This window comes from Streptomyces sp. NPDC056527 (assembly GCF_042794475.1).
Lineage (GTDB): Bacteria > Actinomycetota > Actinomycetes > Streptomycetales > Streptomycetaceae > Streptomyces.
Window position 1 is genome coordinate 1 of sequence record NZ_JBHTTQ010000063.1, and the last position, 43,150, is coordinate 43,150.

Genomic DNA, 43,150 nt, shown 5'->3' on the forward strand with positions numbered 1-43,150 from the left:
CCCCGAACGGGGAGCCCGGCCCTTCCTCGTATCCGTACCGCCGGTCGTGCTACTCGGCCTTGATCGCCGTCAGCATGTTCAGCTTCGCGGCGCTCCGGGCCGGCCACAGGGAGGCCAGGACGCCGACCAGCGCGGCGGCGATCAGCAAGAACCCGATCCGGTCCCAGGGCAGCACCAGGACGTAGCCCGGCAGGCTGCTCTTGATCGTCTCGCCGATCGCCCAGCCGAGGAACGAGCCGAGACCGATACCGACGACCGCGCCGAACACCGAGATGACCACGGCCTCCAGACGGACCATCCGCTTCACGCGGCGACGGTCGAGACCGATCGCCCGCAGCATCCCGATCTCCTGCTGCCGCTCGAACACCGACATGGCGAGGGTGTTCACGACACCGAGCACCGCGATGATCAGGGCCATCGCCAGCAGGCCGTACATGATGTTGAGCAGGATGTTGATGGGGCCGCCGAACGAGTCGCGGATGTCCTTCTGGTCCATCACCGAGATGGCCGGGTTCTCACCGAGGGCCTTGATGAGGGCGCCCTCGCCGGCCGCCGACTCACCGCCGTCCATCTTCACCAGGATCTGCATGATCTGGGGCTTCTCGGTGTGCGCGTTGACGATCTTGGTGTCGATCAGCACGGGGGAGACGAACTCGTTGTCCTCGTAGACCGCGCCGACCGTCAGCTTGCTCTTCTTGTCGTCCGCGAAGGCGACCGGCAGGGAGTCGCCGACCTTCCAGCCCTGCTTGTCCGCGGTCTTCCGCGCCACCGCGATCTGGCCCTTGCCCAGCGTGTCGAGCGAGCCCTTGACGACCTTCAGGTTCAGCACCTGCTCGATGTCGCCCGGGGTGACACCGGAGGCGGCCCGGAAGTCGCCCCCCAGCTCGAAGTAGTCGGCCTGCTGAGGCGAGACGGCGACGACGCCGGGCGCCTTCTCCAGGGCGGTCAGCGCGGTCTGGTCGAGACCGGGGCCCGAGCCCTGGGCCATCGTGACCATGTAGTCGGCCTTGAGGTAGTCGACCGTCATCCGGTCGATGGCCGAGCCCACCGTGGCACCGAGCACCGACAGGCCGGTGACCAGGGTCAGACCGATGGCCAGCGCGGACGCGGTGGCTCCGGTGCGGCGCGGGTTACGGACCGCGTTCTGACCGGCGAGCTTGCCGGACACTCCGAACACTCCGACGATCAGCGGCCGGATGAGCGCGATGACCGGGCGGGACAGCAGCGGGATCAGCACGATCACACCGATGAGCGCGAGGAACGCGCCGGCCCCGACGAGCATCCGGCCCATGTCGGCGCCCTTGGCCGCACCGGCGACGATCAGCGCCGCGCCGAGCGCGGTGATCGCGCCGCCGATGGAGTTGCGGACGACCAGCGACTTGGTGGTGGCCACCGCGTGGACGCTGCTCATCGCCGCCACCGGCGGGATCTTCGCGGCCCGGCGGCCGGGCAGCCAGGCGGCCAGCATCGTGATCAGGACACCCACGGCGAGCGCGGAGATCACCGGGGTGGCGCCCAGGATCAGCGGGCCGTCCGGCATCTTCAGCTCGAAGGCGTTCATGCCCGCGCGCAGTCCGATCGCCAGACCCACACCGAGCACGTATCCGACGACGGAGGCGACGACACCGACCAGGCCGGCCTCGACCAGCACCGAGCGGGTGATCTGCTTGCGCGAGGCACCCACGGCCCGCATCAGGGCGAGTTCCTTGGTGCGCTGGGCGACCAGCATCGTGAAGGTGTTGGAGATCAGGAAGATGCCGACGAAGAGCGCGATGCCGGCGAAGCCGAGCAGCACCTGCTTGAAGGCGCCGAGACCGGCCTCGATGTCACGGGCCTGCCGGTCGGCCAGCTCCTGGCCGGTCTCCGCCTGCGCCTCCTTCGGCATGACCTTCAGCACCGCGTCGAGGAGCTTGGCGTCGTCGGTGCCCGGGGTCGCCGTGACGGTCATGTCCGAGTAGTAGCCCGGCTTGAGGTAGAGCTTCTGGGCCACGTCGGTGTCGAAGAGGATCAGGCTGCCGCCGGCGTTGACCGCGCCGTCCTCGGTGGTGAAGACACCGGAGAGGGTGTACGGCTGCACCGGGCCGTTCGTGGCGACACGGACGCGGTCGCCGACCTGGTAGCCGCCCTTCGCGGCGGTCTCCTTGTCGAGGGCGATCTGGTCGTCCTGGACCGGGCCGGTGCCGGAGGTGAAGTCGTACGCCCGGTCCTTGCCGTCCTTGCCGGGGGCGAAGTTGGTGCCCTTGTTGGACCACCCGCCGCCGATCAGCTTGCCCTCCTTGTCGGGCACACCGGCGAAGCCGGAGACCCGGCCGGTCGCGGAGGCGACCCCGTCGACCTGTTCGACCTTCGCCAGGACCTGCTCGGAGATGCCGGGCGTCTTCTTGGCCTGGTCGGGGGTCGGGTACAGCGTGGCGGCGACGGCCACGTCGTCGTAGCTCTTGGCCGACTGGTTGCGGAAGGCGTGGGACAGGGTGTCGGTGAAGACCAGGGTGCCGGAGACGAAGGCGACGCCGAGCATGACGGCGAGCACGGTCATCAGCAGCCGGGCCTTGTGCGCGAGCACGTTGCGCAAGGCGGTACGGAACATGTGTGTGTCCTGGAGTGGGGCCGGCGCCTGCGGCGGGCCGGGAAGTGAGAGGGCGGGGAGAACGGGGCGCACGGCACACGGCCGGGCGCCGTCACGGTCCCCGCGTGGGCGGGGCTCCGGGGGCCGGGCCCCGGGACGGCGCGGTGAGGCGCCGCCGCCTCAGCTCGTGCGGCCCTTGGCGTCGAAGGCCTTCATGCGGTCCAGCACGCCGTCCGCCGTCGGGGCGATCATCTCGTCGACGATGCGGCCGTCCGCGAGGAAGATCACCCGGTCCGCGTAGGACGCGGCGACCGGGTCGTGGGTGACCATGACGACCGTCTGGCCCAGCTCCCGTACCGAATTGCGCAGGAAGCCCAGCACCTCGGCGCCCGAGCGTGAGTCCAGGTTTCCGGTCGGCTCGTCACCGAAGATGATCTCGGGGCGGGAGGCCAGCGCGCGGGCCACGGCGACGCGCTGCTGCTGGCCGCCGGAGAGCTGTGCGGGACGGTGGCTCAGCCGGCCGGACAGGCCGATCATGTCGATGACCTTCTCCACCCACTGCTTGTCGGGCTTGCGGCCCGCGATGTCCATCGGCAGCGTGATGTTCTCCAGGGCCGTCAGCGTCGGCAGCAGGTTGAACGCCTGGAAGATGAAGCCGATCTTGTCCCGGCGCAGCTGCGTGAGCTGCTTGTCCTTCAGGGTGCTCAGCTCGGTGTCGCCGAGGCGGACCGAACCGGAGCTGAAGGAGTCCAGGCCGGCGACGCAGTGCATCAGGGTGGACTTGCCGGAGCCGGACGGCCCCATGATCGCGGTGAACTCGCCCTGGCGGAAGTCCACGGTGACCTGGTCGAGGGCGACCACCTGGGTCTCGCCCTGTCCGTAGACCTTCGAGAGATCCGTGGCGCGGGCGGCCACCGCGGTGGCGCGGGACACGGTGGGGGTGGTGGTCACGAGGGCGACTCCTGTCACTGCGGACGTTTGGGAACCACTCCATCGTGTCGAGCGTTGAGGTCCGGAGCGTCCGTCCACATGCCCGTTCCTGGGGCAGCCTGGAGTCGGACCGGGGGGCCTGCCCCTCCTCCTGAGGTATGACAGGACCCCTGAGGCGCCCTCCGGAGCGCGGACCGGGTGCGTACCGCGCGGGCGATGTGACATAGATGCGGCGAGTTTCCGTCATTCCGGCGTACGCACCTTTGCGCCTGCGACCCCTGTCACAGTTCGTCAGATGGGCCCCCACCTGCACTGACGCACCCTCAGACGTCAATAAAATAAGACAACATCGGGCCAGCGTTCCGCTGAACGGGGGAAGCGTCCCGATAGGCTCATGTGCCAACGCGGAGCCGCGCGCCATGCCCGGGTGGTGGAATGCAGACACGGCGAGCTTAAACCTCGCTGGCCTTCGGGCCGTACCGGTTCGAGTCCGGTTCCGGGCACAGCTCACCCCTGTCGACCACCGGGTCTCTCTAACGATCTCGGAAAGATCCTCCCCGAGCACTAGGGAGTTTCTTTTGCTTCCGCATTACTCTTGACGCAAGGCCGCGCAGTGCGGCCATGGAGGAGTGAGATGAGGAGCAGCAACCCGGTCTTCTCGCGACGGGGGTTCAGCCGCGACAACGGCTACGCCGGCTTCAACGCGCAGCAGCCGCAGGCCGGGGGCCCCGCCGTCGGAACCAACCCGTACGCCCAGGACGCGGCGAACCCGTACGCGACCAACCCGTACGCGCAGGACACCCAGCTCGGCGCCCCGCAGCAGACGCGCGGCGACGTGATGACGATCGACGACGTCGTGAGCCGTACGGCCATGACGCTCGGCACGGTCGTGGTCACCGCCGCCCTCGCGTGGTTCCTGCTGCCGGTCGACGAGGCGAACCTCGGCAAGTCCTACGGCATCGCCATCGGCGCCGCCCTGGTGGCCTTCGTCCTGGCGATGGTGCAGTCCTTCAAGCGCAAGGCCTCGCCCGCGCTGATCCTGGCCTACGCGGCGTTCGAGGGTGTCTTCCTCGGCGTGATCTCGGCCACGGTCTCGACCTACATCTCGCCCGGTGTGGTCGCGCAGGCGGTCCTCGGCACGATGGCGGTCTTCGCCGGTGTGCTGATCGCCTACAAGATGCGCTGGATCCGTGTGACCCGCCGCTTCTACGGCTTCGTGATGGCGGCCGCGATCGGCTTCGTCCTGCTGATGGCGGTCAACGCGATCTTCTCGCTCTTCGACGGCGCCGGTGACGGCCTGGGCTTCCGCAGCGGCGGCCTCGGCATCCTCTTCGGTGTCATCGGCATCATCCTCGGTGCCTGCTTCCTCGCCCTCGACTTCAAGCAGGTCGAGGACGGCGTGACGTACGGCGCTCCGCGCGAGGAGTCCTGGCTGGCGGCCTTCGGCCTCACCCTGACCCTGGTGTGGATCTACCTGGAGATGCTGCGCCTGCTGTCGATCCTTCAGGGCGACGACTGACGCACCGCTCGTGTGTGACGAAGGGCCCGTCCGGCTTCCGCCGGGCGGGCCCTTCCGCGTTCTCAGCCCCTGAGCGCGGCCTCCAGGAGCACCCGGGCCGCTTCCTTCGCCTGGGCGGCCGGCTCGGGGGATCCGTTGATGCCGGCGACGGCCATGGCGCCGTTGGCCAGCAGCGCCAGCTGGTCGGCGAGCTCCGACGGCGCGCCGAGGGCGTTCGTCTGCTCGGCGAAGTATCCGCGCAGGGCCTGCTTGTGGCCGCGGGCGATGTCGGCGACGTCCGCCGAGATGCCGCCCATCTCGCCGAAGGTGTTGATGAAGGCACACCCCCGGAAGCCGGGGTCGGCGAACCAGTCGCCGAGGTAGTCGAAGACCGCCAGGACGCGCTCGTACGGCGTGCCGGCGTGCGCCGCGCCGTGGGCGGCGATGGCCTCCCGTACGGCCGCGTCGCGGCGGTTCAGGACGGCCCAGACCAGATGGTCCTTGGACGGGTACAGCTGGTAGAGGCGTTTGAGGGAGACGCCGGACGCGGTGCGGATGGCGTCCATGCCGACCGCCTGCACCCCCCGCTCGTCGAAGAGGGCCTCGGCGGCCTCCAGGAGCCGTAGCTCGGCGGTTTCCGTGTCCATCGCCCGATCACCCCATCAGTGGAGAATCATCGTTCTCTCACTCTACCGGAGATGGGGAACGATGGTTCTCCCCATCGGCTCCGCCCTGCCGGGGCGGGCCGACGGGGGCCCGTGCGGGCGGGCCCCCGTGCGGAGTGTCAGAGCAGCCGGCGGGCCGCTCGCCGAAGGTCGTACTCGTGGATGATCGCCTTCGCGTGGCCGTACGCGAGGTCGTGCTCGCCCCGGAGCCAGCTCACCTTCTCCTCGAAGCGGATGAGGGAGGGGCCTTCCTCGACGGTGCGAAGCCAGTCGGAGACTTCACGACCGGTGCAATGGGGGATACGGGCGAGCAGGTTGCGATGGGTCTCTTCGGAGAATGCGTGGGACATCGGCGCCTCCGGACGCGTGTTGCCGTGTGCTCCTTCCCGTCACCGTGCCTGAGTGCCGGGCCGTTGGCAACAGTCCCCGGAGGGCGCGTAGGGTCGCGCCGTGCTTGATACCAGTGAACTGACCGCCGTCGTCGAACGGTTCGCCGACCGGCTGCGGGCCGCCCCGCAGAGCCGCCTCCAGCGCGGCGCCGCCGCCGAAGGACTGCAGCTGGCCAGGGAGTTGGCGCTCCTGGCGCAGCGGATCGAGGAGCCGGAGGGCGCCGGGCGGATCATGCCGGAGGCCGGCGTGTTCACGGTGGCCGACCAACTCGTGGTGGCCGGAAACGATCTGGCGGAGATTCTGCGAACGGCCCCGGCCGGCTCCCGGGAACGGGAACTGGGCGAGGCCGTGAGGCTGGTGCGGGAGGCCGCGGAGCGGTCGGGGCTGTGACGGCCTCCGGGGAGGGCTACAGCGAGGCGATCACGCGGTCGGCGAGGATGTAGACGTTCTCGTCGTCCGCGTCCCCGAAGGAGAACGTCAGGGCGTACGCCCCCGAGACGCCCGAACCGCCGAGCAGGACCGGCGTACGACCGGCGTGCAGGGCGTCCGCGAGACGCTCCGCGGTCTCCCGGTGACCGGGAGTCATGCAGAGCGTGGTGCCGTCGGCGAAGACGTACACGTCCAGCGTGCCGAGCGGCCCGGGGCGTACGTCGGTCAGCGCGGTGCGCGTGTCGGCGAGCTCCTCGAGGCGGGCCACCGTGCGCTCGTGGTCGGTGACCACGGGCGTCTGGACCGGCACGAAGTCCGGGTGCGAGGGGTGGCGGCGGCGGGCCGCGGCGAGCTCCGGGGAGTCCTCGGCGTACTCGTTCAGCTCGGGGAACTCGTCCAGGACGCTGTCGGCGCCGGCGCCGTCCAGTCCGGCGGCCTCGGCCTCCATCGCCTCCAGGGCCATGGCCTCCAGGCCCACGAAGTCGGCCTGGCGCGGCACGTAGAAGGGGCCGTCCTCGGCGGATCCGCCCAGGCCGCCGAGGAGCGACGGGGCGTCGGCCGCGTCACGGGCCTCCTGTGCCGCCCAGAACGCCCGCGCCTCGGCGAGCTCGCGCTCGCGCTCCTCGGCCAGCGCCTCGGCGACCGCGGCCCGTATCTCGGACGCGGGCGTCTGGCGGGCCTGGGGCACGGACACCCCGTGGGCGGTGGCGAGTTCGCTACGCAGAGCGGCGACCTGCTTACGGAGACCGTGGGCAGCGTGCAGGGCGGCGGCGCCCACGGCCGTGGCGGCGGCCGTGGTCACCAGCAGGGCAAGAGACATGGCGCTCACTGACGTACTCCCGATTCCGAGTCGATCCCCCCGACTTCCTACATCAGCTTGTCGTGGGAGTGCGCCCCCTGTCAGTGCATTACGTCACGAAATGGACAGGTATTTGGGCCAGGTGTTTAGTCCCGATGTGGTTGTGACCTGCGGGAATGACTCTCCCCCGGGACGTAGGTCACATCCTGGGGGAGATTCGGTCACGGCTAGGACGCGACGGGGTTAGCCGAGGCGTCTTCTGGGCTTACGGCAGGCGCCCTGGGGCTCGCCTCAGCCGCTCGCTTCCAGGCTCAGCTCAGCCGCTCGCTTCTTCGCTCACGCTTCCCTTCGCCACCGCTGCGGGCAGGTGCCGCCTTCGTTCCTCAGGCGACCCCTACCCTCCGCTACGGCTCAGCTCAGCCGCTCGATGACCATGGCCATGCCCTGGCCGCCGCCGACGCACATGGTCTCCAGGCCGAACTGCTTGTCGTGGAACTGGAGGCTGTTGATCAGGGTGCCGGTGATGCGGGCGCCGGTCATGCCGAAGGGGTGGCCGACGGCGATCGCGCCACCGTTGACGTTCACCTTGTCCAGGTCCAGACCCAGGTCCTGGTAGGACGGGATGACCTGGGCGGCGAAGGCCTCGTTGATCTCGGCGAGGTCGATGTCGCCGATGGTCAGGCCGGCGCGCTTGAGGGCCTGCTTGGACGCCTCGACGGGGCCGAGGCCCATGATCTCGGGGGAGAGGCCCGAGACGCCGGTGGAGACGATGCGGGCGAGCGGCGTCAGGCCGAGCTCGCGGGCCTTCGTGTCCGACATGATCACGAGCGCGGCGGCGCCGTCGTTGAGCGGGCAGCAGTTGGCGGCGGTGACCAGGCCGTCGGGGCGGAAGACGGGCTTGAGGCCCTGCACGCCCTCCAGGGTGACGCCGGCGCGCGGGCCGTCGTCGGCGGAGACGACGGTGCCGTCCGGGGTCGTCACCGGGGTGATCTCGCGTTCCCAGAAGCCGTTCTTGATGGCCTGCTCGGCGAGGTTCTGCGACCGTACGCCGAACTCGTCCATCTCCTGGCGGCTGATGCCCTTGAGGCGGGCCAGGTTCTCGGCGGTCTGGCCCATGGCGATGTACGCGTCCGGGACGAGGCCGTCCTCGCGCGGGTCGTGCCAGGAGGAGCCCTCGGAGGCGGCGACGGTGGCGGTGCGGGCCTCGGCCTCGGCGAAGAGCGGGTTGTGCGTGTCGGGCAGGGAGTCCGAGTTGCCCTTGGCGAAGCTGGAGACCATCTCGACACCGGCCGAGATGAAGACGTCGCCCTCGCCGGCCTTGATGGCGTGCAGCGCCATGCGGGAGGTCTGGAGCGAGGAGGAGCAGTACCGGGTGATCGTGCAGCCGGGGAGGTGGTCCATCCCCATCTGGACGGCGACGATCCGGCCCAGGTTGTTGCCCTGCTCGCCACCCGGGAGGCCACAGCCGAGCATCAGGTCGTCGATGTCGCGCGGGTCCAGCTCGGGGACCTTGGCGAGCGCGGCCTGGATGATGGTCGCGGTGAGGTCGTCGGGCCGCAGGTCCTTCAGGGAGCCCTTGAAGGCCCGGCCGATCGGGGAGCGGGCGGTCGAGACGATGACGGCTTCGGGCATCACGGCTCCAGGAGGATGCGGGGTGGACGGACTGAAAGCGAAGCTACCTGCACGTACGGCACGGGTCACCGCCCAGACGGTGTGACGCGGACCTCTTTTCTAAGCGAGCGCTCAGTCGGCGTCCCATCGCCCGTACGGCAGGGGGCGGCGCAGCGCGGCGACGAAGGACGGAGCCCCGCACCGCCGGCCTGCGCGCGCGCCCAGGCCGTCAGGGGCGGTGGGCCTCCTCCGGGGACGGGTTCTGCTCCGGCGTGGCCGGGGGCGGCTCCGCGAGGCGACGCCGGCGGCGGTGCTTGAGCAGCGCCCACGGCGCCCGCGCCCCCGTGACCTCCGTACCCGCTTCCTTCGCCGCCTCCGCGGCCGCCTTCGCCACCGGCAGCATGTTCTCGTGGCGGTCCGGCTCCAGGCGGTCCGTCTCCGGCCACACGCCCAGCACCGCGCACACCGTCGGCAGCACGGCCATCGCCGCCGTCGCGTAGCCCTCCGCCGACGGGTGGTAGTTGTCCACGCCGAACATCTCCCGCGGATTCGCCGCGAACTCCGGACCCAGCAGGTCCCCCAGCGACACCGTCCGCCCGCCCTGCTCCACCACCACGATGGTCTGCGCCGCCGCCAGCTGCCGCGACACCCGCCGCGCCAGCCACCGCAGCGGCTGGTACACCGGCTCGATGGTCCCCAGATCCGGGCAGGTCCCGACGACCACCTCCGCCCCGGCCGTCCGCAGCCGCCGCACCGCCGCCGCGAGCAGCCGCACCGACTCCGTCGCCGACATCCGGTGCGTGACGTCGTTCGCCCCGATCATGATCACGCACACGTCAGGCGGCCCCGCCGGAGCCGTCAGCAGCAGCGACACCTGGCGCTCCAGGTCGTCCGAGAGCGCACCCGGCAGCGCCACGTTCCGCAGGTTCACCGGCCGCTCCGCCACCGCCGCGAGCCCCGAGGCCAGCAGCGCCCCCGGTGTCTGACCCACCCGGCGCACCCCCTGCCCCGCCGCCGTCGAATCACCCAGAAGGGCCAGCCGCAGCGGGGGCGAGGCCGGATCCGTGGTCTCGAAGGAGCGGCCGTACAGCCCGTCCGCCCCCGGTGGCAGCGGCGCCACCCCACCCCCGACCGTCCTCTTCGCGAGCTGTACCTCGGCCAGAAGCACTCCCACCGCCGCCGCACCGAGCAGCCCGATGCTCCCGCCGCCGTACGCCGCGCCCGCCGCGATCCGCCGTGCCACCCTCGCCCTCGACATGGGGGCAGTCACCTCCTTCAAGCCGTTCAGGATGTAACTGCCCCGTAACCCGCACCGACTACGCATACGCTGGCTGCACCATTACGGAGACCCCGGAGATTACGGTGCAATTCCACGACTCGATGATCAGCCTCGTCGGCAACACCCCGCTGGTGAAGCTCAACAATGTGACAGCGGGCATTCAGGCCACCGTCCTGGCCAAGGTCGAGTACTTCAACCCGGGCGGTTCGGTCAAGGACCGCATCGCCCTGCGGATGATCGAGGCGGCCGAGGAGAGCGGTGCTCTCAAGCCCGGCGGAACCATCGTCGAGCCCACGTCCGGCAACACCGGCGTCGGGCTCGCCATCGTGGCCCAGCAGAAGGGCTACAAGTGCATCTTCGTCTGCCCCGACAAGGTGTCCACGGACAAGATCAACGTGCTGCGGGCGTACGGCGCCGAGGTCGTGGTCTGCCCCACCGCCGTCGACCCCGAGCACCCCGACTCGTACTACAACGTCTCGGACCGGCTCGTCCGTGAGACGCCCGGCGCCTGGAAGCCCGACCAGTACTCCAACCCGAACAACCCCCGCTCGCACTACGAGACCACCGGTCCCGAGCTGTGGGAGCAGACGGACGGGAAGATCACCCACTTCGTCGCGGGCATCGGCACCGGCGGCACCATCTCCGGCACCGGCAAGTACCTGAAGGAGGTCAGCGGCGGCACGGTCCAGATCGTCGGCGCCGACCCCGAGGGCTCGGTCTACTCCGGCGGCTCCGGCCGGCCGTACCTCGTCGAGGGCGTCGGCGAGGACTTCTGGCCCACCGCCTACGACCGTGACGGCACCGACCGGATCGTCGCCGTCTCCGACAAGGACTCCTTCCAGATGACCCGCCGCCTCGCCAAGGAGGAGGGCCTCCTGGTGGGCGGCTCCTGCGGCATGGCGGTCGTCGCCGCGCTCGAGGTCGCCAAGGACCTCGGCCCGGACGACATCGTGGTCGTGATCCTGCCGGACTCCGGCCGCGGCTACCTCTCCAAGATCTTCAACGACGAGTGGATGGCCGACTACGGCTTCCTGGAGGACACCTCCTCCGCCACCGTCGCCGACGTGCTGCGCCACAAGGAGGGCGGACTGCCCTCCCTCGTCCACATGCACCCGGAGGAGACGGTCGGTCAGGCCATCGAGGTGCTGCGGGAGTACGGCGTCTCCCAGATGCCCATCGTCAAGCCCGGCGCCGGCCACCCCGACGTCATGGCCGCGGAGGTCGTCGGCTCGGTCGTCGAACGCGAGCTCCTCGACGCGCTGTTCACCAAGCGGGCCTCCCTGGAGGACCCGCTGGAGCGTCACATGAGCGCCCCGCTGCCGCAGGTCGGCTCCGGCGAGCCGGTCGCCGACCTGATGTCCGTGCTCGGCGAGGCGGACGCGGCGATCGTGCTCGTCGAGGGCAAGCCGACGGGTGTGGTGAGCCGTCAGGACCTGCTGGCCTTCCTGGCGAACGGCGGGACCAAGGGCGCCGCGAAGTAGCCCGAAACGCTCGTCGAGCGGGCGTTCGCACAAACGGTACGAGCGCGACACGTACCCGCAGCACCCGCTTAACACGCGTCCGGCACATTGGTGGTTGTCGGCGTCAAGGACTACGGAGCGGCTCCCGGACTCCTGAAGACGCCGCCGGACGCGGAGACCGGCCCTGACCCGGGCCCGTGTCCCTCGCGGGGACCGCCGTCGTCCCGCCCCCCGGTAACGGGGGTGCGGCGGTCCCCGCGCCACCCCTTTCCCGCTAGAAGTCCTGGGTGTCGTCGCGCCTCGGCAGCCGGCCCCGGAACGCGTGGACGAAGTTCACGCCCACGATGCCCAGCCAGGCCACGATCAGACCCTCCAGGTTCGCCTGGCTGACGGCGATCGCGGAGAGCGGGATCGCCAGGATCAGCGAGATGATCCCGAAGCCGTAGCGCTCGCCGAAGCCCTCCACGCCCGAACCGGGCGGCCGCACCCCGCGGGCGGTCGCCACCTGCTGCTCGGCCAGCCGGCGCCGCACCTGGCGGTCGACCGTGGAGTCCAGGCTCTGCTCCACCTTGCCGAGGAAGGACTCGATCAGAGCCGCCTCGTACTCCGTACCCAGCTCCCGCCGGGCGTGCAGGGTGGCGTCCAGCTCGCTCTTGAGCTCGGCGTTGCGGTCGGGGTCGCGCGTATCCATGCTCGCCACGGTAGGGAGCCCCGGTCCCTCCCGTCAGTAGGGCTATCCCCCGCTTTTTCTTGCCCTGCTGCATATCCTCATGCAGAGTTCGAGGAGGATGAATAGACCAAAGGGGGACGGCGTGAGCGACAGCCCGGCCGGACGGCTTCAGGCGCTCTTCGAAGGGCACCGGCTGACACCGACACAGCGGCGCATCGCGCACAGCATGGTGCGCAGGGCCGGCGACGTGCCGTTCCTGTCCAGCGTGGAGCTGGCCGAGCTCGCCGGCGTCAGCCAGCCCTCCGTCACCCGCTTCGCCGTCGCCCTCGGCTTCGACGGCTACCCCGCCCTGCGCCGCCATCTGCGCGAGGTCGCCCCGGAGCGGAAGCCGACGGGGGAGACGAGCGAGCACAACGAGTACCAGCAGGCCGTCCTCGCCGAGATCGAGAACCTCCGGCATCTCGCCGAGCTGCTCGCCGACCCCGCGCCCGTCGAGCGCGCCGGGCGGCTGCTCGCCGCCTCCCGGCCGCTGCCCGTCCTCGGCCTGCGCGCCGCCTCCTCCCAGGCCCGCGGCTTCGCGTACTTCGCCGCCAAGGTCCACCCCGACATCCGCCTCCTCGACGAGGGCGGCTCGATGCTCACGGACCGCGTCGACGCGTCCGTACGGGCCGGGGCGACGGCCCTGCTCTGCTTCGCGCTGCCGCGCCACCCCAGGGAGGTCGTGGAGGCGCTGGAGTACGCGCGGGCGGCCGGACTGACCGTCGTGACGGTCGCCGAATCGGCGTTCGCGCCCGTCGCCGCCCACAGCGACCTGCTCATTCCCGCCGCCGTCGGCACCGGGCTCGCCTTCGACACGGCCTGCGCCCCGATGCTGCTCGGCCGGGTACTCCTGGAGGCGATGGCGGACGAGCTGCCGGACGCCCAGGCGCGTCTGGAGGAGTTCGACGCGAAGGCGGCGGAGCGGGGACTGTTCGTGGAGTAGGGGCCGGACCGCTCCCGGCGCCGGGGATCAGACCTCCAGCTCGGCCTCGATCCGCTTCAGCTGGTGGCGGGCCATCGCCAGGTTGGCGCGAGCCTTGTCCAACGCCAGGTACAGGAACAGACCGTTGGTGCCGCGCCCCTTGAGCAGCCGGAGCAGGTGGTACTGGCCGCCGAGCGTGATCAGGATGTCCTCGATATCGTCCTTGAGGCCGAGCATCTCCATCGTCCTGACCTTGGCGCGGACCACGTCCGTGTTGCCCGCTGCGGCCACATTGAGGTCCAGCTCCTTACTACTGCCGATCGTGCCGAGGGCCATGCCGCTGGTGTAGTCGACCAGCGCGGCGCCGATGGCGCCCTCGATGGTCATGGTGTCCTTCAGGGAGGTCTCGGTGTTCGCCATGGGTGTCGCACTTCCTTTTCGCATCTGTGGTTGGGATCAGTTCAGGTCTCTGCGTTCCAGGGCCTCGTCGACCAGCTCGCCTATCCGGGCACTCGACCGCCGCGCCTCCAGATGGAGCCGCCCCACGTTGATCCGGGGCTCGGCGAGCAGGGTGAGGACGGCGGAGCCGCCGGCCGCGTACGTGGCGACATAGCCGTTCTCGCCGCGCACCAGCAGCTCGCGGAAGCCGCCCTGGCCCGTGGATTCGGTCAGCCGCTGTCCGACGCCGAGCGCGGCCGCCGTGAGCGCGGCCACCGCCTCGGCCTCGTTGTCGACCGTGTCCTGGGCCAGGATCAGGCCGTCCGCGCTCGCCGCGAGCGCCCCGGTGAGCTGGGGCAATCGGGCCCGCAGCCGTCTCAGCTCGCCGAGCACCTCGGCCTCTGCCGACATCAGTTGTCTCCTCTCGGCGCGCATGCGCAGGGCACGCCTCATCACAGGCTTGCCTCCAGGGCGTCACGGAGCCGGCGCAGCAGGGCGATGTCCGGATCCACCGCGACCTCGCCGACCCAGGCGGGTACGGCGGGCTGGGCGGCCGGTAAGGATTCGAGCGGGGTCTCGACGAGGCCGGCGGCCGCGAGGCGGCGGATGTCGAGCAGTGTGTGGAAGGCCGGGCGGCCGAGCAGCCGGGCGATGTCCGCGGGGGTGCGGGTCCCGTCGGCGGCGGCCAGCAGGGCCCGCTGGCGCAGGCCCACCGTCTGCCCGGGGGAGGGGGCGCGGGGCACGACCGGGGCGGTGTCCACGGCCCCGTACGGCCAGACGCTGTCCAGCAGTTCACGGCGGCGCACGGTCTCGCGCTCGACGGCCTCGGTGGAGACGGGCCGCACCGGGCCGAACCAGTGGGCGACGCCGTAGCGGAAGCGGGTGGGGCCGCTGGCGGGGGCGAGCGCGAAGAACGCCGCGTCGAAGACGGCTCCGAGGTGGCATATCTGGAGCTCTCCGTCGTGCAGTCGGCCGCTGTCGACCAGAAACCGGCCGACCTCGCGGCGCGCCCCGGCGCGGTTGACGGCCTCGTCCCAGCCTTCGCGGGGCAGTCGTCCGCCGGCCGTCAGCAGGACGTCGAGGCCGGGCGCGGCGGGGCTCTCGGCGTGCACGACGCGGCCGTCGACGAGGTAGAGGGTGCCGTGGTCGCGCAGCAGGGCGCCGGTGGCGCGTTCGGCGGCGAGGCGGGTGAGCATCGGTGAGACGGTCATCCGAGGACCAGCCTTTCGGCGAGGTCGCGTAGCCGGATACGGGCCATGGCGAGGTTTCCGGCGTCGCGGTCGATCCACAGATGCAGGAAGACACTGCTGTCGAAGGCCGTCTCGACGAACCGGAGGACGTGATAGCCGCCGCGAGCGGTGACGATCAGGTCCTCTACGGGCGGTCCTTTGGGTAACGTTTCGTCGTGCAGGGGGTCGTTGGCGAAGGAGTCGTACTCCGCTGCCGCACGCGCCAGTTCGGCTGCCTCCGCCGCGGTCGTCTCATGGTCGCCGACCGGCGAGTCGCCCGCCGTGCCGAGGGCGAGTCCGCTGGTCCAGTCGACCAGCCAGGCCCCGCGTGCGCCCGGCAGGCTCATGGCCTCCAGCAGGCACTCGTCGATTCCGGGCACGCGGATTCCCCTCCCGATGCGGCGTGCGGGTGTACGGCAGTGACGGAGACGCTACTCAACGTTCCGGTCGGGGGCAGGAGTTCTGGCATTTTCCATCGGAACATGCCGTGGGCTTGCTTGAATTCGCCCTCCGAGTGCCGCTTCCTGTCCGGGTCGGTCCTCTCCGCGCATGCGCAGGACGACCTTGTCGAGCACCCGCGGCCCGATCCCGATGGCGAAAGGCACATCGGCCCGGACGTGCGCGTCAGCGGCGGACGAACGTCAGCGGCTGACCGGGGCGACGGGCGAGCTCAAGCGGCTGACCGGGGTGGGGGCCCTCGTCAGTGGCGGACGGGGTCGGCGGGCCCGCGTCAGTGGCGGCGCTCCACCGATGCCGCCACGTCGTCCAGGTCCTTCGCGAGCGCCCGGCTCACCGCCTTGGAGCCGAGGCCGCTCAGCAGCTTGGCGAGGAACCCCATGCGGCTGCCCTCGGCGGGGCTCGCCGAGAACGTCATCCGTACCGTCGTCGCACTCGTCCCGTCCGGCCGCAGCGCGATCTCCGAGACGTAGTGCATTCCGTGCGAGTCGGCCACCGTCACATAGCGGTCCGGCGGCACGGCCTCGGTCACGGTCATCTCCTCCGTGGCCTCCTTGCCCATCATCCGCCGGGTCTCGCGCCAGCGGGTGCCCACGCCGAAGGCGCCCTCCGTCAGCACCTCGACCCGCTCCACCCCGCTCAGGACCCGCTCCAGGTCCTTCAGGTCCGTCAGTGCCTCCCAGACGGGCCCGGGAGTGGCCGCGATCCGGCGTTCGACGACGACGCTCTTGGTAGCCATGGATCCATCGAACCACCGGGTTCCGACAAGCGCCCGCAGTGCTACGGCAGCAGGGCGTCCGGCCGGTCCCCGCCCGCCTCGGCGACGATCTCGTCGAGCGTCTGTGCCGCGCGCACGGTCGCGAACGACACCGTTCCCTCGTCGTCCGCGACGGTGAAGCCGTGCACGGCGGGCCGGGGCAGGCTGTTGTACGCGTAGTGGTGGGCGAAGTAGTACGCGCCGGTGTCCGGCACGGCGACGATGTCGTCCGGCCGCAGCAGGGGCAGCGGGCGGGCGGTGGCCAGCAGGTCGCCGGCGAAGCAGGCGGGTCCGGCCACGTCCTGGACGGTCTCCTCCCCGTCGCCGGGCCTGCCCTCGGAGTCGTACGCGAGGACGCGCAGCGGCCACGAGGCGGGGTCGTAGACGGTACGGGTGGCCAGCTGGACCCCCGCGTGGGTGACGGCGATGGGGCGGCCGCCCGAGGTCTTGGTGTACTCGACGCGGGCCAGGACCGTGCCGTGCTTGGCGAGCAGCGAGCGCCCGAACTCGGTGACGAGCCCGTAGCGCCCGTCGAGCAGGCCGGGGGCGGTCGCGGCGAGCAGCTCGGCGTACTCCGCGTAGGTCGGCGTCTCCTCGTCGGAGGAGAAGTTCACCGGCAGGCCGCCGCCGATGTCGACGGTGTCGATCTGCTGCCGTCCGGCCTTGGCGTTGATCTCCTCGGCCAGGGCGTACACGGCGGCGACGCCCTCCGCCATCAGGGAGAGCGGGACACCCTGCGATCCGCTGTGGGTGTGCAGCCGGGTCAGCCAGGGCCGGTCGAGGTACGTCTGGACGACGGCCTCCCGCGCCCCCTCGTCCCGGAGGGCGACCCCGAACTTGGAGGTGGCGGTCGCGGTCGAGAGCGCCCCGATCGAACCGGATCCGACCTGCGGGTTCACTCGGATTCCGATGGGCGAGGCGGTCGGCGCGGAGGCGATGAGCGCGTTGATCCTGGCCAGTTCCTGGAGGTTGTCCGCGTTGACGGCGATCCCCAGGGCCAGCGCCTGGCGCAGCTCGGCGGGCGTCTTGGCGGGCGAGTCGAGCACCGTGCGGGAGGGCGGGACGCCGGCCGCGCGGGCGAGGGCCAGCTCGCCGGGGCTCGCGACCTCGACCCCGAGGCCGCAGTCGTAGAGCAGGCGCAGGACGGGCACGAGCGGGCACGCCTTCACGGCGAAGGCGTGCAGGACGGGCGCGTCGGTGACGGCGGCGAAGGCGGAGACGAGGGCGGCGGCCGAGGCACGGACTCCTGCGGTGTCGAGGAGGGCGACGACGGGTTCGGCGGGGGAGAGGAGGCCTTGTTCGACGGCGGCTCGGACGGCCTGATCGCGACGGTGGGAAGCCATGTGTCCATGGGACCACCGGGACGGGTGGCGCCGCAGCTGTTGACTACAAGTATTCAGCAGTCCAGGATGTGAATAACTGATTCACATCGGAGGAGGCTGCCCCATGTCAGGACCCCGCCCCGTACGGGCCCCGCGCGGTACGGAACTGAGTGCCCTGGGGTGGCAGCAGGAGGCCGCCCTCCGGATGCTGCAGAACAACCTGGACCCCGAGGTCGCCGAGCACCCCGACAAGCTCGTCGTCTACGGCGGCACCGGGAAGGCCGCCCGCGACTGGCGCTCCTTCGACGCGATGGTGCGCACGCTGCGCACCCTCAAGCAGGACGAGACGATGCTCGTCCAGTCCGGCCGCCCGGTCGGCGTCATGCAGACCCACGAGTGGGCCCCGCGCGTCCTCATCGCCAACTCCAACCTGGTCGGCGACTGGGCGAACTGGGAGGAGTTCCGGCGCCTGGAGCAGCTGGGCCTGACCATGTACGGCCAGATGACGGCCGGCTCCTGGATCTACATCGGCACCCAGGGCATCCTCCAGGGCACCTACGAGACCTTCGCCGCCGTCGCCGCGAAGAAGTTCAACGGCACCCTGGCCGGCACGATCACCCTGACCGCCGGCCTCGGCGGCATGGGCGGCGCCCAGCCGCTCGCCGTGACGATGAACGACGGCGTCGCGATCTGTATCGACGTCGACCCGCGCGCCATCGAGCGCCGCATCGAGCACCGCTACCTCGACGTGAAGGCCGACAACCCGGCCCACGCCCTGCAGCTCGCGACCGAGGCCCGGGACGCCCGCCGCCCCCTCTCCATCGGCCTGCTCGGCAACGCGGCGGAGCTGCTGCCGCAGATGCTCGCCGAGGGCGCCCCGATCGACATCGTCACCGACCAGACCTCGGCCCACGACCCGCTGTCCTACCTCCCGGTCGGCGTGGCCTTCGAGGACATGGCCGACGCCGCCGCCAAGGACCCGGCCGGCTTCACCACGCGCGCTCGCGAGTCGATGGCGAAGCACGTCGAGGCCATGGTCGGCTTCATGGACGCCGGCGCCGAGGTCTTCGACTACGGCAACTCCATCCGCGGCGAGGCCCAGCTGGCCGGCTACGACCGCGCGTTCGCCTTCCCCGGCTTCGTACCGGCGTACATCCGTCCGCTGTTCTGCGAGGGCAAGGGCCCGTTCCGCTGGGCCGCACTCTCCGGCGAGGCCTCGGACATCCACAAGACGGACAAGGCGATCCTGGAGCTCTTCCCGGAGAACGAGTCCCTCCACCGCTGGATCAAGATGGCCGGCGAGCGCGTCCACTTCCAGGGCCTGCCCGCCCGTATCTGCTGGCTCGGCCAGGGCGAGCGCGACAAGGCGGGCGACATGTTCAACGACATGGTCGGCAACGGCACCCTCGCCGCGCCCCTCGCGATCGGCCGCGACCACCTCGACTGCGGCTCGGTGGCCTCCCCGTACCGCGAGACCGAGGCGATGCTCGACGGCTCCGACGCCATCGCGGACTGGCCGCTCCTGAACGCCATGGTGAACGTCGCCTCCGGCGCGTCCTGGGTCTCCATCCACCACGGCGGCGGCGTCGGCATGGGCCGCTCCATCCACGCGGGCCAGGTCTCCGTGGCGGACGGCACGAAGCTCGCCGGCGAGAAGATCCGCCGCGTGCTGACGAACGACCCGGGCATGGGCGTCATCCGCCACGTCGACGCGGGTTACGACATCGCGGAGCGCGTCGCGGACGAGAAGGGCGTCCGCGTCCCGATGCGCGAGGGCGACGACGCGTGAGCGCGAGCTTCCACGCCATGTGGCGGTCGCTGCGGCCCATCGGCCGCAGCGCCGCCTCCGGCGGCTACCGCCGCTACGCCTGGACCGCCGCCGACGCCGACTGCCGGCTCTGGTTCCAGATGCAGGCCGAGGCCCGTCGGCTGAACTACGAGGTCGACCGCAACGGCAACCAGTGGGCCTGGCTCGGCGACCCGGCGGCCGGGGACGCGGTCGTCACCGGCTCGCACCTGGACTCCGTACCCGACGGCGGAGCCTTCGACGGCCCGCTCGGCGTGGTCTCCGCCTTCGCCGCGCTCGACGAACTGCGCTCCCGTGGCGTCGTGTTCGAGCGACCCCTCGCGATCACCAACTTCGGTGACGAGGAGGGTGCCCGCTTCGGACTCGCCTGCGTCGGCTCCCGCCTCACCGCCGGCCGGCTGACGAAGGAGCAGGCGTACGAGCTCCGCGACGCCGACGGCATCAGCCTCCCGCAGGCGATGGAGGCGGCGGGGTACGACCCCGAAGCCATCGGCCCGGACCCGGAGCGGCTCGCCCGCATCGGCGCCTTCGTCGAGCTCCACGTCGAACAGGGCCGCGCGCTGGACCTGAGCGGCGACGCCGTCGGCATCGCCTCCGCGATCTGGCCGCACGGCCGCTGGCGGTACGACTTCGCCGGCGAGGCCAACCACGCGGGCACCACCCGGCTCGTCGACCGCCGCGACCCGATGCTCACCTACGCCGAGACCGTCCTCGCCGCCCGCCGTGAGGCGGAACTCGCGGGCGCCGTCGCCACCTTCGGCAAGATCGCGGTCGAGCCGAACGGCGTCAACGCCATCCCCTCCCTCGTCCGCGGCTGGCTCGACGCGCGCGCTGCCGACCAGGGCGCCCTGGACACGGTCATCGCGGGCGTCGAGACCGCCGCCCGCGACTACGCCGACCGGCACGGCATCGACCTCACGGTCGTCCGGGAGTCCTTCACGCCCGTCGTGGAGTTCGCCCACGCGCTGCGGGACGAGATCGCCTCCGTCCTCGGGGAGAAGACCCCGGTCCTCGGTACGGGTGCCGGACACGACGCGGGTATTTTGTCCGAATCGATCCCGACCGCCATGCTGTTCGTACGGAACCCCACGGGCGTCTCGCACTCCCCGGCCGAGTTCGCGGCCGAGGACGACTGTGTCGCCGGGGTCCTCGCACTCGCCGACGTACTGGAGGGGCTCGCGTGCAGGTGACGTACTGGCTGGAGTACGCCTGGCTCGACACGAACGTCGAGCCGGGCGTGGCGCTCGCCGTGACCGACGGTCGCATCACGGCCGTGACCACGGGCCTGGAGACCCCGCCCCCCGGCGCCGTCGTCCTGCGCGGACTGACGATCCCCGGGCTCGCCAACGCCCACTCGCACGCCTTCCACCGTGCCCTGCGCTCCACGGTCCAGGTCGGCTCCGGCACGTTCTGGACGTGGCGCGAGGTGATGTACCAGGTGGCGTCCCGGCTGACCCCGGAGACGTACCACGCCCTCGCGCGTGCGGTGTACGCCGAGATGGCGCTCGCCGGGATCACCGCGGTCGGCGAGTTCCACTACCTGCACCACGCGCCGGGCGGCACCCCCTACGCCGACCCCAACGCGATGGGCGAGGCGCTGATCGAGGCAGCGGCCGAGGCCGGCATCCGGATCACCCTCCTCGACACGGCCTACCTTTCCGCAGGCTTCGGCGCCGCGCCCGACCAGCACCAGCTCCGCTTCTCCGACGGCACGGCCGACGCCTGGGCGGAGCGCGTCTCGCTGCTCAAGGAGCGCGAGGGCGGGGACGGCGTCCGGATCGGGGCGGCGATCCACTCCGTACGGGCGGTCCCGGCCGATCAGCTGTCGACCGTGGCGGACTGGGCGCGCGAGCGGGGCGCTCCGCTGCACGTCCACCTCTCGGAGCAGACGGCCGAGAACGACGCCTGCCTCGCGGCCCACGGCCGCACGCCCACGCAGCTCCTCGCGGACCACGGGGTGCTCGGCCCGCTGACGACCGGTGTCCACAACACCCACCTCACGGACGCGGACATCGAGCTCATCGGCTCCTCCACGACCGGCACCTGCATGTGCCCGACCACCGAACGCGACCTCGCCGACGGCATCGGCCCGGCCGTCGCCCTCCAGCGCGCGGGCTCCCCGCTCTCGCTGGGCAGCGACAGCCACGCCGTGATCGACCTCCTGGAGGAGGCCCGGGCGATGGAGCTGAACGAGCGCCTCCGCTCCCGCACGCGCGGCCACTGGACGGCTGCGGCCCTGCTGCGGGCCGCGACCGCCGACGGTCACGCGTCGCTGGGCTGGGGCGAGGCGGGCACCCTGGAGTCCGGAGCGCTGGCCGACTTCACGACGATCGCCCTGGACTCGGTCAGGACAGCGGGACCGGTGCCGCGTCTGGCAGCCGAGACGGCGGTATTCGCAGCGTCGGCCGCGGACGTGCGGCACACGGTCGTGGGCGGCCGCCATGTCGTACGGGACGGGGTCCACCAGTCCGTGCCGGACGTGCCCCGTGCCCTCGCGGAATCGATCGCCGCACTGCGCGGCTGAAGCGGCTGAAGGAGACACCTCTCACCATGAACACGGGCCCCGCGGCGACGAACAACACAGCGGCGAGCTCCGCCCCCACGAGCGCGAACAGCGCCGTGGCCACGGCGGCCACCGCCATCGTCAACATCGCCAGTCTGGTCACCAACGACCCCTCTCTCGGTGATGGAACCCCTCTCGGCCTGATCCAGGACGCGGCCGTCGTCATGGACGGCGACCGCGTGGTCTGGGTCGGTGAATCCAGCAAAGCACCGGCCACTGACAACCGGGTCGACGCCGGGGGACGGGCGGTGATCCCCGGCTTCGTGGACTCCCACTCGCACCTCGTCTTCGCGGGCGACCGCACGGCGGAGTTCAACGCGCGGATGTCCGGTCAGGCGTACGCGGCGGGCGGCATCCGCACGACGGTGGCGGCGACGCGCGCGGCCACCGACGAGGCCCTGTCGGCGAACGTCGCCCGCTACATGCGCGAGGCCCTCACCCAGGGCACGACCACCTTCGAGACCAAGTCGGGCTACGGCCTCACGGTCGAGGACGAGGCCCGTGCGCTGCGCATCGCGGCCGCGCACACGGACGAGGTCACCTACCTGGGGGCCCACATCGTCTCCCCGGACTACGCCGACGACCCGGCCGGGTACGTGGCCCTGGTGACCGGCGAGATGCTCGACGCCTGTGCGCCGTACGCCCGTTGGGTGGACGTCTTCTGCGAGAAGGGCGCCTTCGACGGGGACCAGGCGCGGGCGATCCTCACGGCCGGCATGGCGAAGGGCCTGCACCCGCGGGTGCATGCGAACCAGCTCTCGTACGGCCCGGGCGTCCAGCTCGCGGTGGAACTGGACGCGGCGAGCGCCGACCACTGCACGCATCTGACGGACGAGGACGTGGACGCCCTGGCCTCGGGCAACACGGTCGCCACGCTCCTCCCCGGCGCGGAGTTCTCCACCCGCGCCGAGTGGCCGAACGCCCGCCGCCTCCTGGACGCGGGCGTGACGGTGGCCCTGTCGACGGACTGCAACCCGGGCTCGTCCTTCACCTCGTCGGTGCCGTTCTGCATCGCGCTCGCGGTACGGGACATGGGCATGACCCCGGACGAAGCGGTCTGGTCGGCCACGGCAGGCGGCGCGACGGCCCTCCGCCGCACGGACATCGGCCGTCTCTCCCCGGGCGCCACCGCCGACCTGACGATCCTGGACGCCCCGTCCCACGTCCACCTGGCCTACCGCCCGGGCGTCCCCCTGGTGGCCGAGGTCTGGCGCCGGGGAGCCCGCGCGATCTGATCCGCCCGGGCCGGGCGGCGCCCGGCGGAAATCCGTCGAGCCGCCGGGGCCGACCGTGCCAGAATCCCGCGCATGTCCGTTCGATACCCCCGCCCTCTCCGTCCCGGTGACCGTATCGGTGTCACCTCTCCTTCGAGTGGTGTCCCGAAGGATCTGCGTGCCCGTCTCGACGTGGCGATCCGGCATGTGGAGGCGCGGGGGTACGAGGTCGTCGTCGGGGCCTGCATGGACGGTGCCGGGCATGTGAGCGCGCCGGCCGCCCAGCGGGCGGGCGAGTTGACGGAGATGCTGACCGATCCCGGCATCAGGGCCGTCGTGCCGCCGTGGGGCGGGGAGACCGCGATCGATCTGCTGCCTCTGCTCGACTGGCGGCGGCTGCGCGACGCCGAGCCGACCTGGCTCGTCGGGTACTCGGACATGTCGACCCTCATGACGCCGCTGACCCTCCTCACCGGGGTGGCGACCCTGCACGGCAACAACCTCATGGACACCCCGTACCGGGCGCCCGAAGGGCTGCTCTCGTGGCTCGACATCGTCGCCGCTCCGCAGGGGCGGCCGTTCACGCAGACTCCGCCCGGCCGGCACCGCTCCTCCGGTTGGGACGACTGGCAACTGCACCCCGAGACGAGCGAGTTCGCCCTCGATACGCCCGGCCGCTGGACCCGCCTGGACGGCACCGGTGAGGTGGACGTCGAGGGGCGTCTGATCGGGGGCTGCATCGAGACCGTGTGCAACGCCGCCGGTACGCCGTATCTCGACGTCTCGGCCTTCGCCCGCGAGCACGCCCCGGAAGGGCTCATCGTCTACGTCGAGGCGTGCGGCGACGAAGCCCTCAGCATCTGCCGGTACCTGCACGGGATGCGGCTGGCCGGCTTCTTCGACCGCGCGAACGCCGTTCTCGTCGGCCGGACGTCCGCGCCCGACGCCCCCTCGCTCACCCAGCACGAAGCGGTCATGGACGCCCTCGGCTCCCTGGGCGTGCCGATCATCGCCGACGTCGAGTGCGGCCACATCGCGCCGTACCTGCCCCTCGTCAACGGCGCGCGCGCCCGAGTCGTGCACACCTCCACCCGCAGCGAGGTCATCCAGACGCTGGACTGACCTCCAGCGCCGCCACCAGCGCCACCGCCTCGTCCAGGCGAGCGCGTTCGGCCTCGTCCAGGTGCGGGTCCAGCGCCCGGCGCTCCCGGGCCCCCGCCAGCGGCAGGGGGCCCGCGTCCGCGAGGGACACCAAGGTCGCCAGGCCCGCCCGCGCGCCGTCGGCGTACGGGACCGGGGTCACCGCGACCTCCGCGAGGATGAGGGCCGACATCGCCCAGTCCAGCGCCGGATCGCCCGCCTCCGCCGTGCACCAGTCGATCACGAACGGACCCTCGGGCGTCAGCATCACGTTGCCCGGGTGCAGGTCGAGGTGGAGCAGCGGGGCCGGCGCCGGGGACGGAACGGCATGGAGGCGGTGCAGAAGGCCGGCCAGGACCGTCGCCGCCGACTCGGGCGTGACCGTGCCCGCGAGCAGGGCGTCCAGCAGCGAAGGGCCGGTCAGCCGGCGCATGACGAGCTCCGGGCCCGATACCGAACGGACCCGCGGCACCGGGTAGCCGTGGCAGGCCAGGTGCTCCATGGTCGCGGCCTCGTGCGCCGCGTCCGCACCGTCCCGGTAGCGGCGCAGCACCCAGTCGTCGTCCAGCGCGAACACGTCCGCCGACCGTCCCGTACCTATCAGCATGCACGCACCCTAGCGTTGCCCGGGTGACGCGGAGTCTCGCCCCGGAGACCTCTCAAGCCCTCCGCCGACATGCCCCATTGGTCTCTTGATCACCACCAATTACCCTCCTGCACACTCCTTCACGGATCGGTCACAGAAAGGTCGAGTAGCCCTGTCCCGGAGGGTTTTCGACCGGTACCGTCCTGTACCGGCAGGACTCAGGGGGGAAGACCGGGGGGTCGGAGAGTTGAGCGCTGTCCGTAAAAGTGCTGTCCGCACGCAGGCCGGCCGCATGCGATCTCGTACGCAGGCCGCCGCCAGTCTGAAGATCGTGACACCGGGGGAGCTGACCGCACGCGAGACCGATGCGTGGCGTGAGCTGCGGGGGAAGTCCGGGGCGCCCGACAATCCCTTCATGGGGCCGGAGTTCACCCGGGCCGTCGCCGCCGTGCGGCCCCGGGCGCGGGTGGCCGTGTGGTGGGAGGACGGCGAGCCCGTCGGCTTCTTCCCGTACGAGAAAGGGCCGTTCGGGCATGGCCGGGCCATCGGGCTCGGAGTGTCCGACTGTCAGGGTGCCGTCCTGCGGCCCGGCCTGAGGCCGTCGGCCCGCGCGCTGCTGCGCGTCTGCGGTCTCTCCGCCTGGGAGTTCGACAATCTGGAGGCCGCGCAGCCGACGTTCGAGGGGGCCGCCGCCGAGGCGCTCGCCTCGCCCGTCATCGACGTCGGAGAGGGCTACGCCGCGTACGAGGCCGTGCTGCGCGCCCAGTCGCCGAAGTTCCTCAAGACCACGCTCGCCAAGGAGCGCAGGCTCGGACGGCAGGCGGGCGCCACCCGGTTCGTCTTCGACGAGCGCGACCCGGAGGCCCTGCGCACCCTCATGGAGTGGAAGTCCGCCCAGTACCGCAGGACCGGCCGCCGCGACCGCTTCGCCAAGGAGTGGATCAACACGTTGGTCCGGCGGCTGCACGAGCTGCGCACGCCCGACTGCTCCGGTGTCCTGTCCGTGCTGTACGCCGGCGACCGGGCCGTCGCCGCGCACTTCGGGCTGCGGTCCCGCACGGTGCTCTCCTGCTGGTTCCCCTCCTACGACCCCGAGTTCGCCAAGTACTCGCCGGGGCTGATCCTGCATCTGCGGATGGCGGAGGCCGCCGCGGCGGCCGGGATCGGGATGCTCGACCTCGGCCGGGGAGCCGCCGAGTACAAGGACGCCCTGAAGACCGGCGAACTGACCGTGTACGAAGGGTCGGTGGTCCGCACGGGGGTGCGCGCCGGGCTCTACTGGCTCTCCCGCGAGCCGTCCCGCCGCGCCCACAGCTTCGTACGGAACCGGCCGGCGCTCGCCGCGCGGGGCCGTCGCACCCTCAACCGGCTCGCCCGTCTGCGGCCCGGTGGATAGCCGGCGGCCGTAGGCCGCCGAGCAGGCCCACACCGCTCCGTCGAGCCGTCCGCCCATCTCCGCGGGGGAACAGGAATGAACCGCATGCAGGCCCTCTCCGTCGCCGACCTCGATCTCGGCTCGCCCGACGGCCCCGTCCTCTCCTTCCGGCCCGCCCCCGGCGGCCCGCCCGCCGTCGCCGGTGACGTCTACGCGCTCGTGCGGCTCCGCGGCCGGCCCGCCGCCACCGTGCTCGGGCACGTGCCCGAAGGCGCCGACGCCGCCGAGGTGCTGGCCGCGCTCGCCCGGCCCCGGCTCGCCCGCCACGAGGACGAACCGAGAGAGCCCGAAGCGCCCGGAGCCGTACCGCCGCGCACCACCGTCGTCGTCGCCACCCGCGAGCGCGCCGACCGGCTCGCCCGTGCCCTCGACTCCCTCCTCGACCAGGACCATCCCGACCACGAGCTCCTCGTCGTGGACAACGCGCCCACCACCCGGGAGACCGAGGAGCTCGTCACCCGGAAGTACGCCGACCGCGTCCGGTACGTCCGCGAGGACACGCCCGGACTCGCCGTCGCCCACAACACCGGCCTCGCCCACGCCCGCGGGGAGATCGTCGCCTTCACCGACGACGACGTCGTCGCCGATCCGCACTGGCTGACCGCCCTGACCGCGCCCTTCGCGGCCGACCCGCGACTCGGCTGCGTCACCGGCCTCATCCTGCCCGCCAGGCTGCGCACCCCGGCCCAGATCCTCCTCGAATCCCACGGCGGCTTCGCCAAGGGCTTCGCGCCCCGGCTGTACGACCCGCTGCGCCCGCCCGCCGACGAGCCGCTCTTCCCGTTCACCGCGGGCAGCTTCGGCTCCGGCGCCAACATGGCCTTCCGGGCCCGGGCACTGGAGGCCGTCGGCGGCTTCGACCCGGCCACCGGCACTGGCACGGCCGCCCGTGGCGGGGACGACCTGTACGCCTTCGTCGCCGTCCTCGCTGCCGGGTTCCGGCTCCGCTACACCGCCGAGGCCCTGGTGTGGCACCACCACCGCGAGACCTGGCAGGACCTGCGGAACCAGGCGTACGGCTACGGCGCCGGCCTCACCGCGTACCTCACCGCCACCCTCGTACGCAGGCCGTCGCTGCTGCCCGCGCTCCTCGCCCGGCTGCCCCGCGGGCTGGTGTACGCGAAGAACATGACCGCCCACCGAGAAGTCGCCGACGCCCACGCCGTCCCCGGGGAACACGGAGTCCCGGGGGAGCACGCCGTCCCCGGCGAGCACGGCGTCCCCACCCATCCCTGGCCTCGCAGCCTCTCCCGACTGGAGCGACGCGGAATGATCTACGGACCGATCGGCTATGCCAAGGCCCGTCTCCGGATGCGAGGCGCGAGATGAGCGCGCCCGCCCACACCCGGATCCCCGTCCTGCTCTACCACGCGGTCATGGACGACCCGCCCGCGTGGATCGCCGAATTCACCGTCACACCGCAGGAGTTCGGGGCGCAGCTCGACGCGATCGTCGCCAGCGGACGCACCCCCGTCACCGTCGGAACGCTCGCCGACCACTTCGCCCGCCGCGCCCCGCTGCCGCCCCGGCCCGTCGTCCTCACCTTCGACGACGGCTTCGCCGATCTGCCGGGACCGACCGCCGAGGCGCTCGCCGCCCGTGACCTGCCCGCCACCGCGTATCTGACCACCGGGGCGATCACCCCGGGCCGGGCGTGTCTGCTGCCGCCCGCGCCGATGATGACGCTGGCCCAGGCACCGCGCCTTGAGGAGTACGGGATGGAGGTCGGCGGCCACACGGTCACGCACCCGCAGCTCGACACCCTGGGGCCGGGGGACCTCCGGCGCGAGCTGCGCGAGTCCAAGGCCGTCCTGGAGGACGTGCTCGGGCACGAGGTCCGCCATCTGGCCTACCCGCACGGTTACAACAGCCCGGCCGTGCGCCGTGCCGCCGTCGCCGCCGGATACGTCTCGGCCGTCGCCGTGCGGCATGCCCTCAGCTCGGAGTCCGACGAGCGGTACCGGATAGCCCGGCTGATCCTGCGCCGCGGCCACACCGTCGCCGACATCGAGAACTGGATGGAGGGGCGCGGAGCCAAGGCGGCGCCCTATCCGGACTCGCTGCCGACGGTGGGCTGGCGGATGTACCGCAGGGCCCGCGCGCTGCTCAGGGGACCGGATTTCGCGGGCTGATTGTGATCGTCAATTCCCTTATGTGGCAAGGGAGTTGAATACGCGTACAAAGGCGAAGTCCGTTCCTATACTTCGCTGAAGGGGACAGTTCGTGGGGTTCGTGGGGGGAGTGTCACCGTGCAGCAACGTGTGTCCGCACCGGCCGCCGGAAGCAGCGTGCCGTCGCCTCCCGACGCCCGCCGGCCCGATGCGGAGCCGGCCCGTTCGCGCTCCCTCCCGGGCCCGCAGACCGTCTTCAGCGTGCTGCCGCTGCTCGTGGCCGCCGCGCTCTGGCTGTACGCGCTGCCCCGGATCGGCTTCCGCGACATCGCCGACTACGGGCTCCTCGACCGGTTCCCGCTCGCGTACTACGCCTGTCTCTCCGTCCTGACCTGCGGCTTCCTGGTCACGCTCCGGCGGGCCGGGACCGCGCCGTGGTGGCCGGCGACCTACAGCGTCGCCATGCTCGTGGCGCTCAAGGCGCCGCCGGCGGTCCTCTACGACTCCGTGCGCTACGCCTGGGCGTCCAAGCACGACGCCGTGATCAGTCGGCTGCTCGTCGAGGGCACGGTGCATCCGCAGCGCGAGCTGTCCGGCGGCATGTCGGCGTACGACCAGTGGCCCGGCTTCTTCTCGCTCGACGCGGCGCTCGTACGGGCCTTCGGCGTGGACTCGGCGGCCTCGTTCATCAACTGGGCACCGGTCGCCCTCGGCCTGCTCACCCTCCCCGTCCTGCTGCTGATCTACCGCACCTTCAGCGACGACTGGCGGCTGGTGTGGACCGGGGTGTGGATCTTCCAGCTGGCCAACTGGGTCGGCCAGGACTACCTCTCCCCGCAGGGCTTCTCGTATCTGCTCTATCTGACCGTCTTCGCCGTCGTCGTCCGGCACTTCGTCCGGCCCGGCTCGGCGGGACGGCTGCGCGAGCGCACCACGCTCGACCCGGCCGCCGCCGCCGTCCCGCCGCCCACCACGCTCAAGCAGCGCGCGATCTGCGTCCTGATCATCGCCCCGCTCATCGCGACCATCAACGCCTCGCACCAGCTCACCCCGGTGATGCTCTGCGCCACCCTGTTCGCGCTCTGTCTCACCCGCCGCTACCGCAACATCGGGCTGCTCGTCGTCACCGGCCTCATCATGCTGGCCTGGGACCTGACCATGGGCCGTGTGCTCTTCCTGGAGACCATGAGCACCCTCAAGGACTCGGCCGGAGACCTGCTCTCCAACTCCCGCGCCGGATACGCGGGGGAGCCCACCGGACCCGGCCCCGAACTGGTCGGCACCGCCAACATCCTGATGGTGCTCGCGCTCGCCGCACTCGCCGGCACGGCCGTCCTGCTGCGCCGCAGACTCGTCCGCAGCGCCCTGCCGCTGCTGCTCGCCGCCGCCGCACCCGTGCCCATGTTCGCCGTCAACGACTACGGCGGCGAAATGCTCTTCCGCGTCTATCTCTTCGGGCTGCCCGGCACCGCGTTCTTCGCCGCCGCCGCCCTCGTCCCGGCGGCGGGCGCCGTCGGCAGGAAGGCCGTGGTCGCACGTCGTACCGCCGCCGTGGCGCTGCCGCTCGCCGTCATCGCCCTGCTGGCGGGCTTCCTCCCCTCCTACTACGGCAAGGAGGGGATGCACTACGCCCCGCCGGCCGAGCTCGCGCTCACCCGGCGCGCCTACGACCGGGCGCCGGACGGCGCGCTGATCCTCGCCACCACCGGCTCCTTCCCGGGCGCCTACTACCGCTACGACCACTACGAGCGCTGGTTCTTCACCGAGCAGGAAGTGCCGGAGAACCTGAAGATGCTGAAGGACCCGGCCGGTTATCTCGCCCGGGGCATCCCCGAGGGCCGCCCCGCTTTCGTCGTCCTCACCCCGACCCAGGAGAAGGCCGTCATCGGCGAGGGCTATCTGCCGCCCGGCAGCTTCCGGACCCTGCGCGAGGACCTCAAGCGCTCCCCGCTCTTCCATGTCGTGGAGGAGAGCGAGCACGGGCTCGTCCTGGAGTACCGGCCGCCGTCCACCGCTTCCTGACCGACCGCACCCGAGCACCAGGAGTACGCCATGGTCCACGCCCACCTCCAGCTCAGAGTGGCCCTGGCGGCCTCCGGGTGGCTCGCGCTCGGTGCGACCGCGCTGCCGGGCGGCTCCCCGCTGCGCTGGATCCCCGTCCTCGCCTTCGTGGCCCTCGCGCCCGGCCTCGCGCTGCTGCACCCGCAGCCGGGCGGACTGCGACCGGGGGCCCGGCTCGAGGCGCTGGCGCTCGCCGCGCCCGTCAGCCTTTCGCTCGCCACGCTCGCCGCGACCTCGCTCTTCCTGGTCGAGGCGTTCTCCACGACGGCGTTCCTGGTCGCCCTCGCGGCCTTCGTGACCGTCGTCGCCGCTCTGCCCGGCGTGCCGCTGCCGGCCGCCACGCGCGGCGCGGCCGAGCGTGAGAGCAGCCGCGCCCGGGCCAAACGAAAGCCCGGTGGCGGGCGATGAGCGGACGCCATGCCGAGCCGCAGCGACGGGCCCACACCGCGATCGCCCTCGCCGCCGTCGCCGCGCTCGCCGCCGGGATAGGCGTCTGGGCCACCAAGGCCGACGGCGACGACCGCTGCACCCCCGACGCCGACCTGGTCCTGCCCTGCGGAGCCTGGTGGGGCGCCTACATCCCGTACGACAGCGACAGCTCGCTCACCCGGCCCGTATACGCCTTCGAGAAGAAGATCGGGCGCAAGCTCGACCTCGTCTACACGTACCACGACATGTCGGGGAACCCGGTCGACGGCGAACTCCTCACCCCCGACGAGCAGGAGCTGGGCCGGGAACGGCTGCTGATGCTGGCCTGGGAGTCCACCGTCTGGAAGGAGAAGCACCACGCCAACTGGAGCGAGAAACAGCTCGGTTGGAAGAACATCGCCTCCGGGATGTACGACGAGTCGATCATCGACCCGCAGGCGCGGCGCATCAAGGCGTACGGCAAGCGGGTCTTCTTCTCCTTCGACCAGGAGACCGACTTCCGCATCAAGGAGGGCGCGGGGACCCCGGCCGAGTACGTCGCCGCCTACCGCCATCTGCGCGACCGCTTCGAGAGACTGGGCGTGCGCAACGTGGTGTGGGTCTGGACCGTCTCCGGCTATCTCGACCACAAGGAGCAGATGAAGGCGCTCTACCCCGGGGACGCGTACGTCGACTGGATCGGCATGGACCAGTACAACTACTACCAGTGCCACAAGTCGCCCGACTGGCTCGACTTCGAGGCCAGTCAGCGGCCGAGCTACGAGTGGCTGCGCGAGAACATCTCCGCGAACAAGCCCGTCATGCTGTCGGAGTTCGCGACCGCACCCGATCCGCGCCGGCCCGAGCGTCAGCGCGAGTGGTACGAGAAGATCCCCGAGGTGGTCCCGAAGCTGCCGAAGGTCCGGGCGTACGTCCACTGGAACCGGGCCGTGCCGGGGCCCGGCTGTGATCTCACCGTCAACTCCGGCCCCGCGCTCGAGGGATACAGGACTGCGGGCCTTGATCCGTACTTCAGGCAGCGCGTTCCACGCCATTAGCGGAGCCTATGCTTCTGCCTGGTGATCACGCGGATCGATCCGTCGCGTCACCCCATTCATGCGTAACAGGCGGAAAGCAACGGGGACATGAACAAGTACACAGTGATGGCGGCAGGACTCGTCCTGTCGCTCGGGCTCGTCGCGGGCTGCGGCTCCTCCGACGGCGCGGAAGCCGGCAAGGCGCCGGAGAAGGGCGCCTCGGACGCGCCCAAGGACGCCCCGAAGGCCGGCGGCCCGGTCTACAGCGGCCCCGCGATACCCGGCCTGGCGGACAAGCAGGCGTGGAGCCTGCCGCGCGCCGACGCCATCGACCTCGGCGACACCTTCCTCTTCGTCAAGACCGGCGCGGGCGAGTACGCATCGGGCGGGGGCTCCAAGGACGACCCGCTCGACGGCACGACGGGCCTCCTCCACTCCACCGATCAACCGGGCCCCGTCGAGCTGGAGTTCCGCGATGTGAAGACCGGAGCCGTACGGAAGACCCTCAAGGTGACGACCGAGCGCGTCGCCGCCACGACCTGGCGCGACGGCGTGCCGGCGTTCGAGGTCCGCAGCAGCAGCACGACGGAGTCCGACGGGCTGAGCGCGGAGGGCACCACCACCACGATCACCGTCTACGGAAGCGACGGCGCCGAGCTGGGCAAGGCCGAGCACGAGGGCGACACCCCCTTCCACGTCCACGAGGGCCACCTGATCGAGCAGGCGGACCAGGCGACGCTCCAGCTCACCCCGATCGGCGGCGGGCAACCCCGCAAGGTCACCTGCGGCGGGCTCCAGGCGAGCTGCTCGTTCGACCCCCGTAACAAGGACATCGACGGCGGCTCGGGCCACGCCCCGCTGATCACCGGGAAGTACACCTTCCACGTGAACAACGGATCCACGTACGAGACGGATCCGGAAGAGCTCGTGATGTCCGACCTCGCCACCGGCAAGAAGGTCTGGAGCAGCGCGGACGTCACCCCGCCCAAGGGCGTGGAGCTCGACGACAAGGGCGTGCGGACCAGCGGCAGCATCCGCGTCCTCGACGTCCGCGACGGCCGGATCCTCACCGCGTGGGGTGCCGGTGCCTTCCTGACCGACACATGGGTCACGGCGACGTACGACCTGGCGAGCGGCAAGCAGATCGGCGGCTCGACGAGGTACGCCTACGAGGACTTCCCCGGCGACACGATCAACACCGAGGGTTCGTCGGTCTTCTCCCCCGACCACCAGCTCGCGGCGGCGGCCACCGAGCGTGGCTCCACCGTGTGGCAGCTCGCGGACGGCACGGAGGTCTGGGCGCAGAAGGAGGGCGAGAAGGCGATGACGCCGCTGCGCTTCTCCCCGAACGGCGCTGTGCTGTACGGCACGACGGAGGAGAGCGATGACACCGTGCTGGCGGTCGACGCCCGCACGAAGAAGGTGCTCGTGAAGGACCTGCCCGAGGACAACGTCCCGCTCTCCGCCAGGCAGTCCGGCTACGGCTACGTCAGCACCGACGCCGGCTTCTTCGTGTTCCCCGCGGCCGGCTAGCCGAACCGGCAGCCCCGGGGCCCGGTCGGCTCCGGGGCGGTGCGGCTCGCGGTCATCGGCGCCTGAGCCCGCGTCCCGCGACCGCCGCCATGGTGGCCCCGCACAGCCCCAGCAGGACGGGCAGCGGGGCCGCCGCGAAGGCATGCTGGCCCGCCCAGCCCGCCCAGACCAGCACCCAGACCGCGCAGACCGTGGTCCGCCCCCCGGTGCCGAGGACCCGCAGCAGCACCGCCACGAGCAGCAGGCACAGCCCCTGGGCCGCGATCGGCAGCACCGGCAGTGCGGGGTCCGGGACCAGACCCGCGCCAGGACCCGTCGCCGGGTCCGGGTGGATGCCGAGCAGCGGCGGCGCGGTGTGCAGGGCGAGGAAGGTGGCGAGCAGGATCGTCGCGGCGAGCAGCGGTCGGATCCGGCGCAGAGACACCACGGCCACGTGCAGCACGATCAGCAGGATGCCGGCCGTGAGCGTGACCGGGGGCAGCGCGCTGATGAGCCGCGTACCGGACAGCTGGTCCAGGCCCAGGCCGCCCGCGCGGGCGAGCGGGATCCAGAAGAGGCCGGTGGCAAGGCCGAGGAGCAGCCACAGCCAGGTCGCCGGCCCGTCGTCCCCCGATGCCCCGGGGTCGGCAGCGCGCTCCGGCTCGCGCTCCGGACGCGGTACGTACACCGGCAGCCCGAAGGCCGGCGTGACGGTGTCCGCCGCAGCGCCCCCGCGCGTCCACTCCGCCGCGTAGCCGCCCTGTTCGGCGGCGCGCCGGGCCCAGTTGGTGCCGTACTCGACCTCCTTGCGCCCACCCTTCAGCGCGGACCGCAGGCCGGGCGCGGAGGCCGCCGCCATCAGCGTCATCGACCCGAGCATGGCGAGTCCGGCGCCGGAGATCCCGATCGGGCCGAGCAACAGGGCCGCGCTGCCGAGGACGAGGACGCACATCGCGCCCTGGAGGACGGCGAGCGCGCCGGTACGCCCCTGGACGCGCAGTACGCCGATGTACAGCTCGACGGCGACGCGGGGGAGCGCGGCGGCGGCGAGGAGCCGCAGCACCATCGTCCCGTGGTCGGCGTAGTCCGCGCCGAACGGGGAGAGGATCTGCGGGGCGAAGACGACGAGCACGAGGACGACGGGGACGAGCAGCAGCGCCATGCGCCGCAGCGCGCCGCGGACGCCCTCGGCGAGCGACTCCGGGCTGTGCGAGGCGTGCGCGGTGAGCGAGGAGGCCATGTTGATGGCCATGAACTCCATCGTGCCGCCGACGGTGTACGCGGTGTAGAAGAACGCGTTGTGGGCGGCGTCGAAACGGACGGCGACCATCACCGGCAGCAGGTTGATCATGGCGAGGCTGAACAGCGCGCCGACGGAGTCCCCGGCCATGAAGCGGCCGATCTCGCGCATGGCGGGCGGCTCGCGGTCGCGGTCGGCTCGGGCCTGCCGGGGGATGAGCCGGCGGAAGACGAGCCAGCCGAGCGGGACGACGGAGAGGGCGATCGCCGCCGACCAGGAGACGAAGACGCCGAGGACCGGCATGGTCGTGGCGAAGGCGACGAGCAGCAGCAGTTTGCCGATGGAGAAGCCGGCGTTGCCGACGGGCACCCAGAAGGCGCGCCTGAGTCCGGTGAGGACCCCGTCCTGGAGGGTGAGCAGCGCCCATCCGACGCAGGAGGCCGTGAAGAAGAGCCCGGCGGAGAGCGTGCCCAGCGGCGCGTACGAGGGGCCCCACCAGTCGATGGTGAGGAGGAAGGCCCCGCAGGCCAGCGCGACGACGACCGAGCTGACGAGATAGATCCTGCGGACCAGGAGGCCGGTGGTCCGGCCGGCCCGGGGCACATAGCGGACGACGGCGCCGATCATCGTGGTCGCGGTGATCGAGGCGAGCAGCCGCTGTGCGGCGATGGCGGCGGAGCCCTGCCCGACGGCCTCCTCGGTGTAGTAGCGGGCGGCGACCAGCCAGAAGCCGAGCCCGAGTGCCGCCGAGACGCCCGTGGACAGCATGAGGGCGTACGCGTTGCGGAACATGGAGTCCCCGCCGGAGCCGGTCTCGGGCGCGTCGGCCTCCGACGGCCCCTGGTCCCGTTCCTCCTCATCCGGCTTGTGCAGCCGGACCGCCTCAGCCACGGTCGCCGCGCCACGGCCGCGCGTCGTCCGGTGCGTGGGGGCCGGCCGGGGGCCGTACAGGCCGGACGCCCGCCGTGCGCAGCACCTCGATCACCTCCCCCGCCCGCCGCGGGTCCACCGGCAGGGCGTGGCGGGCGAACCAGGCGGCCGGCTCCGGGGCGGGGGAGGGGTCGGTGAACACCTCGCCCGCGTAGGTGTCGAGCGGCGGGTCGTAGAGATAGCCGGTGACGATCCGGCGGCGGGCGAGCGCGGCGATGGCCGCGTCCCGGTCCTCGACGAGCAGCGGGACCCGGAAGAGCGGCTGGACCGTGCCCGGGTCCGTGCCCGCGCCCCACTCGCAGGCAAGGAGACGCTCCGTACCGGCCCGGTGGGCGGCGAGGGTGGTGTCGAGGCGGTCCAGGAGCCGTCCGGTGCGGCGCAGCCGGCCGGGCCCCGGGCCGAGGCGGTAGTCGTGCATGTCGACGCGGACCCAGGAGTGGAAGGGTGCGAGCCCCGGCGCGGCGGCGAGGGCCTGTTTCAACTCGCCGGCCCGCAGCGGCATCCGGATCTCCTCGCGCTCCTGCCGCCCGAGCAGCCGGAGCGTGGCGTGCGCGGCCTTGACCAGGCGAAGTCCGCGGACGGCCGCCTCGGCGTACGGCCGTACGAGGTAGGCGAGTTCGGCGGTCGTACGGGACGGGTGCAGCAACTCGTCACGTGCGGCGGTCAGTTCCGCGCGCAGGGTCGGGTCCGCGAGGGCGAGGAAGCCGCCCGTCTTGGCTCCGGTGTGCTTGGAGAGGCTGAACACCGACGCCTCACCCCAGGTGCCGACCGGCCGGCCGCCGACCTCCGAGCCGATGGCGTGGGCGGCGTCCTCCAGGAGCGGGATCCCCAACGTGTCGCACCGGGCGCGCAGTTCGGGCGCAGGGTCGGGATTCCCGTACAGATTGGTGGTCAGGACGGCGGAGAGCCCGCGCCATACGGAATCAGGCACGGCGGCCGTGTCGATCGAGCCGTCGCGCGGGTCGAGCGGCGCCTGGACGGGGCGCAGTCCTGCGGCGAGGACCACGAAGAAGATGACGTCGTCGTTGACCGGGGACATCAGCACGCGTCCGCCGGGTCTGCACCAGTGGCGCAGCGCCAGATAGAGACCGAAGCGGCACGACGGCACATGGAGGCACTCTCTGCCCCCGAGCCTGTCACGCATCCGCTCTTCCAGTTCCGCGTACGCAGAAACCATGCGATTCCCCCCTGAACCCCGGGCTCAATGTGTCCCATTCCGGGTGTTCCGTCAATAACGCGGAAGGGCCCGTCCGGTGAAGAACAGGCCCTTTCCACACGTCACTTGGGGAGCGCGCAGGTCACTCCTCCAGGGTCAGCCCCTTGCGCAGCCTGCCCAGCGTCCGGGAGAGCAGCCGGGAGACGTGCATCTGGGAGATGCCCAACTCCTCGCCGATCTCCGACTGGGTCATGCCGGCGACGAAGCGGAGGGAGAGGATGCGCCGGTCGCGGGGTGGCAGCGAGGCGATCATCGGCTTGAGGGACTCGACGTACTCGATGCCCTCGATGCCGTGGTCCTCGTAGCCGATCCGGTCGGCGAGCGCGCCCTCGCCGTCGTCCTCGTCGGGCTGGGCGTCCAGCGAGCTCGCGGTGTACGCGTTGCTGGCGGCCATGCCCTCGACGACCTCGTCGCGGCTCAGGTCGAGCTCCTCGGCGAGTTCGCCGACGGTCGGTGCGCGGTCGAGCCGCTGGGACAGCTCGTCACCGGCCTTGGCGAGGTCGAGGCGGAGTTCCTGGAGCCTGCGCGGGACGCGCACGGACCACGAGGTGTCGCGGAAGAAACGCTTGATCTCGCCGACGATGGTCGGCATCGCGAAGGTGGGGAACTCGACGCCGCGGGCCAGTTCGAAGCGGTCGATGGCCTTGATGAGACCGATCGTGCCGACCTGGATGATGTCCTCCATGGGCTCGCTGCGGGAGCGGAACCGGGAGGCGGCGAACTTGACCAGGGCGAGGTTGAGCTCGACCAGGGTGTTGCGGACGTACGCGTACTCGTGCGTGCCCTCTTCGAGAGCGTCGAGCCGGGCGAACAGCGTCTTCGAGAGCGCCCGGGCGTCGATCGGGTCGACCTTGTCGAAGGGCCCGATCTCGGGCAGATCCTCGGTCAGGTCGCCGTGAAACTGCTGGGGAAGGCTGAGGGTGGGGGGCGGAGTTGTTTCTGCCGACGGCGCGTCGGGGGTACGCGTGGCGTCGAGCCGGGGTGACATGGTCTCCTCCATCGTTTCTTCCTGCTGCGGTTTGCGGCGCCTCCAAAGCCGGTCGTTTCGAATGTCCTTTACTAGCCCTACCTGCTCGACACACTTGGTTGCAAGTGTCAATTGTCGGGTTTGCTCCACTTTGTGGTGGAGTTCATGTGCAAGCCGTGGCACGTCGCTTGTATGGTTCGTGGCACGTCAACCGGCATCCGCGAGAGCGAGAAGAGGCACGGTCATGGACCGCCAGAACATCGGCAGCGCGCAGCCGGGGAGGCTGCGGGTCGAGGTCCGCACCGTGGGGGCGACCGAGATCCTCACCCCGGTGGGTGAGCTCGATCACCACACGGCCGATGTGTTGCGTGCGCCACTCGACCGCGCCCTCGACGCCGGGCGGTCACGGCTCGTCGTCGACTGTTCACGCCTCGACTTCTGCGACTCCACCGGACTCAACGTGCTCCTCGGGGCCCGGCTGAAGGCCGACGCCGCAGGGGGCGGGGTCCATCTGACAGGAATGCGCCCGGCGGTGGCCCGGGTCTTCGAGATCACCGGTGCGGACGTCGTCTTCACCGTGCACGACTCGCTCGCGGCGGCGCTGCCCGACTGAGCGACGGGTGTTGTCGGCAAAAGACCGGGCAGGAGAGCCCCGGTTTCGTCCGTTGTCTGGTGAATCGGTTGATTCCGTTGAGTCGGTTGAATCGGTGAGGTGAAGCGCTGATGGACACTGCTGCAGGTGGCAGGGAGATCGAGGAGTCGGTGGACCCCGTCGTGGGCCCCGTCGACCTCGATGTGCGTACGCTCGCGCTAGGCGCCACCAGCGGTACCGTCCCGCTCGCCCGCGATTTCACGAGGACGGCGCTCTACGACTGGGGCTGGCTCCCGGCCGCCACCGCCGACGCCAGGGCCGCCGCCGAGGACGTCCTGCTGGTCGTCTCCGAGCTGGTCACCAACGCCTGTCTGCATGCCGAGGGCCCCGAGGTGCTGCGCGTGCTGCGTCGCGCCAAGGTGCTGCGCCTCGAAGTCGCCGACCGCGGCGCCGGGCAGCCGGCGCCGCGCACCCCGCACCGGGCCGGGCGGCCCGGCGGGCACGGCATGTTCATCGTGCAGCGGCTCTGTCTGGACTGGGGGATCGAGCGCAGGCCCGGCGCCCCCGGCAAGACGGTCTGGGCCGAACTGGCGGCTCCCGCCTAGTACGTCCGTACGACCGCCGTGGCGCGCCCGGTGAGGGGCGCGCACTTCGGTCTGCCCTTTGTCTTCCCTCTACAACGCCCCAGGCGTACCTTGACGCCCAATCTGATAAGCCGTCAGTAACTTCGCGGTGAGGGGTGCTTGAGGTGCCGTACCGGAGGAGAACAGCTTTCGCGCTGGCAGCGGCGGCGGCGGGCTCGGCGGTGCTGGCCTCCGCCCCCGCCGCGCAGGCCGCCGTCGTCGACGTGGACTACGCCTGTGAGACGAAGATCGGGCCCAAGGGCGCGGTCTCGCCCGTCGACATCAAGGCCGTCAAGAGCGGCAGCGGCTACACGATCACCATGTCCTTCGAGAAGGGCGTGTCCGACAGCCCCATCGAACTGCCCAAAGGTGTCATGACGCCGCGAGCCGAGCTGAAGCTCGGCGGCGCCGACTCGGGCACGATCAAGGTCAAGGGCACGCCGAACACGGCGGCCATCCCGCCCAACACCCCCATCAAGATCGGGCAGTTGACGGGTACGTACACACCGAAGAAGAGCGGCAAGGTCACCTTCACGGCCGGGGTGCTCACCGTCCACGCCCTCGGCATGGACGCGGCCGTCTGTACCCCGAAGAACAACCCCGCGCCGGCGCTGGAGCTCGATGTGACGGCCGCGGGCAGCGGCTCTTCGGGAGAGACGCAGTCCACGAGCGGCGGCGAGCTGCCGAAGACCGGGCCGCTCGACTCCGCGACGGCCTTGGCCACCCTCGGCGGCACGGTGCTGCTGACCGGCGCGGCCGGCGTGCTCTGGCTCACCCGGCGCACGGCACGCTGATGCGGGGGGCGTGGGCCGGTACGGCGACCGCGGTCGCCGCGCTGCTCGGGGCGGTGGCGGCGGCGCCCGCGCCGCCGGGGTGGACGGCGGGCGCGGCCGAAGGGCGGCCGTACGTCTATCTGGAGGGCGCGGCCGGCAGCGTCCTGGAGGACACCCTCTCCCTCACCAATCTGGGCCCGAAGCCGCTCACGGTACGACTCGACGGGCAGGGCACGCCGCTCGCCTTCGCCGCGCGGACGGTGACGGTACCGGCGCGTACCCGGGCGGACGTGCCGTTCGCCGTCACCGTCACGGCGGACACCGTCCCCGGCGAGCACCGGGGAACGGTGAGCGCGGAGGCGGGCGGGCGCGAGGTGCGGGTGCCGGTGCACCTGCGGGTGAGCGGGCCGAGCCTGGCGGCGCTCACCGTCGAGAAGGTACGGCTCGACGGCTCGGGCACCGTGCACTACACCCTGGTCAACCGGGGCAACACGGTGCTCGCCCCGAGCCTGTCCCTCCGCGCCGAGGGCCTCTACGGCACCGTCGTCGACCGCCCTTCGCGTGCCCTGCCGCTCACCCTCGGCCCCGGCGAACGGATCACCCGCAGCGAAGCCTGGCCCGATCCGCCCGCGCTCGACTCGATCACGCTCCACCTGCGGGCCACGGCCCCGGGAGCCCCGGCGGCGAGCGCCCGCGCCGAGCGGGTCTTCGTCTCCGGCGGCGCGATCGCCGGCGGGGCGGGCGTCCTGCTCGTGGTGGCGGGCGCGGCCGTGCTCGCGGCCCGAAGACGCCGCGACCGGGAGCGCCGGGCCGACCCGGCCGCGGAAGGGCCCGGATTCCCGGTGGAGGAACCCCAGTTGGTGGACGCGACGGCAGGAGCGGACCGATGAGTACGAGCGGTACGGAGCGGCTGGGCGTGAGCGCTCTGTTCGCGGCGGGGGCCGGGGCGCCGGGCGCGCGCGCCGCGTCCGTCCCCGGTCGTGGCGCGCGTCGCCGGGCGACGGCGGTCGTGGGGCTGGTCCTCGCCACGCTCGCGCTCGCCCTGCTGCCCGCCGCCCGGGCGTCCGCCGCGCCCGGACCCACCGTCACCCTGTCGCAGACCGAGGGCGGCAAGGGCGGCGAGATCACCGTGAGCGGGGCCGGCTGGAAGCCGGGCGCGCTGCTCATGCTGCTGATGTGCGGTCAGTCCGCGCCCGGCAAGGGCGTCATCGGCGGCACCAACTCGTGCGCCAACACCCTCGGCCGGGCCGCCACCGTCGACGCCAAGGGCGCCTTCAGCCAGAAGCTGCCGGTGGCCGAGCCGCCCAAGCCCTGCCCCTGTGTGGTGCACGTGGCCGGGGTCACCGGACAACAGGACGTCGTGGACGTCGCCTTCACCGTCGCCGGCCATCCGACCGCCCCGCTGCCCGAGGCCACCGGCGACGGCCGGCTGGCCGTCCTCGCCTCCGTACGCCTCGAAGGCTCCAGCGGCGTCCTGGTCTGGTTCGGCGCACCCGCCCGACGCGAGGTCGTCTTCACCGTCGGCAATCTCGGCCAGGCCCCCGTCAAGGACCCCGTCTTCCAGGTCGGCACCGCCCATGGCGTCTTCTCGCCGCAGTACGAGGAACGGCAGTGGCGCGGCACGATCGAGCCCGGCAGAAAGGCCCAGATCAAGCTGCCCGTCGAGCTGTCGGCGGGCGCGCACGGCGACTACGAGGTGTCGGTGAAGTACGCCGGCAAGGTCCTGGTCGACCAGCCGTGGGGGGTCGGCCGGCCCTGGGGCGTGACGCTGTTCTGGCTGCTGCTCGCCGTGGTCGTCCCGGCCGCGCTCTTCCGGATCGGCATGGCGGTCGTGGATCGCGTCCGGCCGGGCGGCGCCGCCGGGTCCCGCTCCGGACACCGCCGTCGCCGCGCCCTTGTCCGTACACCCGAAAGCGGTCCCGCCCCCGAGCGGGACGAAACCACCAGCACGACCACGGTCCTGCCGTGGTTCACCCCGGACTCCGCACCGTCCGCACCGTCAGAGATCAGCCCGACGACGAAGGGACATCAGTGAGCACGCAACGGAGGATGAGCGCGGCGGGAGTCGCGCTGATGCTCGGCGGCGCGGGGATCATGCTGGCCGCCAGCCCCGCTCAGGCCGCCGAGGTCGCGTACAAGACCGAGTGCATTCCGCCGTCCATCTCCGGCCTCCCGCCGGTACAGGGCACGACGAAGGTGCAGATCACGGCACCGGCGGAGGCGAAGGTCGGCGACGAGGTGGAGGTCGTCTGGAAGACGGTCGAGGCCGCGTCCAAGAACCCCGACATCCTCGACCTGGAGAAGGACACGGTGAAGCCGACCGGCGTCATCAAGGTCGGTGGAGCGGCGAGCGGCACGTTGAACATGGAGGGCCCGCGGCAGAACCCGCCGATCCCGAAGAACAGCCCGATGGTGCTGCCGGACATGAAGGGCAAGCTGAAGCTGGAGAAGGCGGGCGAGATCACGCTGACGCCGGACAAGTACAACATCAACGTCTCGAAGCCGATGTCGACGGACACGAAGTGTTCGCCGAAGGAGACCGTGGCGGTCGGGGCGACGATCAAGGTGTCGGGGGGCGGGGGCGGCAGCACGTCGGGCGGTACGACGTCGGGCGGCACCACATCGGGCGGAACGACGTCCGGAGGTACCACCTCGGGAGGCACCACGTCCGGCGGAAGCACCGCATCCGGGGGCACCACCGGAGGGGGCGGCGGGCAGACCGACTTCGCGGGCAAGGAGGTCTCGGTCCAGTTCTCGTGCCAGTCGCCGGGCCCGGCGAACATCACCTCCAAGGTGACCATCAACGCCAAGAAGAACGGCGGGAGCTACGACCTCACGGTCAAGACCGCCAAGGGCGTCATGGACAGTCCCGCCCCGCTTCCCGCCGGGGCCCTCAAGCCCTCCATGGCGATCAAGCTCGGCGGCGCCGACAGCGGCACGGTCAAGGTCGACGGCCCGGCGAACGCCGCGCCGCTGGAGCAGGGCAAGCCGGTCGACCTGCCGGACATGAAGGGCACGTACAAGCCCGGCGCGAGCGGCAAGGCGACGCTCAGCCCCGGCACCCTGACCATCAACGTCTCGCTCGGCGGCTCGCCGATCGTGATCCCCTGCCAGGTCAAGGGCGCCGTCCAGGCCTCGCTGGAGCTCGACACGACCAAGCAGGAGGGCGGTGCGTCGGGCGGCGGTGACGCGGCGTCCGGCGGCGGCTCCGGCTCGGCCGGCTCCGGCGGCGGCCTCGCCGAGACCGGCGCCGAGGACGACGGCGCCCTGCGCGCCCTCGCCCTGGTCGCGGGCACGGTGATCCTGCTCGGCGGCGCGGTCTTCACGTTCACCCCGTGGGCACGCCTGCGGCGCTGACAAGGGGGCGCAGACGGCGGAGGGGGGGCCGCCCCCACCGGGGGGGGGGCCCCCCGGGCCGGGACCCGGGGGGCGGGGGGGGGGCCCCCCCCCCAAACCACGGGCCGCCGCGGGGGAA

40 protein-coding genes and 1 tRNA gene are annotated in these 43,150 nt (G+C 71.8%); 23 read left to right on the forward strand and 18 right to left on the reverse strand.

All coding sequences use genetic code 11. The features are described from left to right. Nucleotides 1–49: 49 nt before the first annotated feature. On the reverse strand, nt 50–2,587 hold the full coding sequence (locus ACFQ7Q_RS25475; RefSeq protein WP_383559047.1) for an ABC transporter permease: 2,538 nt from the start codon (nt 2,585–2,587) through the stop codon (nt 50–52). 159 nt (nt 2,588–2,746) lie between these two features. Then, nucleotides 2,747–3,517 (reverse strand): ABC transporter ATP-binding protein, encoded by a 771-nt coding sequence (locus ACFQ7Q_RS25480; RefSeq protein WP_383559049.1) that lies wholly within the window; start codon nt 3,515–3,517, stop codon nt 2,747–2,749. A gap of 400 nt (nt 3,518–3,917) precedes the next feature. Between ACFQ7Q_RS25480 and ACFQ7Q_RS25485 the strand changes: the two genes are divergently transcribed. Both ACFQ7Q_RS25485 and ACFQ7Q_RS25490 read left to right on the forward strand, forming a co-directional pair. After that, nucleotides 3,918–3,999, forward strand: a tRNA-Leu gene (locus tag ACFQ7Q_RS25485). 131 nt (nt 4,000–4,130) lie between these two features. After that, entirely contained in the window at nt 4,131–5,015 is an 885-nt protein-coding gene (locus ACFQ7Q_RS25490) for a Bax inhibitor-1/YccA family protein (protein WP_383559051.1), read from the forward strand. Nucleotides 5,016–5,077: 62 nt separating this feature from the next. Here the strand turns inward: ACFQ7Q_RS25490 and ACFQ7Q_RS25495 are convergent, their stop codons facing one another. Both ACFQ7Q_RS25495 and ACFQ7Q_RS25500 read right to left on the reverse strand, forming a co-directional pair. Then, entirely contained in the window at nt 5,078–5,641 is a 564-nt protein-coding gene (locus ACFQ7Q_RS25495; protein WP_383559052.1) for a TetR/AcrR family transcriptional regulator, read from the reverse strand. Nucleotides 5,642–5,778: 137 nt separating this feature from the next. Then, nucleotides 5,779–6,009, reverse strand: coding sequence for a DUF4287 domain-containing protein (locus ACFQ7Q_RS25500; RefSeq protein ID WP_329119757.1), 231 nt, complete (start codon nt 6,007–6,009; stop codon nt 5,779–5,781). A gap of 100 nt (nt 6,010–6,109) precedes the next feature. On the opposite strand from ACFQ7Q_RS25500, the gene ACFQ7Q_RS25505 reads away from it, so the two are divergent. Continuing rightward, nucleotides 6,110–6,439 (forward strand): hypothetical protein, encoded by a 330-nt coding sequence (locus tag ACFQ7Q_RS25505; RefSeq protein WP_383559053.1) that lies wholly within the window; start codon nt 6,110–6,112, stop codon nt 6,437–6,439. 16 nt (nt 6,440–6,455) lie between these two features. Here the strand turns inward: ACFQ7Q_RS25505 and ACFQ7Q_RS25510 are convergent, their stop codons facing one another. From ACFQ7Q_RS25510 to ACFQ7Q_RS25520, 3 genes are all read right to left on the reverse strand, one after another. Then, nucleotides 6,456–7,298, reverse strand: coding sequence for a hypothetical protein (locus ACFQ7Q_RS25510; RefSeq protein WP_383559054.1), 843 nt, complete (start codon nt 7,296–7,298; stop codon nt 6,456–6,458). 390 nt (nt 7,299–7,688) lie between these two features. Then, nucleotides 7,689–8,909, reverse strand: coding sequence for an acetyl-CoA C-acetyltransferase (locus ACFQ7Q_RS25515; protein WP_383559056.1), 1,221 nt, complete (start codon nt 8,907–8,909; stop codon nt 7,689–7,691). 208 nt (nt 8,910–9,117) lie between these two features. Then, nucleotides 9,118–10,131, reverse strand: coding sequence for an SGNH/GDSL hydrolase family protein (locus tag ACFQ7Q_RS25520; RefSeq protein WP_383559097.1), 1,014 nt, complete (start codon nt 10,129–10,131; stop codon nt 9,118–9,120). Nucleotides 10,132–10,250: 119 nt separating this feature from the next. Here ACFQ7Q_RS25520 and ACFQ7Q_RS25525 point away from each other — a divergent pair, with 119 nt between their 5' ends. After that, a complete protein-coding gene (locus tag ACFQ7Q_RS25525) occupies nt 10,251–11,648 on the forward strand; it encodes a cystathionine beta-synthase (protein ID WP_383559058.1) in 1,398 nt (465 codons plus the stop codon). A 253-nt stretch (nt 11,649–11,901) separates the two neighbouring features. Here the strand turns inward: ACFQ7Q_RS25525 and ACFQ7Q_RS25530 are convergent, their stop codons facing one another. Beyond that, complete coding sequence (locus tag ACFQ7Q_RS25530; protein WP_383559060.1) at nt 11,902–12,318, reverse strand: hypothetical protein; 417 nt, start codon at nt 12,316–12,318, stop codon at nt 11,902–11,904. A gap of 97 nt (nt 12,319–12,415) precedes the next feature. Here ACFQ7Q_RS25530 and ACFQ7Q_RS25535 point away from each other — a divergent pair, with 97 nt between their 5' ends. Then, nucleotides 12,416–13,279: a MurR/RpiR family transcriptional regulator gene (locus ACFQ7Q_RS25535; RefSeq protein ID WP_383559061.1), complete on the forward strand. Its 864-nt coding sequence runs from the start codon at nt 12,416–12,418 to the stop codon at nt 13,277–13,279. Between the two features lie 27 nt (nt 13,280–13,306). On the opposite strand, the gene ACFQ7Q_RS25540 is transcribed toward ACFQ7Q_RS25535, so the two are convergent. From ACFQ7Q_RS25540 to ACFQ7Q_RS25565, 6 genes are all read right to left on the reverse strand, one after another. Beyond that, on the reverse strand, nt 13,307–13,678 hold the full coding sequence (locus ACFQ7Q_RS25540) for a hypothetical protein (protein WP_383559062.1): 372 nt from the start codon (nt 13,676–13,678) through the stop codon (nt 13,307–13,309). A 36-nt stretch (nt 13,679–13,714) separates the two neighbouring features. Then, nucleotides 13,715–14,107: a roadblock/LC7 domain-containing protein gene (locus ACFQ7Q_RS25545; protein ID WP_383559064.1), complete on the reverse strand. Its 393-nt coding sequence runs from the start codon at nt 14,105–14,107 to the stop codon at nt 13,715–13,717. Nucleotides 14,108–14,148: 41 nt separating this feature from the next. Further along, nucleotides 14,149–14,907 carry a transcriptional regulator gene (locus tag ACFQ7Q_RS25550; protein WP_383559065.1) on the reverse strand — a complete coding sequence of 253 codons (759 nt, stop codon included), beginning with the start codon at nt 14,905–14,907 and terminating at the stop codon, nt 14,149–14,151. Next, nucleotides 14,904–15,305: a hypothetical protein gene (locus ACFQ7Q_RS25555; protein WP_383559066.1), complete on the reverse strand. Its 402-nt coding sequence runs from the start codon at nt 15,303–15,305 to the stop codon at nt 14,904–14,906. Before ACFQ7Q_RS25555 ends, ACFQ7Q_RS25550 begins: the two co-directional genes overlap by 4 nt. Before the next feature lie 350 nt (nt 15,306–15,655). Further along, nucleotides 15,656–16,120, reverse strand: a complete 465-nt coding sequence (locus ACFQ7Q_RS25560; protein WP_383559067.1) for an SRPBCC family protein — start codon at nt 16,118–16,120, stop codon at nt 15,656–15,658. Between the two features lie 41 nt (nt 16,121–16,161). Further along, nucleotides 16,162–17,481, reverse strand: a complete 1,320-nt coding sequence (locus tag ACFQ7Q_RS25565; protein ID WP_383559068.1) for a diaminopimelate decarboxylase — start codon at nt 17,479–17,481, stop codon at nt 16,162–16,164. 103 nt (nt 17,482–17,584) lie between these two features. Between ACFQ7Q_RS25565 and hutU the strand changes: the two genes are divergently transcribed. The 5 genes from hutU to ACFQ7Q_RS25590 all read left to right on the forward strand — a co-directional run bounded on the left by hutU (nt 17,585) and on the right by ACFQ7Q_RS25590 (nt 24,166). Then, nucleotides 17,585–19,249: a urocanate hydratase gene (hutU, locus tag ACFQ7Q_RS25570; protein WP_383559069.1), complete on the forward strand. Its 1,665-nt coding sequence runs from the start codon at nt 17,585–17,587 to the stop codon at nt 19,247–19,249. Nucleotides 19,250–19,266: 17 nt separating this feature from the next. Continuing rightward, on the forward strand, nt 19,267–20,457 hold the full coding sequence (locus ACFQ7Q_RS25575; RefSeq protein WP_383559099.1) for an allantoate amidohydrolase: 1,191 nt from the start codon (nt 19,267–19,269) through the stop codon (nt 20,455–20,457). Further along, entirely contained in the window at nt 20,448–21,791 is a 1,344-nt protein-coding gene (locus ACFQ7Q_RS25580; protein WP_383559071.1) for a formimidoylglutamate deiminase, read from the forward strand. Before ACFQ7Q_RS25575 ends, ACFQ7Q_RS25580 begins: the two co-directional genes overlap by 10 nt. A gap of 26 nt (nt 21,792–21,817) precedes the next feature. Beyond that, nucleotides 21,818–23,065, forward strand: a complete 1,248-nt coding sequence (hutI, locus tag ACFQ7Q_RS25585) for an imidazolonepropionase (protein WP_383559072.1) — start codon at nt 21,818–21,820, stop codon at nt 23,063–23,065. A 72-nt stretch (nt 23,066–23,137) separates the two neighbouring features. Beyond that, entirely contained in the window at nt 23,138–24,166 is a 1,029-nt protein-coding gene (locus ACFQ7Q_RS25590; protein WP_383559074.1) for a S66 peptidase family protein, read from the forward strand. Here ACFQ7Q_RS25590 and ACFQ7Q_RS25595 read toward each other — a convergent pair. Further along, nucleotides 24,147–24,791 carry a phosphotransferase gene (locus ACFQ7Q_RS25595; RefSeq protein ID WP_383559076.1) on the reverse strand — a complete coding sequence of 215 codons (645 nt, stop codon included), beginning with the start codon at nt 24,789–24,791 and terminating at the stop codon, nt 24,147–24,149. The genes ACFQ7Q_RS25590 and ACFQ7Q_RS25595 overlap by 20 nt on opposite strands. Nucleotides 24,792–25,062: 271 nt before the next feature. Between ACFQ7Q_RS25595 and ACFQ7Q_RS25600 the strand changes: the two genes are divergently transcribed. From ACFQ7Q_RS25600 to ACFQ7Q_RS25630, 7 genes are all read left to right on the forward strand, one after another. Then, complete coding sequence (locus tag ACFQ7Q_RS25600; protein ID WP_383559078.1) at nt 25,063–26,166, forward strand: GNAT family N-acetyltransferase; 1,104 nt, start codon at nt 25,063–25,065, stop codon at nt 26,164–26,166. Between the two features lie 75 nt (nt 26,167–26,241). Next, on the forward strand, nt 26,242–27,534 hold the full coding sequence (locus tag ACFQ7Q_RS25605) for a glycosyltransferase (RefSeq protein WP_383559079.1): 1,293 nt from the start codon (nt 26,242–26,244) through the stop codon (nt 27,532–27,534). Further along, complete coding sequence (locus ACFQ7Q_RS25610) at nt 27,531–28,337, forward strand: polysaccharide deacetylase family protein (protein ID WP_383559080.1); 807 nt, start codon at nt 27,531–27,533, stop codon at nt 28,335–28,337. The genes ACFQ7Q_RS25605 and ACFQ7Q_RS25610 overlap by 4 nt, the downstream gene beginning before the upstream one ends. A 117-nt stretch (nt 28,338–28,454) precedes the next feature. Then, a complete protein-coding gene (locus tag ACFQ7Q_RS25615) occupies nt 28,455–30,338 on the forward strand; it encodes a hypothetical protein (RefSeq protein WP_383559081.1) in 1,884 nt (627 codons plus the stop codon). A 30-nt stretch (nt 30,339–30,368) separates the two neighbouring features. Beyond that, nucleotides 30,369–30,785 (forward strand): hypothetical protein, encoded by a 417-nt coding sequence (locus ACFQ7Q_RS25620; protein WP_383559082.1) that lies wholly within the window; start codon nt 30,369–30,371, stop codon nt 30,783–30,785. Next, a complete protein-coding gene (locus ACFQ7Q_RS25625) occupies nt 30,782–31,843 on the forward strand; it encodes a glycoside hydrolase family 26 protein (RefSeq protein WP_383559083.1) in 1,062 nt (353 codons plus the stop codon). Before ACFQ7Q_RS25620 ends, ACFQ7Q_RS25625 begins: the two co-directional genes overlap by 4 nt. Before the next feature lie 87 nt (nt 31,844–31,930). Then, a complete protein-coding gene (locus tag ACFQ7Q_RS25630) occupies nt 31,931–33,355 on the forward strand; it encodes a hypothetical protein (protein ID WP_383559084.1) in 1,425 nt (474 codons plus the stop codon). A gap of 52 nt (nt 33,356–33,407) precedes the next feature. Here ACFQ7Q_RS25630 and ACFQ7Q_RS25635 read toward each other — a convergent pair whose 3' ends face one another. The 3 genes from ACFQ7Q_RS25635 to ACFQ7Q_RS25645 all read right to left on the reverse strand — a co-directional run bounded on the left by ACFQ7Q_RS25635 (nt 33,408) and on the right by ACFQ7Q_RS25645 (nt 37,720). Then, nucleotides 33,408–35,465 carry a lipopolysaccharide biosynthesis protein gene (locus ACFQ7Q_RS25635; RefSeq protein ID WP_383559085.1) on the reverse strand — a complete coding sequence of 686 codons (2,058 nt, stop codon included), beginning with the start codon at nt 35,463–35,465 and terminating at the stop codon, nt 33,408–33,410. Further along, nucleotides 35,458–36,648 (reverse strand): DegT/DnrJ/EryC1/StrS family aminotransferase, encoded by a 1,191-nt coding sequence (locus ACFQ7Q_RS25640; protein ID WP_383559101.1) that lies wholly within the window; start codon nt 36,646–36,648, stop codon nt 35,458–35,460. The genes ACFQ7Q_RS25635 and ACFQ7Q_RS25640 overlap by 8 nt, the downstream gene beginning before the upstream one ends. A 154-nt stretch (nt 36,649–36,802) precedes the next feature. Further along, nucleotides 36,803–37,720 carry an RNA polymerase sigma factor SigF gene (locus ACFQ7Q_RS25645; RefSeq protein WP_383559086.1) on the reverse strand — a complete coding sequence of 306 codons (918 nt, stop codon included), beginning with the start codon at nt 37,718–37,720 and terminating at the stop codon, nt 36,803–36,805. Nucleotides 37,721–37,931: 211 nt separating this feature from the next. Here ACFQ7Q_RS25645 and ACFQ7Q_RS25650 point away from each other — a divergent pair, with 211 nt between their 5' ends. From ACFQ7Q_RS25650 to ACFQ7Q_RS25675, 6 genes are all read left to right on the forward strand, one after another. Continuing rightward, a complete protein-coding gene (locus ACFQ7Q_RS25650; RefSeq protein ID WP_383559088.1) occupies nt 37,932–38,300 on the forward strand; it encodes an STAS domain-containing protein in 369 nt (122 codons plus the stop codon). Nucleotides 38,301–38,410: 110 nt separating this feature from the next. Continuing rightward, nucleotides 38,411–38,884, forward strand: a complete 474-nt coding sequence (locus tag ACFQ7Q_RS25655; RefSeq protein WP_383559089.1) for an ATP-binding protein — start codon at nt 38,411–38,413, stop codon at nt 38,882–38,884. Nucleotides 38,885–39,027: 143 nt separating this feature from the next. Then, on the forward strand, nt 39,028–39,696 hold the full coding sequence (locus tag ACFQ7Q_RS25660) for a peptidase (RefSeq protein WP_383559090.1): 669 nt from the start codon (nt 39,028–39,030) through the stop codon (nt 39,694–39,696). Then, nucleotides 39,696–40,565, forward strand: coding sequence for a hypothetical protein (locus ACFQ7Q_RS25665; protein ID WP_383559092.1), 870 nt, complete (start codon nt 39,696–39,698; stop codon nt 40,563–40,565). Before ACFQ7Q_RS25660 ends, ACFQ7Q_RS25665 begins: the two co-directional genes overlap by 1 nt. Continuing rightward, nucleotides 40,562–41,710 carry a hypothetical protein gene (locus ACFQ7Q_RS25670; RefSeq protein ID WP_383559094.1) on the forward strand — a complete coding sequence of 383 codons (1,149 nt, stop codon included), beginning with the start codon at nt 40,562–40,564 and terminating at the stop codon, nt 41,708–41,710. Before ACFQ7Q_RS25665 ends, ACFQ7Q_RS25670 begins: the two co-directional genes overlap by 4 nt. A 14-nt stretch (nt 41,711–41,724) precedes the next feature. Then, on the forward strand, nt 41,725–43,032 hold the full coding sequence (locus ACFQ7Q_RS25675) for a hypothetical protein (RefSeq protein ID WP_383559095.1): 1,308 nt from the start codon (nt 41,725–41,727) through the stop codon (nt 43,030–43,032). The last annotated feature ends 118 nt before the right edge of the window (nt 43,033–43,150 follow it).

Excerpts from the sequence above, each read along its gene's own strand:
- ACFQ7Q_RS25655 (WP_383559089.1), top strand. The coding sequence starts at position 38,411 with ATGGACACTGCTGCAGGTGGCAGGGAGATCGAGGAGTCGGTGGACCCC.
- ACFQ7Q_RS25575 (WP_383559099.1), top strand. The coding sequence starts at position 19,267 with ATGTGGCGGTCGCTGCGGCCCATCGGCCGCAGCGCCGCCTCCGGCGGC.
- ACFQ7Q_RS25675 (WP_383559095.1), top strand. The coding sequence starts at position 41,725 with ATGAGCGCGGCGGGAGTCGCGCTGATGCTCGGCGGCGCGGGGATCATG.
- ACFQ7Q_RS25590 (WP_383559074.1), top strand. The coding sequence starts at position 23,138 with ATGTCCGTTCGATACCCCCGCCCTCTCCGTCCCGGTGACCGTATCGGT.
- ACFQ7Q_RS25670 (WP_383559094.1), top strand. The coding sequence starts at position 40,562 with ATGAGTACGAGCGGTACGGAGCGGCTGGGCGTGAGCGCTCTGTTCGCG.
- ACFQ7Q_RS25515 (WP_383559056.1), bottom strand. The coding sequence starts at position 8,909 with ATGCCCGAAGCCGTCATCGTCTCGACCGCCCGCTCCCCGATCGGCCGG.
- ACFQ7Q_RS25665 (WP_383559092.1), top strand. The coding sequence starts at position 39,696 with ATGCGGGGGGCGTGGGCCGGTACGGCGACCGCGGTCGCCGCGCTGCTC.
- ACFQ7Q_RS25545 (WP_383559064.1), bottom strand. The coding sequence starts at position 14,107 with ATGTCGGCAGAGGCCGAGGTGCTCGGCGAGCTGAGACGGCTGCGGGCC.
- ACFQ7Q_RS25500 (WP_329119757.1), bottom strand. The coding sequence starts at position 6,009 with ATGTCCCACGCATTCTCCGAAGAGACCCATCGCAACCTGCTCGCCCGT.
- ACFQ7Q_RS25565 (WP_383559068.1), bottom strand. The coding sequence starts at position 17,481 with ATGGCTTCCCACCGTCGCGATCAGGCCGTCCGAGCCGCCGTCGAACAA.
- ACFQ7Q_RS25510 (WP_383559054.1), bottom strand. The coding sequence starts at position 7,298 with ATGTCTCTTGCCCTGCTGGTGACCACGGCCGCCGCCACGGCCGTGGGC.
- ACFQ7Q_RS25645 (WP_383559086.1), bottom strand. The coding sequence starts at position 37,720 with ATGGAGGAGACCATGTCACCCCGGCTCGACGCCACGCGTACCCCCGAC.
- ACFQ7Q_RS25530 (WP_383559060.1), bottom strand. The coding sequence starts at position 12,318 with ATGGATACGCGCGACCCCGACCGCAACGCCGAGCTCAAGAGCGAGCTG.
- hutU (WP_383559069.1), top strand. The coding sequence starts at position 17,585 with ATGTCAGGACCCCGCCCCGTACGGGCCCCGCGCGGTACGGAACTGAGT.
- ACFQ7Q_RS25595 (WP_383559076.1), bottom strand. The coding sequence starts at position 24,791 with ATGCTGATAGGTACGGGACGGTCGGCGGACGTGTTCGCGCTGGACGAC.
- ACFQ7Q_RS25550 (WP_383559065.1), bottom strand. The coding sequence starts at position 14,907 with ATGACCGTCTCACCGATGCTCACCCGCCTCGCCGCCGAACGCGCCACC.
- ACFQ7Q_RS25495 (WP_383559052.1), bottom strand. The coding sequence starts at position 5,641 with ATGGACACGGAAACCGCCGAGCTACGGCTCCTGGAGGCCGCCGAGGCC.
- ACFQ7Q_RS25630 (WP_383559084.1), top strand. The coding sequence starts at position 31,931 with ATGAACAAGTACACAGTGATGGCGGCAGGACTCGTCCTGTCGCTCGGG.
- ACFQ7Q_RS25490 (WP_383559051.1), top strand. The coding sequence starts at position 4,131 with ATGAGGAGCAGCAACCCGGTCTTCTCGCGACGGGGGTTCAGCCGCGAC.
- ACFQ7Q_RS25535 (WP_383559061.1), top strand. The coding sequence starts at position 12,416 with ATGAATAGACCAAAGGGGGACGGCGTGAGCGACAGCCCGGCCGGACGG.
- ACFQ7Q_RS25650 (WP_383559088.1), top strand. The coding sequence starts at position 37,932 with ATGGACCGCCAGAACATCGGCAGCGCGCAGCCGGGGAGGCTGCGGGTC.
- ACFQ7Q_RS25540 (WP_383559062.1), bottom strand. The coding sequence starts at position 13,678 with ATGGCGAACACCGAGACCTCCCTGAAGGACACCATGACCATCGAGGGC.
- ACFQ7Q_RS25605 (WP_383559079.1), top strand. The coding sequence starts at position 26,242 with ATGAACCGCATGCAGGCCCTCTCCGTCGCCGACCTCGATCTCGGCTCG.
- ACFQ7Q_RS25625 (WP_383559083.1), top strand. The coding sequence starts at position 30,782 with ATGAGCGGACGCCATGCCGAGCCGCAGCGACGGGCCCACACCGCGATC.
- ACFQ7Q_RS25560 (WP_383559067.1), bottom strand. The coding sequence starts at position 16,120 with ATGGCTACCAAGAGCGTCGTCGTCGAACGCCGGATCGCGGCCACTCCC.
- ACFQ7Q_RS25600 (WP_383559078.1), top strand. The coding sequence starts at position 25,063 with ATGCGATCTCGTACGCAGGCCGCCGCCAGTCTGAAGATCGTGACACCG.
- ACFQ7Q_RS25475 (WP_383559047.1), bottom strand. The coding sequence starts at position 2,587 with ATGTTCCGTACCGCCTTGCGCAACGTGCTCGCGCACAAGGCCCGGCTG.
- ACFQ7Q_RS25640 (WP_383559101.1), bottom strand. The coding sequence starts at position 36,648 with ATGCGTGACAGGCTCGGGGGCAGAGAGTGCCTCCATGTGCCGTCGTGC.
- ACFQ7Q_RS25610 (WP_383559080.1), top strand. The coding sequence starts at position 27,531 with ATGAGCGCGCCCGCCCACACCCGGATCCCCGTCCTGCTCTACCACGCG.
- ACFQ7Q_RS25620 (WP_383559082.1), top strand. The coding sequence starts at position 30,369 with ATGGTCCACGCCCACCTCCAGCTCAGAGTGGCCCTGGCGGCCTCCGGG.
- hutI (WP_383559072.1), top strand. The coding sequence starts at position 21,818 with ATGAACACGGGCCCCGCGGCGACGAACAACACAGCGGCGAGCTCCGCC.